This window comes from Nonomuraea harbinensis (assembly GCF_019396385.1).
Taxonomy (GTDB): domain Bacteria; phylum Actinomycetota; class Actinomycetes; order Streptosporangiales; family Streptosporangiaceae; genus Nonomuraea; species Nonomuraea ferruginea.
Map to the genome: position 1 here is coordinate 111,864 of NZ_JAHKRN010000016.1, position 53,463 is coordinate 165,326.

Consider the following 53,463-nt stretch of genomic DNA (forward strand, 5'->3'; position numbering starts at 1 on the left):
CTTCCCGGACGCGCCGGACAACCGCGGCCTGCTCGACCAGGTCGCCGCGCTGGAATGGGTACGCGACAACATCGCGGCCTTCGGCGGCGACCCCGGCAACGTCACCGTGTTCGGCGAGTCGGCGGGGGCGATCAGCATCGGCGCGCTGCTCACCAGCCCGCGGGCGAAGAGGCTGTTCCACCGGGCGATCATGCAGAGCGGCCCCCGCACACGGCCACGCGCGAGGAGGCCGGCAAGATCGTCAAGCTGATGGCGGCCGAGCTGGGCGTGCCCGCCACGGCCGGGGCCTTCGCCGCCGTCGACCGCGAGCGGCTGCTCGACACCCAGGCCGAGGTCGTCGGCAAGGCGAACCCGATCATCGGCGGCCCCGCCTTCCACATCGTGGCCGAGCCCGGGGCCGCCCCGGTCGAGGCCGACCTCCTCATCGGCGCCAACCGGGAGGAGTACCGCCTCTGGTTCGTGCCCACCGGCGCCGTGGACCGGGTCAGCCGCCTGACCCTGCGCCTGGCCCTGCTGAAGTTCCGCATCCCCGCCCGCGCCGCCCGGCTCTACCGGTCCGCCCGGCCCGGTGCCAGGCCCGGCGAGATCCTCGGCGAGATGGCCACCGACCTGCTCATGCGCGGCCCGCTCAACCGCCTGGCCGACTCCGTGGAACGGGCCCACGTCTACGAGTTCGCCTGGCGCTCACCGGTCATGGACCTGGGCGCATGCCACGGCCTGGAGATCGGCTTCGTCTTCGACAACCTCCGGCACTGCCGTGAGCTGGCCGGCGACGACGCCCCGCAGGAGCTGGCCGACGCCATGCACCGGGCCTGGGTCGCCTTCGCCAAGACCGGCGACCCGGGCGGGCAGCGGTGGGACTCCTCCCGGCCCGTCATGGTCTTCGACTCGCCGGGCTCCGGCGTCGTCCACGCCCCCAGGGACGAGGAGTTCAGGATCTGGCTAGATCGCGAGCGGTGACAGCCGCCTCCAGCAGCCGTGCCCGCACCCGCCACAGCGCGCCCATCCTGGAGGTCTTCCGCCGTCACACCCGCACCGTCCTGCTCGGGGTGGGCACCGGCTTCGGCTTCTACGTCATCTTCTACGTGCTGCTCGTCTTCGCGGGCTCCTACCTGACCACCCAGCTCGGGCACCCGGCGCAGGTGCCGCTGGTCGCGGTGGACATCGGCTCGGTCATGGTGATCGTCTTCGGCCCGCTCTGCGGCAGCCTCTCCGACCGCTTCGGCCGCCGCCCGATGATCGTGACGGGCTCCGCCCTGACCGCCCTGTTCAGCTTCGCCTTCTTCGCCATGCTGGCCACCGGCGGCGCCACCCTGATCTACCTGGCCTACGCGCTCGCCTTCGGCCTGGTGACCATCATGTACTCGCCGCGGATCACCTTCATCGCCGAGCAGTTCCCGACGGCCGTGCGCTTCAGCGGCGCCTCGGCCGCCGGGCAGATCGGCGCGGTGCTCGGCGGCGGCCTCGCCTCGCTGATCGCCACCGCCCTGCTCGCCGCCTGGATCTGGGCCGTCGCGGCCTACGTCTGCGCCTCGCTGCTGGTGTCGCTCGCCTGCACGCTGGCGCTGAAGGAGACCAGCCGGAGCGACCTCACGGCAGAATGAGGTCGTGACTAGCGATCGATCGGCAGCACTCGCGACCCAGCGACGGTTCGCCGCCTCCCAGGTCCGGCTCCCGGAGCACGTCCTGCTGGAGGGCACCTCCGGCCGGATCCTGCGCGAGGCGCTGCTGCTCTTCGCCGAGCGGGGCTTCTACGGCACGTCCATCCGCGACCTCGGAACGGCCTGCGGGATCCGCTCGGCGACCCTCTACTCCCACTTTCCCGCCAAGGAGAACGTCCTGGCGGAGCTGGTCCGCATCGGTCACGAGGAGCACCACCGCCGGCTCGTCGAGGCGGCCTCCACGGGGCCGGCGGACCCCCAGGCGCGCCTGCGCCGCGTGGCCCGCGCGCACGTCCTGGTCCACGCCGAGTTCCCCATGCTCGCGGTGGTCGCCAACAACGAACTGCACGCCCTCTCCGCCGAGCTGGCCGGCCCCGCGCTCATGCTCCGCGCCGACGGCCGCCAGCTGCTGATCGACATCCTCGACGAGGGCATCACCGAGGGCGTCTTCGACGTGCCCGACGCCTTTCTGGCGGTCACGGCGATCAGCGGGATGGGGATGCGGGTGGCCAACTGGTACGACTCCGCCATGCCGTACGAACCCGAGGAGGTCGCGGACACCTACGCGGAGTTCGCCCTGAGGCTGACCTTGGCGGGGCGCCCCTGACGACGGTGGCCCGGTCACCGTTCCAGGTCGCGGAGGTAGGCGGCGAAGCCTTCCAGACCGTCGATGTTGCGCGGCCCGCTGATGCCCTCGTTGTAGTCGAGGACGTAGAAGCGGTCGTGGACCACCGCGGGCAGTGCGCTGGTGGCGGGGAACTCCTTCAGGAACGCGATCTTCTCCCGGGCGGGCTTGTCGCCGTAGTCGAGGATGACGATCACTTCCGGCCGCGCCTCGACCACCGCCTCCCAGGTCACCTCGCTCCAGCGGGCGTCCAGCCCGGCGAAGACGTTGCGGCCGCCGGAGAAGCGGATGATGTCGTTGGGCGGCACCTGGGCGCCCGCGGTGAAGGGTTTGTCGGTGCCGGAGTCGTACAGGAAGACCGGCACGGGGTCGCCCTTCGGCGCCCGCGCCCGCACCGCCTCGACGCGCTCCCGGTATCCGGCGACCAGGGCCCGTGCCCGGTCCTCGACGCCGAAGATCCGGCCGAGGCGTTCCAGGTCGGTGTAGAGGCCCTCGAAGGGGGTGACCCGTTCGGGGTGGCCGGGATAGTTGAAGCACGACTCGGCGTGCATGAAGCTCTGGATCTTCAGCCCGTCGAGGATGGCCGGGGTGATGCCGCGCTGGTCGCTGAAGCCCGAACGCCAGCCGGCGACCACGAAGTCGGCCCTGGCGTCCACCACGAGCTCGCGGTTGAGCAGGTCGTCGCTGAGGAACTCGACCTCGGCGTACTCGGCGGCCCAGGGGGACTCCTCGACCGGAGGGTTCGCGGGCGGCATGACGTAGCCGTGCACGTGCTCGGTGAGACCGAGGGCGAACAGCTTGTCGGCGCTGCCGGCCTCGTACACCACGGCGCGGGCCGGCGTCGTGTACTCGACCTGCTCGCCGCACCGGTTGACGGTCACCTTCCGTACGGACGCCGTACCGTCCTGGATCCGCGCGCCGCAGCCGGCGAGCAGGAGTGTCCCGGTCAGGACGGCGGCCAGCGGACGGAGGGAGCGGGACGTACGCGCGATCATGCGGTGGTTCCTTTCATGGGCCGAGGTCGTAGAGCACCTGCGGCACACCGGTGAGGGGATGGGGGACGACGCTGGCCACGACGTCGAAGACGTCGCGCAGGAGAGCTTCGGTGAGGACCTCGCCGGGCGTGCCGGAGGCGACGACCTCGCCCGCGGCGAGCACGACCAGGTGGTCGCAGGCGGAGGCGGCGAGGTTGAGGTCGTGCAGGGTGACGAGCACGCCGAGGCCGGAGCCCTTGAGCATCGACAGCAGCCGGATCTGGTGGCGCAGGTCGAGATGGTTGGTCGGTTCGTCCAGGACGAGGAGCCGCGGCTCCTGGACGAGCGCGCGGGCCACCAGCACCCGCCGGCGTTCACCGCCGGACAGCGCCAACACCCCCCGGCCCGCCAGGTGCAGGACCTGCATCCGCTCCATGGCCTGCCGGCACAGCTCCCGCTCGCGCGGGCCGAGCGCCTGGTTGCCCCGTACGTGCGGGGCCCGGCCGAGGGCGACCACCTCCTCGACCGTGAAGTCGAGATCCGCGCCGCCCTCCTGGGTGAGTGCGGCGACCACGCGCGCGCTGTCCCGCAGCGTCATGGCGGACAGGTCCTGACCGTCGATCCAGATCGCGCCGCGCGACGGCCGCAGCGCCCGGTAGACGCACCGCAACGCCGTCGTCTTGCCCGAGCCGTTGGGCCCGATCAGCCCCACGACCTGGCCGGGCCCGACGGCGAGCGAAAGACTCTCGACGACGGTGACGCCGCCCAGCGACACCGACAGGCCGTCCACCTTCAGGTCGGCCGTCATGACCGGCCCCCGAAGAGGTAGCCGCGCCGGCGCAGCAGCGTGACGAACACCGGCACGCCGACCAGCGCGGTGATCACCCCGATCGGCAGCTCGCGCGGCGCCACCACGGTCCGCGCCATGAGGTCGGCCCAGACCATGGAGACGGCGCCGGCGAGCGGCGCGACGGCCAGCACACGCACGTGCGCGGCCCCCACCCACAGCCGCACCACGTGCGGCATCACGAGCCCGACGAACCCGATCGCGCCGCTGACGGCCACCATCGCGCCCGTGAGCAGCGAGGTCAGGACGAACAGCCCGCGGCGGAGCGTCTCGGTGTCCACCCCGAGGCTCATCGAGGTCTCGTCGCCCAGAGCCAGCACGTCCAGACTCCGGCCGAGCCGCCGCAGCACCACGACGGAGACGGCCGTGACGACCGTCACCACCGGCAGCGCTCCCCACGTCGCCCCGCCCAGGCCGCCCATCGACCAGAACAGCACGGTGCTGGTCGACTCGCCGTCCGGGGCGAAGTAGACGATCAGACTCATGACCGCCTGGAACCCGAACGCCATCGCCACCCCGGTGAGCACCAGGCGCAGCGGCTCCAGCCCGCCGCCTCGACGTGAGACCAGGTAGACCAGGGCCGAGACGAGCAGCGCGCCGAGAAAGGCGCCGGCGGAGACCGCGTAGATCCCCATCGCGGCCAGCCCGCCGGACACCGTGACCAGGACGGCCCCGGCCGACGCCCCTGACGACACCCCCAGGATGAACGGGTCGGCCAGCGCGTTGCGCACCATGGCCTGGACCGCCACGCCGACCGCGCTGAGCCCGGCTCCCACCAGCACGGCCAGGAGCACCCGCGGCGTCCTGACCTGCCAGATGATCTGGTAGGCCGTGATCTCCTCGGCGGAGATCGCACCGCCGGTGACGGCCGCCCACAGGTAGCGCAGCGTCTGGCCGGGAGGCACGGCCGCGGCCCCCGAGCCGATCGCCAGCAGCACCGACACCGCCAGGGCGACGGCCAGCGACACGACGATCACGCCCACGCGCGGGCCTTCGCGTGCCTCGGACGGCCGCTTAGGAACGAAAACCGTTTTCATTGCCGCTTATCATCAGGGAAGCGGCACGGCATGTCAAAGGCGGGCCCTTGTGCAGGGCCCGCCTTCGGGGTCACGCCATCAGCGCTGCTGGGTCAGCAGACCCGGGCGGTAGGGCAGGAGCCCGTAGTCGCCGCCGGAGTTGGGGCTGCGCCCCTGGTAGAGCAGCTGCAGGTTGCAGGGGTCGACGGTGAAGGTCTGGTCGGCGTTGGCGCGGACCAGCTCGCCGTGACTGATGTCGTTGGTCCAGGTGGCGCCGCTGTTGGCCTTGCCGGCGAAGGGGTTGCCCTCTGTGGCGGCCTGCGGCGTCCACGAACCGTTCAGGCTGGTGGCCGTGAACGAGCGGAAGTAGCGGCCCTGTGAGCCGATCGCCTCGACGAGCATGAGGTACTTGTTCTGGCCCTGGAGCTTGTAGACCTGGACGCCCTCGAACAGGTTGTTCGTCGTGTCACTCATGATCACGGTCGAGGTGGTGCCGAAATTGCCGGGGAAGTTCCCGATGGGCATGCTGGCCCGGTAGATCCTGCCGTTGTCGCCGGCGAAGAACAGGTACATGTTCGTGCTGTCACCGATGAGTGTCTGGTCGATGGGGCCCGTTCCGGAGTTCGAGATGCTTCCGGAGAAGAGCGGCTGCTCCGACGACCAGCCGTTCGGGTTGGTGGGGTCGCTCGACGTCCTGTAGGAGAAGGCGGTCCTGCCCCACTGGTAGGCGAGCACCCAGATGTTCCTGGGGGCGAAGTAGAAGAGCGTGGGCGCGACGGTGGAGGACGACATCGTGTTCTGGCTGGCCGAGGCCATGTCCGACCAGTTGGTGAACAGGCTGAAGTTCATCGAGCCCCACCTGGTGCCCGTGTCGTGCGTCGTCGCGTAGACGAGGTGCCTGCCGTTGTAGGGGGCGACGGTGAAGTCCTTGAGCGAGACCCAGCCCGACTTCGGCTGCGCCAGCGGGCCCGTCGACGTCCAGCGGTACGTCGAGGGAAGGTCGCACTGGCCCGGGTCGCCGCCGCCGCCGTCCACCCGGACGAGCTGCCACTGCTGGTTGTTGCCGCCCCAGTCGTCGTACTGGACGATGTTGGCGTTGTCGGCGGTGGAGGCGCCCTGCACTTCGAGTGCCTTGTTGCTGTGGCGGGAGATGAGCCGCACGTGTCCGTCCGGGCTGTCGGCGAGCCGCCACTGCTGGTTGGTGCCGTTGTGGTCGGCCCACTGGACGATCGCACCGCCGTTGGCGGTCGACCAGTTGTAGACGTCCAGCACCTTGCCGGAATGGCGGGACTTCAGGCGGTAGTAGCCGCCGCCCGAGTCGACGAACTGCCATTGCTGCTGGTTGCCGTTGTTACGGGTCCACTGGGTGATGCGGCCGCCGTCGGCGGTGGACAGGTTGTAGACGTCCAGGGCCTTGCCGCTGTTGCGGTTCACCAGGACGTACCAGGCGTTGGTGTCCACGGTGGCGGCGTGGGCGGCGGGAAGGGCGACGAGCAGGCTCGCCAGTAAGGCGGCCACCGTCGCGAGGACGGCCAGGAATCTGTTCTTCATGGACGGGTTCGCGCCTTTCTGCGTCGAGGTCAAAGGGGTCGAGGTCAAAGGGGTCGAGGTCAAGGGGTGGTGAGGTCGAAGCGGCGCACGGTCACCGCGCCGCCGAGTGACTGGGTGGCGTAGTTGAAGATCCCGAAGCGGTAGCCCATGAAGAACTGCCAGGCGTTGTTCAGGGCGAAGGCCGGGCCGAGATTCACGAAGTCGCTGCCGTTCGTGCTGTAGGAGAAGCGGGCCTGCCTGCCGGACCCAGGCCGGATGTCGGCGCTGACCCGCAGCCAGAGCCGGCCGCCCGAGATGTTCGCGCTCGCCGCCTCGGTGCCGGTGCCCGTGGTCTGCCACGAGCTGTTCATGGTGAGCCCGTTGGTCATCACGACCCGGTTGACGCCGTTGTCGCGTTTGACGCCGATCCAGGCCGACTGGTCGCGCAGCATGGCCAGCCCGGCGCGGTCGCCGTTGCTCATCTGCGAGTAGTCGAGCTCGATCGTCGCCGTCGACGACGGGCCCTGGATGCGGTGGGTCAGCGTGTTGCGGGCGTTGTAGAGGTCGCCGGTGACGGTCGCGGTCTGCAGGCGCAGGCCGTTGCCCGTGGAGAAGCGGCTGGTGTCGGGGTTGTGGTTCCACTCCCAGCGGTGCCCGAGGCTGCCCGAGGTGAAGGTGTCGGGGCCGATCATGGATGCCACGGTCCGGCTGGTCTGGATGTTCGGCTTCGGGTAGGTGACGCCCCAGCCGCCGTTGACGGTCTGCACGGTCGGCCAGTCGCCGTTCCAGGTGATCGGCGCGAGCGCCGGGACCCGCCCGCCGGGGTAGGCGTCGACGAAGGACATGTAGTACCACGCGCCGTTCTGGGTCTGGACAAGCCCGCCCTGATGGGGGACGCCGCCGCCGGAGATGGGGCCGGGCATGTCGAGCAGGACCTGGCGCATCTCGTACGGACCCCACGGCGACGTGGAGCGGAGCACGTACTGGCCGTTGGCGGGGCGGGTCAGCCAGATGTAGTAGTAGCCGTTCCGCTTGTAGAAGCGGGCGCCCTCCAGGGTGCCGACGCTGCTCGGGGTCTGGAACACCTGCTGGGCGCGGACCTGGCCGAGCCCGTCGGCCGTGAGCTGGGCGACGCTGATGGTGCCGTTGCCGTACGCGACGTACATGGTGTCGTCGGTGTCGACCAGCAGGCCGGCGTCGTAGTAGCAGTTGTTGATCTGCGAGCGCTTGCTCCACGTGCCGTCCACGGCGGAGGCGGTGTAGACGTACGTCCGGTTGAACTCGACGCAGCCGATCCAGTAGTAGGTGCTGTTGCTGGGCCGGTAGTTCAGGGTCGAGGCCCAGATGCCCTTCACGTACGCCCGGCCGCCGTTGAGGTCGTAGGCGCCCGAGCCGAAGTCGAGCCTCGGCACCGAATGCCCGGCGTACTCCCAGTCGACCAGGTTGTAGGAGCGCAGGATCGGCGCGCCCGGCGAGTAGTGCATCGTCGAGGCCGAGTAGTAGTAGGCGTCGCCCACCCGGATGATGTCGCCGTCGGCGAAGTCCTGCCAGACGACCGGGTTGGTGTAGGTGCCGCCCGGATTCGGGTCGCTCCCGATCGGGACGAGCTGCCACTGCTGGTTGTTGCCGCCCCAGTCGTCGTACTGGACGATGTTGGCGTTGTCGGCGGTGGAGGCGTTCTGGACTTCCAGGGCCTTGTTGCTGTGGCGGGAGATGAGCCGTACGTGTCCGTCCGGGCTGTCGGCGAGCCGCCATTGCTGGTTGGTGCCGTTGTGGTCGGCCCACTGGACGATGGATGCGCCGTTGGCGGTCGACCAGTTGTAGACGTCGAGCACCTTGCCGGAGTGGCGGGATTTGAGGCGGTAGTAGCCGCCGCCCGAGTCGACGAACTGCCATTGCTGCTGGTTGCCGTTGTTACGGGTCCACTGGGTGATGCGGCCGCCGTCGGCGGTGGACAGGTTGTAGACGTCCAGGGCCTTGCCGCTGTTGCGGTTCACCAAGACGTACCAGGCGTTGGTGTCGACCGTCGCGGCCGACGCCTGTGGCGTGAGGAACACGCCCACCAGCAACAGTGACGAGAGAACCGCGAGCACGCGCCTCACAGAGACCTCCAGAGCCGTTGGCCGCTTGCCTGGACGAAAATCACCACGAAACTTGTTAGCGCTAACACTCTGCCGCGTGAAACCGCGCGGCCTTCTTCGACGAGTACGTTGTCGCGGAGTACATCCGATGCCCCCGTCCGTCGTCAACGAGGGACCACCACTCGCGCACAGGGGCGTGGCCGTCCGGATGTCGCTTCGCCTGCGCATTCGCCGGAAAGAAGCGCACACGGCAGGACACCCGTGTGTGAAAGTTTCAGAGAACAGCCCCCGTGAACCATGGAGGCGCCGGGTTAACTTGCTTCCTCTCCGAGAGGCGACCGAAAAGTACCTGGATAAACTCCGGATATGGCCTCGACCGGAGAACCCCCCATCGGCGAATCGGCACCTTCGGTACCACTGACCCTGACTCAGCTGGCCGAGCTGGCAGGAGTGTCCACCGCCACGGTCTCCAAGGTCATCAACGGTCGCTCGGAGGTGGGCCCGACGACCCGCGCGCTGGTCGAGAGGCTCATCGAGGAACACGGCTACCGCCGGCAGCGCCGTCGCATCAAACCCGCGAGCCTCATCGAGGTCGTCTTCCACGAGCTCGCCGGAGACTACCCGATAGAGATCGTCAAGGGGGTCCAGCGGGTCGCCTGGACCCATGGCCTGAGCGTGGTGGTCTCCGAGCTCGGCGGCCGGCACACTCCCGAGCCCAAATGGATCGGCGACCTGCTCACCCGCCGTCCCGCCGGTGTGATCACCGTGTTCTCCGGGCCGGCCGAGGATCAGCGCGTGCGCCTCGCGACCCAGGAGATCCCCCTGGTGGTGCTGGATCCGGCGGGCAATCCGGGGCTCGGCGTGCCGTCCGTGGCCGCCACCAACTGGAGCGGCGGCCTGGAGGCCACCCGTCACCTGCTCGAACTCGGTCACCGGCGCATCGCGATGATCACCGGACCCTCGTTCGCGCTCTCCAGCCGGGCCCGGCTGGACGGCTACCGCGCCGCTCTCGACGCCGCGGGTGTGCCGATCGACCCGGCTCTCATCCGTCAGGGAAACTTTCAGATCGAGGACGGGGTGGCCCACACTCACCAGCTGATGAAATTACCTGAGCCGCCCACCGCGATCTTCGCCGCCAACGACGGTCAGGCCATCGGCGTCTACCATGCGGCCCACGAGCTGCGGCTCCGCATTCCCGACGACCTGAGCGTGATCGGCTTCGACGACATGCCGGTCTGGCGCTGGGCGCAGCCGCCGCTCACGACCATCCACCAGCCTCTGCGCGAGATGGGCGCCACGGCCGCGACCATGTTGATCAGCCTGGCCGAGGGGGAGACGCTGCAGCAGAAACGGGTGGAGCTGGGGACCGAACTCGTGGTCCGCCAGAGCACGGCCGCCCTCCGGTCATGATCTTGGTTAAGTTTCTTCCCGGTGAACGGTTGACGCGCCGGGGCGAGGGCTCTACCTTCCAGCCAGAGATGTTAGCGCGAACACTCGGCGCTCCGAGATAGTCCTTCCCTCCCCGATATGTACGTGCGTACGCCGAAATGGGAGCGCTCCCAAAAGAGGAGGCAACATGCGGAACGGACCCGTCAGCCGGAGGACCATGCTGGCCACGATGGGAGCCCTGCCCGTCATCGCGGCCACGGCGCGGCCCGCGGGGGCGACGGCCGCCGCCGCGGCGGTCATCGATCCGTCGGCGGGGCGGCAGACGATCCGCGGCTTCGGCGGCATGACCCACTCCGCCTGGATCGGCGACCTGACGGCCGCCCAGCGGGACACGGCGTTCGGCACCGGCGAGGGCCGCCTGGGGTTCTCCGTGCTCAGGATCCCCGTCCCCGAGAACCAGGCCGACTGGAGCCGTGACCTGGCGACGGCGCGGCGCGCGATCGAGCTCGGGGCGACCGTCATCGCCTCGCCGTGGAACCCTCCCGCCCACATGGTCGAGACCTTCGTACGCGGCAGCCAGACCAACGCCCGGCGCCTCAGGTACGACATGTACGGCGCCTACGCCCAGCACCTGAACGACTTCAACGGCTTCCTGCGGAACAACGGGGTGAACCTGTACGGCATCTCGGTGCAGAACGAGCCCGACTACGCCCACGAATGGACGTGGTGGACTCCCGCCGAAATGGTGCGGTTCCTACGGGAGAACGCCGGCTCGATCGGCACCAGGGTCATCGCGCCCGAGTCCTTCCAGTACCTGAAGAACATGTCGGACCCCATACTCAACGACTCCTCGGCGCTCGCCAACGTGGACATCATCGGCGCTCACCTCTACGGCACGTCGTTCGCGAACTTCCCGTACCCCCTCTTCAAGCAGAAGGGCGCGGGCAAGGAGCTCTGGATGACCGAGGTCTACTACCCCAACAGCAGCGATTCGGCGGACCTCTGGCCCCAGGCGCTCGACGTGGGGGAGCACATCCACCGCGCGATGGTGGACGCCGAGTTCCAGGCCTACGTCTGGTGGTACATCCGGCGCGGTTACGGCCCCATGCGGGAGGACGGCCAGATCAGCAAGCGCGGCGCCAACATGGCGCAGTTCGCCAGGTTCGTCCGCCCTGGGTACGTGCGGATCGAAGCCACGGCGAACCCGGCGTCGAACGTCTACGTCTCGGCCTACCGGGGCGGTGACTCCACGGTCGTCGTCGTCGCCATCAACAAGGGAACCTCCGGGGTGAGCCAGCAGTTCACCCTGGCGAACGGCACCGCGTCCAGCGTCTCGTCCTGGCTCACCGACGCGAGCAGGAACGTCGCGCCCCAGGGCACGACCGGCGTGTCCAACGGCTCCTTCACCGTCACGCTCCCCGCCCGAAGCGTGACCACCTTCGTCACCGGCGTTACCGGGTCCCCTGGCGGGATCGACACCAGTGCCTGGTACGTCCTGGTCAACCGCAACAGCGGCAAGGCCCTGGACGTCTACAACCTGTCCACCGCCGACGGCGGCCGCATCACCCAGTGGACCCGTAACAACGGCAACCAGCAGCAATGGCAGTTCGTCGACTCGGGCGGCGGCTACTACCGCCTGAAGTCCCGCCACTCCGGCAAGGTGCTGGACGTCTACAACTGGTCGACCGCCAACGGCGCATCCATCGTCCAGTGGGCCGACCACAACGGCACCAACCAGCAGTGGCGGACGGCCGACTCCGGCGCCTACCTCCGCCTGATCAACCGCAACAGCGGCAAGGCCCTGGAGGTCCAGGGCGCCTCCACCGCCGACAACGCCAACATCGTCCAGTACGACGACTGGGGCGGCGACAACCAGCAGTGGCAGCTCGTGCGGACCGGCTGACGCCCGTTTGTCCAGGTAGGACGGGGTAGCACGCACTCGCATGAGCAGGATCGAGGGGGTGACCGCCGCCGCCTACCGGGTGCCGACCGACCAGCCCGAAGGGGACGGCACCCTCGCCTGGGACGCCACGACCCTGGTCGTCGCCACGGTCCGCGCCGAGGGCATGACGGGGACCGGATGGACGTACGCGCCCGCGGCCGCGGCCGGATTCATCGGCGACGTCCTGGCGGAGGTGGTCACGGGGGCGGACGCCCTGGCGATCCCGGCGATCTGGGCGTCCATGATCCGCCGGGTGCGCAACGCCGGCCGTCCCGGCGTCGCCGGGTACGCCGTCTCCGCCGTGGACGTCGCGCTGTGGGATCTCAAGGCGCGACTGCTGGGGACGTCCCTGGCCGGGCTGTTCGGGATGGCCCGCGAGCGGGTGCCGCTGTACGGGTCGGGCGGTTTCACCACCTATGACGATGACGCGACCGTCGCGCAGCTCACCCACTGGGTCCACGAGCTGGGCATCGGCCGCATCAAGATCAAGATCGGCGAGTCGTCCGGCGCCAGACCCGACCGCGACCTGCACCGGATCGCGCTGGCCCGGCGCGTCATCGGCGGCGACGCCGAGCTGTACGTCGACGTCAACGGCGGCTACACCGCCAAGCAGGCCGTCCGGCAGGCCGAGCAGATGCGCGAGCACGACGTGCGCTGGTTCGAGGAGCCGGTCTCCTCCGACGATCTGGCCGGCCTGCGGCTGGTCAGGGGGCAGGTTACCGCCGACGTGGCCGCGGGGGAGTACGGGAGCGACGTGGCGTACTTCACCCGCATGTGCCAGGCGGAAGCGGTCGACTGTCTCCAGGCCGACGCCACCCGCTGCGGCGGCTACACCGGCTGGTTCGCCGCCTGCGCGGTCGCGGCCGGGCACAATCTGCAGGTCTCCGCGCACTGCGCGCCCAACCTGCACCTGCCGGCCGCCGCCGCCACGCCCAACCTGCGGCACATCGAGTGGTTCCACGACCACCAGCGCATCGAGGCCGAGCTGTTCGACGGGGCCGCCGACCCCACCGGCGGGCTGGCAGGGCCGGTCACCGGGGAACCGGGTCACGGCCTGACCCTGCGCGCCGACGCCGCGCGGCCGTACCGCACCGCGTAGGACCAGGAGGTGACCGGGATGCGGATCGAGGACTACGCCCTCATCGGGGACATGCACACCGCCGCCCTGGTCGCCCGTGACGGGTCCGTCGACTGGCTGTGCCTGCCGCGCTTCGACTCTCCCGCCTGCTTCGCCGCCCTGCTGGGCGAGCCCGGCGCGGGCCGGTGGCTGCTGGCTCCGGCGTCTGGCGGCCCGTGCTCCTCCCGCCGCTACCTGGACGACACGCTGGTCCTGGAAAGCACGTGGGAGTGCGACGGCGGCGCGGTGCGGATCCTGGACTTCATGCCGCCGCGCGGGCAGGCGCCCGACGTGGTCCGGATCGTCGAGGGCGTGCGCGGCCGGGTCGGGATGCGCATGGAGTTGATGCTCCGCTTCGACTACGGGCGCGACGAGCCCTGGCTGCGCTACGAGCACGGCCTCTTCGCCGCCGTGGCCGGGCCCGACGCCGCCTGGCTGCGCACTCCCGTACCTCTGTGCGTCGACGAGGACGCCCGGCGCACCACCGCGGAGTTCACGGTCGGGCCAGGTGACCGGGTGCCGTTCGTCCTGACCTGGCAGCACTCGTGGCTGCCGCGCCCGGACGCCATCGACGCGCAGGAGTCCCTGGCCGGAGCCGAGGGCATGTGGCGCGACTGGATCAGCGGCTGCGGCTACCGGGGCGACGACGGCGCCGCCGTACGCGGCAGCCTGCTGACTCTGAAGGCCCTCACGTACGCGCCGACCGGGGGGATCGTCGCCGCCGCCACCACGTCACTGCCCGAGCAGATCGGCGGTTCCCGCAACTGGGACTACCGCTACTGCTGGCTGCGCGACGCCTCGTTCACCCTGCAGGCGCTCATGTCGGCCGGCTACGACGCCGAGGCCCGCGCCTGGCGGGACTGGTTGCTTCGCGCCGTCGCCGGGCATCCGGCCGCCCTGCAGATCATGTACACGGTCGAGGGAGCCCGGCGCATCCCCGAATGGAGCGTGGACTGGCTGCCCGGCTACGAGGGCTCGTCCCCCGTCAACGTCGGCAACGCCGCCAGCGGCCAGTTCCAGCTCGACGTCTACGGCGAGACCCTCGACTGTCTGCACCTGGCCAGGCAGTCGGGGCTCGCGGTGGTGGAGGAGGCGTGGGACCTGCAGCGGAGCATCATGGACTATCTCGAAGGCGTCTGGCGGCGACCCGACAACGGGCTGTGGGAGATGCGCGGCCCGCGTCGGCAGTTCGTGCACTCCAAGATCCTCGCCTGGGTGGCCGCCGACCGGATGGTCCAGGCGGTGGAGGCGTTCGGGCTGGGCGGGCCGGTGGACCGGTGGCGGGCGCTGCGCCGCGAGATCCACGACGAGGTGTGCGCGCAGGGCTACGACGCCGGCCGCGGCACCTTCACCCAGTACTACGGTTCCACCGGTCTGGACGCCGCGCTGCTGCTCATCCCCCGCCTCGGATTCCTGCCGGCGGACGACCCGCGCGTGGCCGGGACCGTGGACGCGATCCAGCGCGAGCTGGTGGAGGACGGCTTCGTGCTCCGCTACCGGCCCGAGCACGAAGGCGTGGACGGGCTGCCCGGCCGCGAGGGCATCTTCCTGGCCTGCTCGTTCTGGCTGGCCGACGCGCTGGCGATGCTGGGCCGCCGCCGCCCTGCGCGCGACCTGTTCGACCGGCTGCTCGGCCTGCGCAACGACGTCGGGCTGCTCTCGGAGGAGTACGACACCGCCCGCCGACGGCAGATCGGCAACTTCCCGCAGGCCTACAGCCACGTGTCCGTCATCAACACCGCCGCCGCGCGGGCCGCCCCCTGACACCCGTGCGAAGTCTTTCCACATTCGTCAGCATTCCGCTCCGGCGGGCAGGGCAGGACCGCAGGCGTGACCCGTATCGTCGCGGAAACGCTCAAAGTGATGACACGCCCCGACTCCGACCTCAGGAGCCGGCAGCCCTACGTGCGGGTCCGCGACCTGGAACGGGACCTGGCCGCCAAGGTGGACGGCGAGGTCCGCTTCGACCCCGGCAGCCGGGGCGCCTACTCCACCGACGCCTCCAATTACCGGCAGGTGCCCCTCGGCGTCGTCGTGCCGCGCACGGTGGAGGCCGCGGCCGTCGCGGTGGCGGTCTGCCGCGAGCACCGGGCGCCGATCACCTCACGCGGCGGCGGGACCAGCCTGGCCGGCCAGACCTGCAACACCGCCGTGATCATCGACTGGTCCAAGTACTGCGACCGCCTGGTCTCCGTCGACGAGCAGGCCCGTACCTGCGTGGTGGAGCCCGGCATCGTCCTGGACGACCTCAACCGGCGGCTCGCACCGACCGGCCTGATGTTCGGCCCCCGCCCGTCCACGCACTCCCACTGCACGCTCGGCGGCATGATCGGCAACAACTCCTGCGGATCCACCGCCCAGCTGTACGGCAAGACCGCCGACAACGTCGTCCGGCTGGAGATCCTCACCTACGACGGGACGCGCATGTGGGTGGGCCCCACCAGCGACGAGGAGTACGACCGGATCATCGCGGAGGGAGGCCGCTCGGCCGAGATCCTGCGCAGGCTGCGCGAGATCGCCGGCGAGAACGCGGACGAGATCCGCCGCCGATACCCCGACATCCCACGCCGGGTCTCCGGCTACAACCTCGACCAACTGCTGCCCGGCGGCCCGTTCGACCTGGCCCGCGCCCTGGTCGGCTCCGAAGGCACCCTGGTCACCGTGCTCCGCGCCGAACTGGCGCTCGTGCCCGCGCCGGCCGCGCAGAGCCTGCTCGTGCTCGGCTACCACGACATCGCGGCGGCGGCCGACGCCGTGCCGCGGATCACCGCCCACCGGCCGCTCCAGCTGGAAGGCATCGACGACAAGCTCGTCGGGTACGAGACCCGCAAGCACATGCACCGGCAGGCGGTCGCCCGCCTGCCGGAAGGCGGCGCCTGGCTGATGGTGTCGTTCACCGGCGACGACCAGGAGGACGCCGACCAGCGGGCGCGCGCCCTCGTGGAGGAGCTCGGCCGCGGCGATCAGGCCCCGGACGTGGCGTTCTTCGACGACCCCGCCGCCGAGCAGCAACTGTGGGAGCTGCGCGAGGCAGGGCTCGGCGCCACCGCGCGCGGCCCCGGCATGCCCGACACCTGGCCCGGCTGGGAGGACTCGGCCGTATCCCCGGACCGCCTCGGCGACTACCTGCGTGACCTGCGCCGCCTGCTGGAAGAGTTCGGATACGGCGACGCCGCACTGTACGGCCACTTCGGCCATGCCTGCGTGCACACCCGCATACCGTTCGACCTGCTCACCGCCGACGGCGTGGCGGCCTTCCGCGCCTTCCTCGACCGGGCCGCGGATCTGGCCGTCTCCTACGGCGGCTCCCTGTCGGGGGAGCACGGCGACGGCCAGGCCAGGGCCGAGCTGCTGCCCAAGATGTTCGGGCCCACCATCGTCGGCGCTTTCCAGCAGGTCAAGGCGGTGTTCGACCCCGATGACCGGATGAACCCCGGCAAGGTCGTCTCCCCGTACGGGATCACCACGAACCTGCGGCTGGGCAGCGCCTGGACGCCCGCCGAGCCCGAGACCGAGTTCGGCTACCCCGACGACCAGGGCAGCTTCCAGCGGGCCGTGATGCGCTGCGTCGGCGTCGGCCAGTGCCGCAGCCACCAGGGCGGCGTCATGTGCCCTTCCTACCGGGCCACCGGGGAGGAGGAGCACTCCACCCGAGGGCGTGCCCGGCTGCTGTTCGAGATGCTGAACGGCCACCGCGACTCCGCCGTGACCGACGGCTGGCGCTCCACCGCCGTGCACGACGCCCTCGACCTCTGCCTGGCCTGCAAGGGCTGCAAGCATGACTGCCCGGTGGGTGTGGACATGGCCACCTACAAGGCCGAGTTCCTCGCCCACCACTACGCGGGCCGGCTCCGGCCCGCCGCCCACTACAGCATGGGCTGGCTGCCGGTGTGGGCGCGGCTGGCCTCTTTCGCCCCGGGCCTGGTCAACACCGTGACCCACGCGCCCGGTTTGGCCCGGCTCGTCAAGCGGCTGGGCGGGATGGAGCCGTCCAGGCCCCTGCCGTCCTTCGCGGGGATCCGCTTCAGCGACGCCTACCGCCGACGGGGGCCGCACGGCAGCGGCGAACGCGGCGAGGTGCTGCTGTGGCCGGACACCTTCACCGACAACCTGGCCCCGCGCATCGCGGCCGCGGCCGTCACCGTCCTGGAAGGCGCCGGCTACCGGGTGCTCGTCCCACCGCGCACCCTCTGCTGCGGGCTGACCTGGATCTCCACCGGGCAGCTCGGCATCGCCCGCCGCGTGCTGCGACGAACCCTGGACACGCTCGCTCCCCTGCTCCGGCGCGGCATCCCGATCGTCGGGCTCGAACCCAGCTGCACCGCCGTCTTCCGGGACGACGCCGCGAACCTGCTGCCCGGCGACCGCGACGTCACCCGGCTGGCCGAGCAGACGAGGACCCTGGCCGAGCTCCTCACCGGCACCGACGGCTGGCGGCCGCCGCGCATCGACCTCGCCGCCGTCGCCCAGCCGCACTGCCACCAGCACGCCGTCCTCGGTTACGAGGCCGATCAGCAGGTGCTCCGGCAGGCCGGGGTCCAGCTGCGCACGGTCGGCGGCTGCTGCGGCCTGGCCGGCGACTTCGGCTTCACCGCCGGACACCTGCGCACGTCACTCGCCTGCGCCGAGCACGAGCTGCTGCCCGCCATCCGCCAGAGCGACCCGGGCACGATCGTCCTGGCCGACGGCTTCAGCTGCCGCACCCAGATCGAACACGCCGGAACCCGGCACCGCCCGCTGCACCTGGCCGAACTCCTCGCCCGAGCCTGAGGATCACCCGCCTGTGGACCGCTCCAGCAGCTCGATCACCTCGTCGTCCGTGGTCTGGGTGAAATCGCGGTACCAGAACCCGATGGCGAACAGATCGGCGGGCGTCTCCAGGCAGATCACCTCGTCGGCGTCCGCGCGCAGGCTCTCGATCGTCTCCGGCGGGCCGACCGGCACCGCCAGGATCACCCGCCCGGCTCCGTGCGCACGAGCCACCTGACAGGCGGCCCGGGCCGTGCCGCCCGTGGCGATCCCGTCGTCCACCACGACGACCGTACGGCCCGCCAGGTCGGCCGGCGCCCGATCACGACGGAAGCGGCTCGCGCGGCGCATGACCTCGGCCTGCTCGTCCTCGGTTACGCCGGCCATCTCCCCCCGCGTCAGATGCGCCATCTGGACGACCCCCGCGTTGATCACCCGTACGCCCCCCTCCCCGATGGCGCCGAACCCCAGCTCGGGCTGGAACGGCACCCCCAGCTTGCGGACCACGATCACGTCCAGCGGCGCGCCCAGGACCCGGGCCACCTCGAAGGCCACCGGCACGCCCCCTCGGGGCAGCCCCACGACGACCACGTTCTCGTCGCTGACGGCTTCCCTCACTCGTTCGGCCAGACGGACACCCGCGTCATGACGATCGACGAACACCGGTCCACCTCCTGAGTTCGCTGCCACCCTCCCCACCTCGACGCCCCTTCACCACGGCCGTCGGCAAAAATTTGCTGGGATGCTGCAGAAATTGCAGGTCAAAGATGCTTTCGACGGGTTTCACGGGCCGCGGGCTGAGTAGCACGACATCGAAGGGGACGTCACAGGGAAGGAAGCGACATGACGACAGCGCGTGATGTCATGCACCATGGCTGTGAATGCCTTCAGATCAACGAGACCGTCGACACGGCGGCGCGCCGGATGACGGACATGAACGTCGGTGCGCTGCCGGTCTGCGAGGAGGGACGGCTCAAGGGCATCATCACCGACCGCGACATCGTGGTGAAGTGCGTCGCGAGAGGCGAGAACCCGGCCACGCTCGCCGCCGGACAGCTCATCGAAGCAGAGCAGGTGTGGTCGATCGACGCGAGCGCGGACATCGAGGAAGTCCTGCACCAGATGGCCGAGCACAAGATCCGCCGGCTGCCGGTGCTGGAGAACGAGGAACTGGTCGGCATCATCAGCCAGGCCGACCTCGCGGCGAAGCTGCCCGAGGACAAGGTCGGCGTACTGGTGGAAGCGATCTCGGCGACCTCCCACTGAAACCGCTGCGCCAGGGTGATCTCTGACGCGCGGTGGCCGCCCGCGTCCGCGCGGGCGGCCCCGCCGCGCCGGCGGTCCATGAGACCCGGCCGCACGGAACGAGGTGCTTCAGATGGATCGGATCAACGACGAGGTCGCCGCGCTGTTGCAGGAGTACGCCGACCTGATAGCGATCACCGGGGGCGACGCGTTCAAGGTCCGGGTGTACGAGAAGGCGGCGCGGTCGGTCGGCGGGTACGCCCAGGACATCACCCGCCTCGACGCGGCCGGACTGCGCCACATACCCAATGTCGGCACGTCGATCGCGGGGAAGATCGAGGAGTTCCGCCAGACCGGTGTCATTCACCAACTGGAGGAACTCCGGGTGAAGGTGCCGGCCGGAGTACGCCGGTTGACGACGATTCCCTCACTCGGTCCGAAGAAGGCCATGGTCCTTTACGGGGAACTCGGGATCGGCTCGGTCGAAGCGCTCGAGGAGGCGATCCGGGCCGGGAACCTGCACGGGCTGCACGGATTCGGCGCGAAGACGGAGGAGAACCTGCTCCACGGCATCGAGCTGATGAACAAGACGGGCCGGCGCGTCCACATCGATGTCGCGATGGGCGTCGCCGAGCAGGTCGTCGCGGAACTGTCGGCGGTCGGCGGCTGCCGGCGGTGTTCGTTCGTCGGATCGCTGCGCCGCATGAAGGACACGATCGGCGATGTCGACGTACTGGCCACGTCCGGGGACTCCGCGGCTTTGATGGCGGCGTTCACGGGCTCGTCCCTCGCCGCCGAAGTGATCGCGAGTGGCGGCACCAAGAGCTCGATCCGCACCCCTGCCGGCCTCCAGGTCGATCTGCGGGTGGTTCACCAGGACTCCTGGGGGGCGGCACTGCAGTACTTCACCGGTTCCAAGCCCCACAACATCCACACCCGCGAGATCGCACTGCACCAGAAGCTGAAGCTCTCGGAGTACGGCCTGTTCGACGTGGAGACCGGAGAGAGGATCGTCTCGGCCGACGAGGGGGAGGTCTACGGCCGGCTCGGCCTGCCATGGATCCCGCCGACGCTTCGGGAGGACAGCGGCGAGATCGAGGCCGCGCTCCGGGGAGAACTGCCCGTGCTGGTCAGCGAGGCCGACATCCGCGGCGACCTGCACACCCACACTGATCTCACGGATGGGGTGGCGCCGCTGGAGGAGATGGTCGCGGCGGCGGCCAAGCGCGGCTACGGCTACTACGCGGTGACCGACCACGCCCCGAACCTGTACATGCAGCGGATGACCCGCGAGAAGGCCCTGGCTCAACGTGAACGGGTCCGCCGGCTGGCAGCCGACTACCCGGAGCTGCGACTGCTGCACGGCACCGAGTTGAACATCGATCCGGAGGGAGACGTCGACTGGCCGGCGGAATTCCTGGCGGAGTTCGATCTGTGCCTCGCGGCGGTGCATTCGCACTTCGGGCAGCCGCGGGCCGAGATGACCCGGCGCATCGTCCGGGCCTGCGAGAATCCGTACGTCAAGATCATCGGCCATCCCACCGCCAGGATCATCGGCAGCCGCGAACCGGTCGACGCGGACTGGGATGAGGTTTTCCGGGCGTGCGCCCGCACCGGAACGGCTCTGGAGATCGACGCCTTTCCCGACCGCCTCGACCTGCCCGCCGGCCTCGTCCGGCGAGCGCTGGACTTCGGCGTGCTCTTCGCCATCGGCAGCGACGCGCATGCCGTCCCGCACCTGGGCAACATGCGGTACGGCGTCGGTACCGCGCAGCGGGGCTGGCTCGCGGCCGGACGGGTCATCAACACCTGGCCGATCGACCGGCTGCTGGAGTTCCTCCGGTCAGGGTGACCGCCCGGCATCGGACAGGCGGCGTGTACGTGCTCGACCGGTTGCCGAGGCGGTCGGCGGAACCGAGTGGAGGGGGCTATGACATGGCCGAACCGATCGTCGCAGGGGTGGACGGTTCCCGGGGAGGGCTGGCCGCGGTGGTGTGGGCGGCCGACGACGCGGCCCGACGCGATTGCGACCTGCGTATCGTCCACGTCGTAGAGCCGTTCGTCCACGGCGGGCGGGCATACGAGCGTGCAGCCGACGACCCGGCGCGTGAGGAAGGTGAGCTGCAGCTGCAGGAGGCCGCAGCGGTGGCCGCCGGGTTCCGCGGCACCGTCCGTGTGAGCACCGAGCTGCTCTACGGTGATACCGCTGAGGTGTTGCGTGCGCAGGCCGACGAGGCCTCGGCCATCGTGGTCGGCAGTCGCGGCCTGGGTGGATTCACCGGGCTCCTGCTGGGCTCGGTGGCCCTGGGCCTCGCCGGGCACGCAGCGGGTCCTGTGGTGGTGGTCCGTGGCTCACCCGCGATGATGCGGGGCGAGATCGTGGCCGGCCTGAATCCTCAGGATCCCGAACACCCGGCCATCGACTACGCCTTCAAGGAGGCGGAGGCGCATGGTGCCCGGCTGCGGGTGGTGCACGCCTGGGATCTGCCGTCGAGCAGGTTGGGCCGGGGCTTCCCACGGGATTTCGACATCATCGCCGAGGCGCGGCGGGAAGAGGTCCAGAGGGTGTTGTCGCCATGGTCGGAGCGGCATCCCGGCGTGGCCGTGACCGTTTCGGATTACCGCGGCAATCCCGTTGCGGCGCTGTGCGAGGCGTCCGTGCGTGCCGACCTGGTCGTCGTGGGCTCCCGGGGGAGGGGAGCGATCCGCTCAGCCGTGCTCGGCTCGGTCAGCCACGGGGTGCTTCACTACGCCTCCTGCCCGGTCGCCGTCGTACGGCCGCGCGGGCGAGCCGGCTGACCGGCCCGCTCAGGAGCGCAGCCCGTGCCTCTTGCATATGCATCGTGGTATCGGGCTAACATCGCCATATGGCGATTGATTCTGATGGCGGCCGTTGTGTCAGCGCGGACATCGCCGCCGGCGTCTCCCCGGCGGCGGCGATGTTCCACTCCCTGGCCGACGAGACCCGGCTGCGCATCGTGCAGCGGCTCGCGCGCGGCGAGGCCCGCGTGGTGGACCTGACCACCCAGCTCGGGCTGGCCCAGTCCACGGTGTCCAAGCATCTGGCCTGCCTGCGCGACTGCGGCCTGGTCGGCTACCGCGCCGAAGGCCGCCAGTCCTTCTACTCCCTGACCCGGCCCGAGCTGATGGACCTGCTCGCCTCGGCCGAGCAACTGCTGGCCGCCACCGGCCACGCCGTGGCGCTGTGTCCCGTACGGGAGGCCGGGGAGACGGTGTCGTGACCGCGCCGAACGTCACCGTCCCGGCGCGGCGGGACGTCCTGCGGCGCCGCGTCCGGCTCCTGGTCGCCGCGACCATCACGTACAACGTGATCGAAGCCGTGGTGGCCATCACCGCCGGAGCCGTCGCCTCCTCCGCCGCCCTGATCGGCTTCGGTCTCGACTCCGTGGTGGAGGTCGCCTCCGCCGCCGCGGTGGCCTGGCAGTTCTCCGCCGCCGACCACGAGAAGCGGGAGAAGACCGCGCTGCGCGTCATCGCGATCTCGTTCTTCGCGCTGGCCGCCTACGTCACCTTCGACGCCGGGCGCGCCCTGCTCGGCGGCGGCGAGGCCGAGCACTCCACCCCCGGCCTGGTCCTGGCCGCGCTGTCGCTGGTGATCATGCCGTTCCTGTCGGCCGCGCAGCGCCGCACCGGCCGCGAGCTCGGCTCCGCCTCCGCGGTGGCCGACTCCAAGCAGACGCTGCTGTGCACGTACCTGTCCGCCGTGCTGCTCGTGGGCCTGGCGCTCAACAGCGCCTTCGGCTGGTCCTGGGCCGACCCGATCGCCGCCCTGGTCATCGCCGCCGTCGCGGTCAAGGAAGGCCGCGACGCCTGGCGCGGCCACGCCTGCTGCGTGACCACCCAGGCCTGCGCCCCCGGCTGCTCCTGCCCGGGAGACTGACATGGCCGTCACCGCGTTGGTCATCTATCTCGCCTGGGCCCTGCTGGCGTTCGGGCTGCGCAGCTGGGTGCAGTGGCGCCGCACCGGAGACGCCGGCTTCCGCGGTGCAGCCCTCGCCCGTGGCAGCGTCCAGTGGTGGGCGAAACTCCTGTTCGTCGCCGCTCTGGCCGCCGGCGCGGCCGGGCCGACCGCAGCCCTGGCCGGCCTGCCGCCGCTGCCCGGCATCGACCAGCGGCCCCTGCAGGCGGCCGGAACAGTGCTGGCCCTGCTCGGAGTGGTGGCCACGCTGGCCGCGCAGACCTCGATGGGCGCCTCCTGGCGTATCGGCGTGGCCGAGAGCGAGACCACCGACCTGGTCACCACCGGCGCCTTCGCCCTCGCGCGCAACCCCATCTTCACCGCCATGATCGCCACCGCTGCCGGGCTGGCCGCCATGGTCCCCAACCTGATCTCCCTGGCCGCGCTGGTTCTGGCCGTCGTGGCGATCGAGCTGCAGGTCCGCGCCGTCGAAGAACCGTATCTCCGGCGCGTGCACGGCGCCGCCTATCTGCGGTACGCGGCGCGCGTCGGCCGCTTCCTGCCCGGCATCGGCCGCATGCCGCACACCTCCTGACGACGATGGACGAGATCTCGGCGTTTCCACGTGGTCGACAGCGCCATCGCACCGGAGATCGCGATCATCGAGCTGTCCACCGTTTCAGCTCGACCCTCTTCCTCGACGCGCCCGGGAACACCACGACCAGGTGCTCCTCACCCGCCTCGCCGACCCGCACGTAGACGCGGAGCCGGTAGCGGCCCTTCCCCGCGATCGCCAGGTTCGGCATCGGGGCACCCGCGCCCACCTCTCCGTCGCCCATCTCCGGCACGGTGAGCCGGCCGCTGCGGCTGACGATCGGCACCTCGTTGACCTGATCCCACCCGGCCGTCCGCCGGGGCGGCGCGGTGCGGAGGGCCTTCACGGTGAGACACAGATCGATGACGTCCTCGACGTGCCCGATGAGCACCGCGCTGCGGGCCACCCCGATGCCGGCGCTGTCGTCGTAGACCTTGTCCGTCGCCCGCTCCGCCGCCTCGCCGGCCGCCGGGTCGCCGGGATCGTGGACCAGATATCCGGCATCGCCGTCGGCGAACAGGAAGTAGGTGGCCGTGGCCTGGACGACACCCTTCGTCCGGGGCCACGGGTCGCGGCAACTCGCGTTCCTCTCGGCGAGGTAGGCGTCGCCCGCCGCCTTCTTCTCCGCGGTCGACCGCAGCAGCTCGGGATGGGTCGCGCCGATGATCTCCGGGCAGACGTAGACGAGGTCCCACGGGTCCGCGCCCCACGCGGGCCGCGCGCTCCCGGCCCGCGTCAGGATCGCCGTCTGCTCGTCGCGGTCCTTCGCACGGCACAGTGCTCGCGCGTACGAGAGGACGCCCTGGTCCGACAGGCTGTCCGGGAAGATGGGCGGAACCCCGCCGTCTCTGCTCCGCGCCAGGCACAGGAACGCGGCGTCGCGCTCCTCAGGTTTCAGGTCGCCGAAGCTGGGCCGGTCATAGCAGTCCATCGACCAGCCGGTGTGGGTGAGGTGCGCGGCCTGCTCCGGGTGGATCTGCGCGATGACCGGCAGCACGGCCACGGCCGCCACCGCGACGCGGATCGCGCGCTGCCGCGCGGGCGGAAGGTCCGCCAGGCGGTCCTCCTTGGGCATTTCACGGGCGGTCGCCGCGATCCAGACGGTGCTGACGAGGGTCACCGCCTCCATCAGGACCGACACCGCCAGACCGTCGCCGGGGGTCGTGTCGAGGAGAATGTCGAGCGGGAGCACCAGCGCGTGGACACCCACCGACAGCCAACCGGCGGTCAGCGTGCCACGGCTCCACCGGCCGTCGCGCCACTGCCCGATGACCGTGATGAGGATCCCCGCCACTCCGCCCAGCATCAAGATCGGTGCGACGATGCCGCCCGCGCCGAGCTCTGGGAGGTCGAGGTCGTCGAGCAGATCGTCGGTCATCACGACCAGCTCGACGGCGAACATCGCGCCGGCCGCCGCTCGCAGCATGCCGGACCGCCAGCGGATGACGAGCAGGAAGAGAACATCGATCGCGGCCCACAGCGCGAGCTGGAAGGCCGTGTCGACCGCGTCGGGGAGCAGCGCGATCGGATACCACAGCACGAGGCTGTCCGCCACCGCCAGATACAGCACCCCGCGCAGCGCCTTCTCCCGGCGGTCGAGCGGTCCCCGCGCAGGAGCCCGCAGGATCAGCCACAGGAACGCGGCCTTCACCGGGGCGGCCACGAGCAGCGCCACGACCGTCGGGGTGTCGAACCCTTCTCGCCCGGCGAAGCCCGCATAAGCCGGCGGCGCCCATTCGACGGCCACCCAGAGCCAGGCATCACCGATCAGCAGGCCCGCGACCGTCGCCGCAAGAACCAGGCCTACTAATCCAATCCTGATAACCCGCCAGAAACCATCTGGAAGCATGGATGATCTTAGCGCGGCGCGGGTCAAGGATTGACCGCCGGAGCTGACACCCTGGCCGCCCCGGACGGTTGCTCGTCCATGCGGCACCGACATGCGTTTCCCGGTATGCGCAGTCTTGACGGATATCCCTTCGCAAGAGATCCTTACGAAGCGATCAACGAATTGTCATGACAATAGTTACGGGGAGGCATCGTGCGTTCAAGGAAACGGCACTTATGGGTGGCCGCGGCCACCGCTTGTCTGATGGCAATCAGCACGCCCGCATATTCGGCCGACACACACGCTTCGGCCGAAGACCTCGAAACCGCCGCACTGATGTACCTCAAATCGCGAGTCGCCCAACTGACCGGCGACTCGCGGGGCACCGCACTCCATGCGACGCCGGCGAGCGAGCAGGTCAAGGAGACGCTCCGAGCCGACTCCGCCGCGATCGACGTACGCCGCGAGAAGTTGAGATCAGCCAACGGCGGGCACAGCCGGGGCGAGGTCACCGTCTCCGACATGCAGATATCGACCAGCGGCAAGACCGCGACGGTCAAGCTGACCGAGAACACCACGTTGTTCTACGCCCGCACGACGCCAGGCAGTCCGGAGGCCGAGCAGTACCAACTGCGTCACACCCTGACGTACACCCTGGAGGGAAGCCAGTGGGTGCTCAGCCATGACGCGCCGGATATCCGCGTGGGAGACCTCGCCCCCGACACCTACCCGAGCACCGCAGGAACCGTACCGTCCAAAGCCGTTCCATCCAGTAAGAAGCTCAGCAGCACATCCCGGCCACGGACGACGTCCCAGGGCACGGTGCCCGACAAATCGTCTCCCACCTATCGTGCTCCCGGTAACTCCACACTCGCCTACGACTACGGCGCGATGACGAGATACGCCCTCCAATACTGGAGCAACTACAACCCGAACTACCGGACCTACGGCGGTGAAGGCGGCGACTGCACCAACTTCCTGTCGCAGATAGTCAAGGCCGGAGGCTGGGCGGGGACGGGCTCCTGGCCAGGCGAGAACCGGACCCTCCCCGACCAGTGGTACTACGGGCACGAAGGGAACTGGACCACCACCTACACCTGGGCAGCGGCAGAGAACTGGTACTGGTTCGCCAGCCCCTTCAATTCCGGCCGGACAGAGCCGCTCGACTACATCTGGGAAATGGGCGTCAGCGACGTCCTGCAAATCGACTTCGACCGGAACGACAACATCAGCCACTCCATGTTCGTCACCGGCCGCGACGGTTCAGGACAGAACGCCGACGAACTGTACATGACCTACCACAGCACCAATACTCTGAATAAGAGACTGAGCAGTATCATCGCGGCGACCCCCGATGCATGGTTCTACGCACATCGGACGTGACACGGCAGACATGAGCATCATCTCGGACATCCGGCGGAGGCTCGTCCTGGCCTTCGCCGGATGCGCGCTGCTCCTCGGGTGCGGCATCACGGAGGCGCCCGGAGGAGCCGCCAGCCCCCGGGCCGCGGTGGACGCCTACGTGCTCGGGCTGAACCAGCACGACGCGCAGCGGCTCGCCCTGCTGGCCCCGATCGGGAACGACCCGGCAGCCGACATCCAGCGGCGGCTGGAGATGCACGGCGGCCGGCAGATCCGGCTTGAGAACGTCGACATCAGCAGCGAGATCTCGCCGGAGGTGGCGACCGCCCGGCTCGTCGGACGCGGCACCTCCGGGCGGTATCAAGAGACCCTGGTGCTCACCCGCCAGGATCAGCGCTGGTATGTCGCCTTGGGATCGCATCCTCAACCGGCGAAGACCTCGGCCTCGACGGCCCGCCCTTCAGGCTGAGGTACGTCCGGGTCTTGCCGTGTGGTGTGTCCTCATCCGGCAGGGGGAAGTCGGTGTTCGCGGAGATGGCGACGGGCGTGGTCGTCCCGAACGGCCGAGAAGCGCGTCGTCCATGCCCCGACGTTGATGAATCAAGTGGTGATCCGGGTCATCTGCCGAAGTTCCCCTCGGGTCGACTCGCAGTCCATCGCCCGCAGCCGGGCCAGCACCGGTCCGGCGTCCGCGTTGAATCGCAGCTCCTCCGGGCAGCCCTCGACGATCCGCCACAGCAGCGCCATGGCCGCGCCCGAGTCGCCGTCCATCGCGTGCGCGGTGGCCACGGCCAGCAGGTGCCGCGCCTGGCGGTCCCTGTCGGGGAGGCGGTCGGCGTCGACGCCCGCGGCAAGGCGGATCGCCTGCGCGCACCGGCCCATCCGGACCGCGACCGCGACTCGGTGCAGGTCCACCTCCAGTGCGAACTCCGTGCCCAGCCGGTCGCCGATCCTACGGGCGTGGTTCAGCAGCTCCTCGGCCCGCAGCACGTCGCTCTCCTCGGCGGCGGCGAGCGCGGCCGTCAGATAACAGAGCCCGGTGACCTCCAGCGACTCGGGCCGCTCGTCGATCACCGCCAGGCACAGCCAGCGCGCGTCGGCGTACCGGCCGAGCGAGACGAGCACGCCCGCCACCTCAGCCTTCGTGATCGCCGAACCCGCCGAGGAGGCCACCGCGCGATCGGCGGCGACCAGGGCCAGCGCGTGCTGGCCGCAGCTTCGCAGCAGCGCCGCGAACAGCCGGTACACCTGGGTGAGGCCGGCCGTACCGGCTTCCCGGTCCGCGCCGGTGGCGCCTCTGGCCGACAGGTCGGCCATCGACAGCAGCGGCGGCAGGCGGCGCCGCGTCTCGGTGTAGCGGTGGGGCGAGCGCTGCCAGATCTCCCACGCCGTCATCACGTGGTGCTGCACCCGCAGCACGCTCTCGGTCGCCTCGCCGGTGAACCGGCCGGGCAGCAGCAGCGCGTTCCCGACCTCGTCGGATTCGCCGTGCTCGCAGGCGGGCGGGAGTTTCGTCCGGCCGCCGACGAACTCGGAGAGATCCTCGACGCGGAGCACTTCGGCGATCCGCATGATGGTCGACAGCCGATCCAGGGGTTTCACCCCGTTCTCGACCAGGCGGAGCCATTCCTCGCTGCAGCCGACCAGGTCGGCCAGAATTCTCCGGGTAAGGCCGCGCGAACGGCGCCTGGCCATGATCCGCGCGCCGTCAACCAGGAAATCGCCGACCATGCCGCCACATTAAGTGAGGAACTCGAGGCCCTCGGTGGCCGGAAATGACGGCAACTCCTTGCCGCTCGACCTTCGTGAAATGTGGGTTACGCTGAAGGGTTCGCCACGAAGCAACTCCAGTTGGATCTATCCGGTCGGGCTCCGCCGACAATGCCGCTACACCATTCGGCAGGAGGAGACCACGATGGCGATCGACGTCGAGTCGATTCGGAAGGAATTCCCGTTCTTCGAAACCGCCCTTGACGGTTCCCGCCCACCCGTGTACCTCGACAGCGCCGCCACCACGCAGAAACCCGCCTCTGTCCTGGGCGCGTTGAACCACTACTACATCCGCACCAATGCGAATGTGCACCGTGGCGTGTACCGGCTGGCCGTACAGGCGACCGACCTGTACGAAGGGGCGCGAAGCAAGATCGCCGCGTTCGTGCGCGCACCGCGAGCCGAGGAGATCGTGTTCACCAAGAACGCGACCGAGGCCGTCAACCTGCTGGCCAACTCGTTCATCTGGGCGGACGGACGGCTCCGCGTCGGTCCCGGCGACGAGATCGTCCTGACCGAGATGGAGCACCACTCCAACCTGATCCCCTGGCGGCTGCTGGCCGAGCGGGTGGGTGCGAAGGTCAGATATCTCGGCATCACCGACGACGGCCGCCTGGACCTCTCCGACCTGAGCGAGAAGCTCAACGAACGGACCAAGGTCGTCACGGTCGTGCACGCGTCGAACATTCTGGGCACGGTGAACCCGGTCGCAACGATCGCCGCCCGCGCGCATGAGGTCGGCGCCCTGATGGTCGTCGACGCGGCCCAGTCGGTCCCGCACCTCGGCATCGACGTCACCGCGCTGGGAGCCGACTTCGTCACGTTCTCCGGCCACAAGATGTGCGGCCCGACCGGAATCGGCGCCTTGTGGGGCAGGTACGAACTTCTGGAAGAGCTCCCGCCCTTCCTCGGCGGCGGCGAGATGATCGAGCACGTCGCGGTGGACGCCATGCACTACGCCGCGCCCCCGCTCAAGTTCGAGGCCGGCACACCCCCGGTCGCGCAGGCCGTCGGCCTTGGCGCCGCCTGCGACTTCCTGAGCAACATCGGCATGGACGCGATCGCCGCCCATGACCAGGCCCTGATCGAGTACGCCCTGGACCGGCTCGGCGACGTTTCCGGCATCCGCTTCATCGGCCCGACCGACACCGCGAACCGGCTGCCGCTCCTGTCGTTCGTGGTGGACAGCATCCCGCTCCAGCGCATGCGCGCGAGTCTGGACGAGGCGGGCATCGCCGTCCGGTCCGGCAACCACTGCGCGCAGCTCGCGTGCAGCCGATTCGGCGTCCCCGCCGCGATCCGGGCCTCGTTCTACCTGTACAACTCCCCGGACGAGGTCGACATCCTCGCCGAGACCCTCGAAACGGCCACGAGGTCCCGGGCCGCCGTGACCGCGGACACCTCCTTCGACGTCAGCCTGGTACGGCAGTACCAGGACATCCTGCTCCCGTCGATCTTCCAGCCGTGGGCGGAGTACATGGTCGAGGCGCTGGCGCCGGCCCCCGGCACCAAGGCGCTCGACGTCGGCACCGGCCCCGGCACTGTCGCCAGGGTGCTGGCCAAGGCGGTCGGCCCCACCGGCGCCGTGGTCGGCACCGACCTCAACCCCGCCATGCTCGCCCTCGCCGCTGAACTGCCTGCCCTCGACGGCGCCCCCATCCAGTACGTGGAGTGCGGTGCCACCCCGCTGCACGTCTCCGACCAAGCGTTCGACCTGATCACCATGCAGCAGGTCCTGCAGTTCGTTCCCGATCGCGGCGCGGCGCTGGCCGAGATGCGGCGGGCCGCCCGCCCCGGCGCGCGGATCGCCATCGCCACGTGGCAGCCGCTGCACCGCAACCCCCTCTTCCGCGCCCTGCACGACGCCGTCGCCACCGTCCTCGGCCCCGACAAGGCGGGCCTCTTCGAGGAACCGTGGTCCCTGCCCGGGATCGAGGTCGCCATGCTGGCGAAGGAGGCCGGTTTCGTGGACATCGAACTCCGCGAATGGACGCTGCCGGCCACCCTTCCCGGGGGGCCTGACGCGATCTGCTGCCTGTTCGACTTCTCCGCGGTCAGCCCGTACATCGGTTCGCGTCGCGCCGACCTCGCGGCCGCTGTACGCGCGAATCTGGCGCACTGCACGGATGAGACCGGCGTCCACTCGGAGACCGCGGTGACCCTGGTGACCGCCCGAGCCTGACCGCCGCTCTTCCCCGAGGGCCACTTCCCGCCGGGGGTGGCCTTTCGGCGCCCCAGTTCATGAGTTCGCCCGTGCCCGACCCAACGGCCCAGATCGGCTCTTGTGTCAGCGCATCTCCTGTATCTGATCGTGGTCCGGGTATTCGGCTGGTTGGTCATCCTGGACCGAAGCGAGGCGGCCATGGACGCCGAGATCATGGTGGTCCGGCATGAGGTGGCGGTACTGCGGCGTCAGATCGTCGTGCGGAACCGGACTGGGCCGATCGAGCGACTCTGGCACGAGCACGGACAGCAGGGCCGGTCCGAGCCCGAAGCGATCCTGCAACGTCGGCAGCAGGGTTCCGAGCATCGCGGTGATCGCGTCATTGACGAAATGAACTCCGGCGAGGAAAACGGCCAGCGACGTCCCGCCGGGGACGCCTGGCTTGCGGATCATGTGCGGCATGCGGACTCCTTCAATCGTGTACGGCCGCCGGCAAGGGCCACCCGCGAATGGCAGAAATACCATAGGGGGGTATGGTGTTATTTCGAACAACCGAACCAGAGGGGAGCGGACATGGCCGGATACAGCCACAGCAAGCAGAACCATGCGATGCGCCTGCGCCGTATCGAGGGGCAAGTCCGCGGCCTGCAGCGCATGGTCGAGGACGACAAGTACTGCATCGACATCCTGACGCAGGTGTCGGCAGCGGCCAGCGCGCTGAAGTCGTTCTCCCTGGCGCTGCTCGAAGAGCACCTGGCCCACTGCGTCGCCGAGGCCACGCAGAAGGGCGGGCCCGAGGCGGAGGCCAAGGTCAAGGAGGCCTCCGACGCCATCGCACGGCTTGTTCGTTCCTGACCGACCGGATTGAAAGGGAGATCGATATGAGCACCGCCACCTACACCGTCAAGGGCATGACCTGCGGCCACTGCGTCAGCTCCGTCAAGGAGGAGGTCAGTGAAGTGGCCGGTGTCACCAACGTCGAAGTGGACCTGGCGACCGGCCTGCTGACCGTGAACAGCGACGGCCCCGTCGCCCCAGCGAAGATCACCGCCGCCGTCGAAGAGGCCGGTTACGAAGTGGCGAACCAGTGAACACCACGTTCATTCTCGGGCGGCCGGTTGCGGAAGGGGCCCGTCGGTGAGCGCCGTCCTCATCCTCGGCGGATATGGTGCGGTCGGCCGCGAGGCCGCCCTGGCTCTGTCAGGACGTCCCGACACAGAGGTGATCGTCGCTGGGCGCAATCCAGGCCGTGCCCGGCCCATTGCCGGTGTGACGTCGGTTCGCGTGGACGCCGCCGACCCCGCTGACCTGGCCAGATCACTGGAGGGAATCACGACGGTGCTTATGTGCGCCGAGATCGACAATGCCGCCGTCGCCCGCGCCTGCCTGGAGCGCGGCATCGGCTATGTCGACGTGTCGGCCTCCCATGACGTACTGGCCGCGATCGAGGAACTGGACGATCTCGCCGCGGCGCGCGGGGCGACCGCCGTCCTGAGTGTCGGGCTCGTTCCCGGCGTCACCAACCTGCTGGCGCGCGTGGTCGCCGAGCGGTCACCGGGCAGCGCCCTGCGCATCGGCGTGCTGCTCGGCTCGGGGGAGCAGCACGGCTCGGCGGCGATCGCCTGGACACTGGACGGGCTGGGCGCGCTCGAAGGCTCGTGGACGATGGCCTTCCCCGAGCCGTACGGTGCCCGTATCGTGCATCGTTTCCCCTTCTCCGACCAGTACACGCTGCCCCGGACGATCGCCGTACCGTCCGCCCGCACGGGCTTGTGCCTCGACTCCCGCCTGTTCACCACGCTGCTGGCCGCCGCCCGGCGCCCTGCCATCGCAGGGCTGCTGCGCCGTCCCCGGATACGAGGGCTGCTGCTCAAGACGCTGGCGAAGGTCCACCTCGGAAGCGACGGCTTCGCGGTGACGGTCAGCGCCGGAGCGGCTCAGGCGTCGTTCGGCGGGCACTCACAGAGTTGTGCGACCGGCCGCGCGGCCGCGCTGCTCGTCCGCGACCTGCCCGGACTGCCGGCCGGCGTCCGCCACATCGAGCAGTTGGTGGACCCGATCGACTTCCTGACCGAACTGGCCGCCAGCGGGTTCGTCGTCGACGTCAATGGCTGAACTTCGTGGGAGGAGGGTTCCGCCGCTCACCGGTCAGCCGGGGTCGAGCCGGCCGAGTCGGCTGCCGCCGCGAATCAGCACAGTGCCGGCCCGAAGGGACTCTGGATCGGCTTGTACGACGGCGATGTGACGGTCGTAGATGAGCATGGGCGGTACGGCACGATCTGTTCTGACGCGGCCGAGTCCCCCGCCGTGAAGCAGTGTGATCAACGGGCTTCGGCGGCGCCGAAGGCGAACCATCCCCGGTCGGGGAAGCCGGCGGCTTCGGCCACCGCCGCGGAGGCCCGGTTGGCGGGGTCGTGCATGTAGGTGGGCAGGGCGCCTTCGTCCAGCACCCGCCTGGCCGCCTGGGCGACCAGGCGGCGGGCGAGGCCCCGGCCGCGGGCCGGGGGAGCGGTCACCACTGCCAGTTCGTGGCCGTAGGCGTCGTGCCGTTTGATTCCCACCCCGGCCAGGTGCTCGCCGGTTGCGGGGTCCATGGCCACCAGGACATCCCCGCCGAAGGGCAGCAGCCAGTCCGGTACGCCGGGGGCGTCCGCGGCCATCCAGGTACCGGCGTCGGGCAGGGGCTCGGGGTGGGTGGTCCAGCGGTAGACGGCGGTGAACCAGCCGCGCTCGGGGAAGCCCACCAGGGCGGGAACCCACGGCCCCAGCACGGCGAGGTCCTTCTCCTCGGCGTACAGCTTCGTCGCGGCCGTGACGGCGTGTGGAGGGAGCGACAACACGCCTGCCTCGGGGCTGGACACCCCGATCGCGGGATGGATCTTGCCGTCCCAGCCGGGATGATCGCGCACGTCCGCGCCGATGATGTCCAGCTCGGTCACTGCGGGCCAGCCGCCGAGCCAGTGGGACAGATGCTCAACGAGCCATCGCTCCACGCCTTCCTCCTTATACGGTAGGGGGGTATGGTACATCGAGAGTCTTGAGGAGGACATATGCGACGTCTCGTCCCGCTTGAGCCTGCCGACGCCCCGGGCAGGTCCTGAACTTCTCTCGCGCCATGAAGCGGGTCAAGCTGCCCCGCGCCCTCAGCGAGAAGGTCTCGCTTGCCGTCCAGGAGCGGATCGGATGCGGCACCTGCATGCAGGCGCACGTCGAGGCCGGGCGCGCGGCCGGGCTCGGCGAGGCCGACATCGCCCTGGCCCGGCAGGGCACGTCCACCGACGCCAGAGAGGCAGCCCTGATCGCCGTGGCCGTACGGGTGCTGGCCGAGCCGTCCTCCATCACCGACGCGGATGTCGCAGACCTCCGCGCGCACGGCTGGAGCGACCGCATCATCGCGGAGATCATCGGCGTGGTCACACTCAACCTGCTGACCGGGGCCTTCAACCTTCTGGCCGACCTGCAACCAGCGAACTGGGCAGTAGCACGATGCATGGCGATCTACCAGGGAGACGCCCGCCAGATGCTCGCAGAGATGCCCGCAGGCTCGGTGGACTGCATCGTCACCAGCCCGCCGTACTGGGGCCTGCGCCACTACTGCCGCACATATCGGTCCATTGGTGCAGGTATGGTCCAGTAAAGCCCGCGATGCAGGCGGCAGGGTCGACGGCGTGGGCTGAATTACTATATCGGCTAGTAGGGTGAGTCATGCGCGATCCACGGCTTCGTGCCGCAACCGCGGGCGACAAGCTGTACGCCCACGACGGCCGGACCGGCCGCGTACGGTCGAGTCCCGGCGACGGCGAGAGCTGGACTCCGCTGGTGGGTGTGGACGCCGAGAGACGCGTTCAGACCAGGTGTGACGGCGGGCGCACCTGGCAGGCCGGCGGCGCGGGGCGGGCCGTCGCGTTCGCCGCCGTTGACGGCAACCGGCTGCTCGCCGCCGTCAAGGACGGCACTGTCCACGAGTCGCGGAACAAGGGTGGCGACGTCGCCGTCGCCTTCCGCCCGGCGGGCACATGAGCGATCACCCCCCGCGCCAGGGCCGGAGCCGCCTGCGCTCGCCCGGCGTGCTCATTCCAGCCGTCGCCGTCCTCGTCGCGATACTGGCCTACGCCGTGCCTGCCGTTCTGCTCGCCGGCGAGGTTCCACCCGGTACGCGGGTGGACGGAGTCGACGTCGGCGGGATGTCACCCGAGGCCGCCCGCTCCCGGCTGGACGAGGAGCTGAGGAAGCGGGTGGAGGAGCCGTTGACGCTGATCGCCGGGAAGAAGCGGGAAAAGGTGACGCCCGCCGAGCTCGGGTTCGGCTTCGACACCGGGGCGACAGTCGAGGTCGCCATGGACGGCGCCGTCACCCCGGCAGGCGTCGCCCGCTCGCTCTTCGGCAGTCGCGAGGTTCCTCCCAAGGTCACGGTGGATCAGGGGCGGCTCACCGCCGCACTCGGGGAGCTGGCCGAGAGCGTGCACCAGAAGCCCAGGGAAGGCAGTGTCCGCTACCGAGGGCTGGAGCCGCGAGCTGTCCTGCCCAAGCCCGGCCGCGCGCTCGACCTCGACCAGGCGGCGCGAGCCGTACGGGAGGCCTTCGAGCAGGGCCGTACGTCAGTGGAGCTGGACGTCCGCGCGACGCCGCCCAAGGTCACCGCCGCCGAGGTCCGCCGTGTCACCACGACCACCGCGCGCACGGCGGTCGCGTCGCCGCTCACGCTTACCAGCGGCGGCAAGGAAGCCGACGTGTCCAGAGAGCAGTTGGCCGCGGGCCTGCGTTTCGTCTCGGACGGGCAGGGTGGTCTGCGCCCGTCCTTCAAGGCTTCCGAGATCGCTCCGGCCCTGGGCAAGGCACTGCTGGCGACGCCTCCGAAGGACGCCTCCTTCAAAATCGTCAAGGGCAAGCCGCAGGTCGTCCCCTCCCGGCCGGGGCGGGGCGTCGACACCAAAGCGATCGGCCCGGCGATCGCCGAGGCCGTGGCAGCGGGAGAGCGCACCGTCGAGCTGCCCGCCGTGGCACGACAGCCGCGGGTGACCACCGCCGAGGCGAAGAAGCTGGGCGTCAAGGAGAAGGTCAGCTCGTACACCACGCACCACCCGTGCTGCGCTCCTCGCGTGACCAACATCCACCGCATCGCCGACATCCTCGACGGTTATGTGGTGCAGCCCGGTGAGACGTTCTCGCTCAACGGCGTGGTCGGCAAGCGCGACAAGGCGCGCGGCTTCGTCGAGGCGCCGATGATCCTCAACAACCGCTTCGTCAACGACGTGGGCGGAGGCATCTCGCAGTTCGCCACCACCATGTTCAACGCGGTCTTCTTCGGCGGCTTCGAAGACGTCCAGCACAGGCCGCACCAGTACTACATCTCCCGTTACCCGGCCGGGCGGGAGTCCACGGTCTCCTATCCCCAGCCGGATTTCCGCTGGCGCAACGACTCGCCGTACGGCGTGCTGATCAAGACCTCGTACACCGACACCTCCATCACCGTGCAGTTCTGGAGCACCAAGCGCTACGAGATCGAGTCCGAGAGCTCGGCGCGCTACGACGTCAAGCCGGTCCCCAGCCTGACCGACTCGGGGCCCGACTGCATCCCGATGGGAGGTGCGGAGGGGTTCACCATCGACGTGTGGCGCATCTTCAAGCAGGACGGGAAGGTCGTACGCAAGCAGAAGTTCCACACCGTGTACGACGCGGAGCCCCGGCTCACCTGTGACGGGCCGGAGCAGTCGCGGTGAACGGTCCGAAGGCCCCGTTCAAGAAACGGTGTGACGACGATCGCCAGTAGTATTACGGCATGTTGCGCGGCTTGGGCGAGCTCGAATCCACGATCATGGATTGGATGTGGGCCCGGCGCAGGCCGGCCTCGGTGCGTGAGGTGCTTGAGGGCCTTCGCCAGGAGCGGACGATCGCCTACACCACGGTGATGACCGTGATGGACAACCTGCACAAGAAGGGCCTGCTCAAGCGGCAGCCCGTCGGCCGCGCCTACGTCTACGAGCCGATCGCGTCCAAAGAGGCCTACACCGCCGACCTGATGCGCAAGGCGCTGGCGGGCAGTGACAACCAGGCGGCCACGCTCGTCCACTTCCTGGAACGGCTCACTCCGGAGGAAGCCACAGCGCTTGAGGCGGCCTTGCAGGTGTTCCCGAACCGGGGTGGCCGGTCGTGATCGCCGCTCTCGTCCTGGTGATCTACACGATCGCCGCCGCCGTCGTCCACACGACCCCGCTACGACCCGTCTACCAGGCACTTTCCATCACGCCGCCAGCCCGGGTCCCCGTCTTCGAACCGGCCTGACCCGACTGGCGCCTGGCTGCGGAGGGCGTAGGCACACGACCCTCTACGGTCCTGCACGCCTTCCCCCAGGTCAACCCTCAACTTCGAGCTCACGTGTGACTACCGACTGCGGAACCCAGGGTCCAGACCCACGGTCAAATGACAGTCAAACGATCAAGGGCCTGACCGCTGTCTCCAGCGATCAGGCCCTTGACCTGCTACTGCACTGTCGGGGTGGCGGGATTTGAACCCACGACCTCTTCGTCCCGAAGCAATTCGAACCCGCTTCGAGCATGTCATGTCATGTCTTGTAAGCTGCTGAGGGAGTGCTGAGCCGTTCGCCGACGTTCGTGATCGGCCACGGCGATTGTCACGCAGTCCGTTACTCAGGCGATCTCCAATGACGGGATTCAGCGTGGTCACACGACCTGAATCGCAGATTGGCGTAGATGCTTCTGCAAAGGTCGAGTTTCGGCGAGGCGCCCCTGCATGGCAGGCTGTCCAACTTAGCGCATAGCACTTACACAGCCTTATCTATTCCCGTAACAATTTCCTCTATCGTAGTTATCGAAGCCAGTGCGTCAATATCGCTAAGTGGCGTGATGGAGCCGGGGTTTAATGGATCGAGATCGCATTGATGGACGATTCTATTGCGTCGGCTAACCACTAGGCCGAGATCAATCTTCCTCTGGCCCGCTTCGCCAGCGAAAGCGATTGACCAGATCTTGCTTATTCCCACCATGGCCAACGCGCTTCCAATGTCATCCGGCCTCTGATACGTCTCCAATGCCAATCGCTCCGCGATGATGCTTCGCGCTACGATTTCCATACTCGCCTCGCCCGATCTTGCAGCGGTGAATATCTGACCGATGGCGACGAAGGGTAGCCCAACCTTGCCGCCACTGCCGGCGGATGAGCGCATCATGAGGATATCTACTGCGCGATCTAGGACGACCCCGTGGATATAGGAGTCGAGTGCTGCCACGCAGTGCACTAAGGCCGACCTGTAGAGATCCTCGCCGCCAACCCGCCCTTGGGTGAGCGATGACAGCGACTGGCCAAGCCCTACCAGATCGCGCGCTCGCTCGATTTCCTTGACGAAGTCTTTGTATCGAGTGCTCGACATGAAGTGTCGCCTATGCCGTCAAGCTCTCTACACGTTGAGCAAGCTCTTCGAATGTCGCATTGTACTTGTCAATATTCTCCTTCGTAATATCCCACAAGTTACCACCACGGTTAACGTCCTCACGTGTGAGACTGAATACCGGTTTGCGGGTCTGTTGCGAGTTGGCGATGAGCGCGTTGAAGTCAGGAATCGAAGCCAGGCGATGAGACGCTTCAAGATCGGCGTTCGCATATGAATCTTCGGACAACATGACCCCTGCCTGGGCAAGTGCAGGAACGAGCGTGTTATCTATGGCTGAGTCCAGAGCGTCGAAGTATTTTTGAAATGCGATTGTGGGTGCGTTATTCTTCAGGCGATACCGCTGAATGATAACGCCCAGGAATTTTAGGTTAGGCTTTGGGAATTTGTAGTCCGCTTTGGCGAGGGCATCAAGCTCTGCTGCTCGCTCCGCCCATCGCACCCATTTTGGAATGACTCTGGCTAGCGAGTCCAAAGCCATAACAGAAAAGACGTCAGGGCTTGCCGGAACAATAAAGAAGTCGGCGGTAGCGACAAGATTTTGATTTATGGATCCCAGGCCGGGACTCAGATCGATGAGCACATAGTCGGCATTGTATCGCTCGGCCGTTATTTGAAAAAGATGAGAGAAGCTGCCGGGGAGGTTCTTTAGCGCCTGAATCGATTCCGATAGTTGCTGCGCGACGCCCAAGGACACTTCATCCTCGGCCAGCCCCACGTGTCCCGGGATCAGGAACAGCCCTTCCCTGTTGGGCACCTCAATACATTGAACTGGCTTGAGTGGGCGTGGGCGTGACTGGAAGGCTGGGTCGAGTGCATCACGAAGATTTCTGTCGGGGTACTTGCGATAGAAGTCCTCCAGGGCATCCGTTTCTGTGAGGTCAAGTACCATTCCCGTTAGATTGCACTGCGGATCAGCATCCACCATGATCACTGTCTTGCCTCGCTGTGCGAGCATCCAGCCGAGGTTGAAGCAAGTAGTCGTCTTGCTGACGCCGCCCTTGTTGTTGAACATCGCTATCGTCTTAGCCATAGTTGTGCTCCGTCGATATCCCCAGGAACTGAGGGCTCACCGTAGGGGACAAGAGTACAGCCGCCCGTGGTGACTTGTGGGCGCTTCGTCGGTTATCCGTGAGCGTTTCCCGGTTTGTACGGCTTTGTTACCCTCTGGAAGGCTGTAACAGGAGGGGGCTTGGCGGTGTTACGACCTTCCGTCCTAAAGGAATCAGGACAGCAGGGACAGCGTGCTTCTGAGAGGTACCAGGATGCTGTAGGCGTTTCAGCAGGTCACCAAGGGATGAAGGACCATGGGGACAGCAGTAGGGCCGATGCGTTCTCGACTGGTGGGACACACACGGGCTCGATGGGGCCGGGCGGTTGAGGGGGCACCCCGGGGTACAGATGGCAAACGCGACCCCTGATGATCGTTGGGTGTCTACGCCAGTCGATCAAGAACAGGGGCCGCGTTCGCGTGCCATCATCCCCGATCAACGTGCTCGCCCGCCACCTGGAGCACGTCACCGTCACCGACCCGCTGATTGACCTGCCCGACCTGCCAACCCTGGCCGAGGTCCTGGACGCCGTCCCCGACCCGCGAAGCCGCCAGGGACGCCGCTACCGGCTCGGCCCGCTGCTGGCGTTATCCCTGCTCGCCGTCCTCAACGGAGCAACATCCCTGGTAAGGATCACCCGGTTCATCAACGGATATGACCCCGACCTGCGCGCCCGAGCCGGCCTGCCCGGCACCGCACGACTGGCCACCAGCACCCTGGGACGCCTGCTCGCCCGCCTCGACGGCGACGCCTTCGACACCGCCACCTGCAACTACCTGGCCATCCTCACCACCGATGCGCCACCCACCAGCAGCCCGTACCCAAGCCGGGCTCCGCTGTCCGGCCTCGCCGTGGACGGCAAGACCCTGCGCGGCAGCCGCACCGCCGACGGCACCACGGTCCACCTGCTGGCCGCCATTCGCCATGACACCCAGACCGTCGTGGCCCAACGCCAGATCGAGGCCAAGAGCAACGAGATCCCCGCGTTCACGCCGCTGCTGTCCCACCTGGACCTGACCGGCGCAGTGGTCACCGCCGACGCCCTGCACACCCAGCACGACCACGCCCGCCACATCAACGCCGCCGGCGGCCACTACCTGTTCATCGTCAAAGGCAACCAGCCCACCCTGCACCGCCGGCTCAAGGCCCTGCCCTGGCGCGAAGCGGTCCTGAACGACCGCACCGACGAACAAGACCACGGCCGCCGCGAGATCCGCCGGATGAAGATCTGCACCGTCCGCCCTGACCTGCCCTTCCCGCATGCCGCCCAGGCCATCCAGGTCAAACGCCGCCGCACCGACCACCGCACCGGCAAGACCACCATCGTCACCGTCTACGCCGTCACCAGCCTGCCACCGGGACGCATCACCCATGCCCAGCTCGCCGCCTTGATCCGCGGGCACTGGTGTGTTGAGGTCCTGCATCACATCCGCGACGTCACCTACCGCGAGGACGCTTCCCGCGTCCGCACCGGCACCGCACCCCGAGTCATGGCCAGCCTCCGCAACCTGGCCATCGGCCTGGCCCGCCTCATCGGCTGGACCAACATCGCCGCCGCCACCGACCACTACCGCAGCCACCCAGCCGACGCTCTTCAGCTACTCGGTTTCACCACCTGAGAACGCTTCGGCCCTGGGGACAGCAGGGACAGTTCCTCAGGGTGTCACAGTTGTCAGCGCGTCCTCGATCGCCTTTGCCCCTGAAGCGCCTACCTTCGTCAGATCATGGGCGGCGTGGCGAAGTTCAGTCACGGCGTAGGTGTTGACGGCCACAGCATCCAGGACCACTTCCTTGGCGATGGCAGTTGCGGCTTCGGCGTCGCCCTGGAGGATGTGGGCGCGGGCGAGGCAGGCTCCGTACCAGGCTCTGTCGCGGCGGTAAGACTTGGGCAGGCTGGATAGGCCGCGTTGGAGGTAGTCGGTAGCGCGGCGGCCGTCGCCGAGTTCCAGCTCGGCCATGCCGCGTTGCATGAGGAACCAGTCCTCGTCGTAGAAGTACATCCAGGGCGGCTCGTCCTCGGGGCGCTCGACTGCGTGCCGGATGAGGTCTTCGGCCTGTCCGAGCATGGTGCGGGCGGCGTTGGCGTCGCCCATCTGGGCGTGCCCGCGGGCGGCCATCTGGGCGGCCATGCCCTGTACGCCGGGTGTGGTGCGGCCGTCGTGCCAGCGGGAGGCTTCGGCCAGGCGGACGCAGCGGTGCGGGTCGCCGAGACTCCACGCTTGGTGGGCGCGCATGTTGAGGGTGGTGGCGGCCAGGCGGGAGTCGCCGGCCTCGATGGCCCAGGCGTGGGAGCGGTCGTACCAGGCCAGGGCGGCGGCGGCCAGGCGGGAGTCGCCGGCCTCGATGGCCCAGGCGTGGGAGCGGTCGTACCAGGCCAGGGCGGCGGCGGGCTGGCGGGAGTCGTGGCACATCCAGGCGATGAATTGGGCGTACTGAGCTAGCACCGCGACGGCCCGGTCAGCGAGCTGACCGCGGGCACCTCGGGCCAGGTCTGCGACGGTGGACAGTTGGGCGTGGACGAGGGGCAGTAGGGGGCGGCTGCCGATGGTGTCCTCGACGCGGCGATGCTCGGCCAGGCAGTGTTCCAGCCATTGCACGGTGGCCACATCGACGCGGCGCGGCTGCTCGATGGCGCGGGTGATGCGCTCGTACAGGTCCGCGTCCGGTGCCAGTGACGGCAGGGCCAGCGCGGGAACCGGTGTGGTGGTCGTGCCGAAGAGTTGGTCCTCGGCCACGTCGAAGGCGGCGCAGTAGAGCCGGGTGTAGAAGGCGTCCGGTCGGTGCTCGCCGGTCTCATGGCCCCGGATACGCCGGATGAGGCTGTCCACCTCCGGCAGGGGCTTATCTGACACGCGGGCCAGTTCGCGGGCCAGGTCATGCTGTGACCAGCCACGCGTTTTACGAGCCGCGAGCAGGCGGGCTGCCCACAGCGGGGCGGGCTCGTTCATCCGGCACACCTCCGAGGGGAGAGGAGCGGACACGGGGCGGACATCCCAGGTCGCCGCTCGGTGTCCTCTGTTGAGCTGTTACCGCCTGTAGCTGGGATGTATGCATGTTCAGCGACAGCGACGGCTTTTACGCATGGACGGCCAGCGACGAGTCCGGCCGGGGCGTCTGCGGCATCACGGCCCAGCCCGAACGAGCCGCCGCGTTGCTGGCCCGGTCGCTCTGCGAGCTGGCTCCGGGAGCGACGGGCACGGTCCGCCTGGTGCGCCTGGACCGGCTGGCGCGACGTCCCTCCTACATCTACGGCCCGACCGTGCTGTGCTTGCGGCGCACGGAGCAGGCCGCCGTGATCGTCGCGGGTGACTGAGCCGTGCAGGAGTGGGAGCCGTACGTGCAGTACGGCATGCTGCGGGTGCGGGAGACCTCGTGCTGCGGGGAGTACGAGTGGTGCTGTGAGGGCGGCCTGTACTTCGTGCTGCGCCGCAACGGTGAAGGGTACGAGGCGACGCCCCGGAGCCGCTATGCCCAGGCCCGGCCCGTCTGGGAAGCCCTCATCCGCAATCATCGGCACACCTCCCAGCGTCAAAGAGACGGCAAGCCGACCAGCTCAGGCTGCGACAGGGCACGCCCCTCTGCCGGGAAGAGCTGATAGACCGCCTCACGGATCACCTCGTCCCGCACGCGTGCGACGAACTCCTCGGGAGTGCCACCGCACAGACGGCGCAGTTCGGGGGAGTCGTCCAGAAGGCTCTGGATCAACGTGGGTTGATCGACCAGGCGTCGGGCCTGGCCGGTCCCGTCCGTCAGGCAGCCGTGGCGGCCCACGTAGACGAAGCACGGAGGCAGCCGGACGTCGGATTCCAGGGTGACGGGGTGGCGGTCGGCGGGCAGGAGGCGACGCCAGTAGTTGGGTTCGGTGACGTCCAGCGTCGCCAGCTCGCGATCGTCGAGCCAGAGCACGAACAGTCGGGAGGTCTCGCCCGGTGCCTCCACCGGCACCGCGGGTACGTACCCCCAACGGTTCACATGGGCTGAAACACCAGGCGCGATGCCGTCGACGTCGGCCAGGGTCATGGGGATAACGGGCCGGATCGCGTGGCTGACGAACTTGCGCCGCATCTGGCTGGGCGAGGCGTTGGATCCCACCGCCACCACCGGATAGCGCTCCGACATGGGCGAGCAGCCAAGCCGAACCAGGATCTTGTCCAGCGTCTCGTCCCCGGCCTGCCACTCCTCGGCCGGAGTCCCGTCGATCGGGAGCAAGGCCAGGTACTCGTCGTCCACGAGGACGCCGGAGGTGGCGGGGATGCGGCCCGGATAGGTGAGGGGGCGCGCCATCGGGTCGTCGTGGAAGAGATCGGTTTCGGTCACGAGGCGTCCAGCTCGTAAACGAGGGTGTGCCGGTCTCCCGGGGCCACGGTGATCATGACGCGTACGGGGCGGCCTTCGGCGTCATAGCCCGTGCGCATGTGCTCGGCCACTGGGGTGCCGGCGGGCAGCCCGAGCCGGGCGGACTCGTCCTTGGTGGGCATCCGGGTCTGGATCTCGTCCACCAGCCGCACCTGCGCGCGGCCGATGGACGCCAGTAGACCGCCCGGGGCGCTCACGTCCTTCGGTTGCATGAGCGGGGTGCCTCTGGCGATGTCCTCGGGGAAGTAACCGTCGGCCGTCTGGAAGGGCACGTCGTCCACGTACCGGACCCGACGCCGGACCACCACGATGTCCTTTTCGGCGTCGAGGCCGAGGCGTTCGGCGACTGCTGGTGGCGGGATCTCCAGGCCGACGCTGACTTCCTGGAGGGGGACGCGGCCTTGCTCCCGGACCTCGGTGGCCCAGGCATCGGCGTCGGCGCTGTGGTTGCTCTGGTTCTCGAAGTGGGAGAGGTGCCAGCGTAGGCGCGTCTGTGAGCGGACGGTACGGCCGCGGCCTCGGCCGCTGCTGAGCAGCCCTTCGTTGGTGAGCTGTTGCAGCGCTTGCCGGACGGTCTGACGCGACACGCCGTGTGTCTCTGCCAGTTCCTGTTCTGGCGGCACCGTGTCGCCCGGTGCCAGTTCACCCCGCTCTATCGACGTACGCAGGGCATCCGCGACGCGTTCGTAGAGCGCGCGGGAGTCAGATCCGGTTGGCACGTGAGTCCTCCTTGGACAACTTGTACGTACTCACCGTACCAAGACGCTTGACAGTGATCGAGCAATCATGGAGAGTACGTACACAGCACGGAGTACGGAGAGTACGTACTTAGCTCGACGGGCTTCGTGTGCCAACAGAAAAGCCGGAGCGCGGTCCTGGTCGCCAAACGAGATCCGCACCCCGGCGCCCCTTCAAGAGAGGTGTCTTCATCATGACCTACGGGTCCAAGAACCTGCAGTACGTCACCATCCCGGCCGAAGTCGTCCAGTGGACGTGCCTGGTATGCGAGGGCATCGAGGAGACCTCGCCCGGCTATGAGCCGCCGTCGCCGCTCCTGTGCCCGTCATGCATCCGGCTCGCCCTGGTCGAGTCGCTGCGCGCCCTGGGCGTGAAGCTGTGACGGGCCGCGAGAGCGCGCCGATCCGCGCCGACAAGCTGGCCGACCTGCTGGACGACCTCATCAACGCCGCTCCTGCCTGCGACTCCGGCCAGGCCGACCTGTTCATCGGCCCCGCCGACGAGCCCGACGAGGAGCGGCAGCGGCGCGAGGCACAGGCCAAGAGCATCTGCCTCGGCTGCCCGGCACGTGCCGCGTGTCTGGCCTACAGCCTGGCGCTCAACCCGGACGAAGGTGTCTGGGCCGGTTACACCGCCACCGAGTTGGAGGGCCTGAACCGGTTGCTGGCCTTTATCCCGCCGCCCAGGCGGGAGGTGGCCTGATGAGCTGCCGCTTCCAGTGCCCCGACTGCGGCACCCGATCGGCCAGCCCCTCCGGCTGCCGCCGCTGCGGCGCCTCGGCCGGACGCCAGATCCAGCGCTGCCACCGCCCACGGCGTGCGCTGCCTGCCCGGCTGCCGCCTGCTCACCCGTTCCCAGTGGAGCTGACCATGATTTCCGTCCTCGTCTACCTGCTGGTCTTCCTCGCCGGAGGCCTGTTCATCGAACTCGTACGCATGGGCCAGGAGCGCTACCGGCAGTGGCAGGTCTCACGCGCCACCATCCGCCAGGGCGACTCCCTGGAGATGGTCGCCCGAGGCTGGGCCGCGTCCCCGCGGAACTGGTGCAACAAGCCCGCCTGCCCGCGCTGCTGGGGACGGCGGTGGAGCCGATGAACCCCATCCACAACTCACCGGACGGAGCACCCGCCATGCCTACCGCCAGTCTGCGCCCGCTCTCGGAAGGAGAGCGGACCCTGATCTCGGTCACCGCCGCCGCTGTCGGCGTGCTGGGCCTGATCGGGTTCGTCATCTCGTTCGCCACCGTCATGGAGGCGGCCAAGCCCACCTTCGGCCCGCTCTCCTTCATGCTGCCCCTGGGCGTGGACCTGGGCATCGCGGTGTTCTCCGCGCTGGACATCGTCCTGGCCCGACTCGACATGCGGGTGCGCTGGCTGCGCTTCATCCCATGGACGCTGACGGCCGCCACCGTCTACCTCAACATCGCCGCCTACGCCGACGCACCCGGCGGGCCTGACTGGTTCGCCGTCGTCGCCCACGCGATCCTGCCCGGCCTGTGGGTGGTGGCCGTCGAGATCGGCACACACGCCGTACGCAAGCACGCCCATCTGGCCAGCCCGTCCCGCCGACTCGACAGCATCCGTGTCTCGCGCTGGCTGCTGTCTCCGCTCCCCACGTTCGCGCTGTGGCGGCGCATGGTGCTGTGGGAGGTGCGTTCGTACCCCGATGCCCTGCACCGCGAGCGGGAACGCATCCTGGCCAAGACCGACCTGCAAGACCGCTACGGACGTCTGTGGCAGTTCAAGGCCACCCGCCGCGAGCGAGCACTGTACAAGCTCGGCGAGCTGGCCCCGGCCGGCACGCAGACGGCGCAGCTTCCGCCGCCTTCTCTGGTACGCCCGGCCCTGACCGCCGCACCTGTCCGGAAGCCGTCGTCCCGCAGGCCCAAGGCACGGAAGAGCACCCGTGCGGCTGTCGCCCCGTCCAAGGTGGACGACTTGATGCCGCTGGGCTGGCAGATCGCCGCCGACCACGAGACGCGCGGCATCACGCTCACGCGGGACCGACTGCGCGACGCCGTCCGCCAGACCGGCCGATCCATCTCCACCGACCGCGCAGGCGCGTTGCTCGCCCGCCTGCGCACCGAGACCAGCCCGGCCACGCAGGAGGCAGCTTGACCGCCCACCCGTTGACCGGAGAACCGCCGCCGGTCCGACCGCACGGACCGACCGCCGACACCACCACGACAGCCCGCGCTGACGAGACACGGTCCGACCGCGCATCGTTCCTGATCAAGCCAGTACGGGACGCGGCCTCATCCGCCAAGACTCCAGCCGCGCCCCGCCACCCCGCAACCGCCAAGGCACACGAGGTGCACACATCATGACGCATCACCCGCACGACCACGAAGACCACTCCGAGGAGGACGGGCCGACCAGTCTCGGCGGCGACGTCGTCCCGCTGGACCGACGACGCCGCGCCCGCCGCGAGGACGACGAGAAGCCCGGCCGCGACGAGGACGAGTTCTTCGACCGCGAGACGATCGCCATCGAAGGCACGGTCCTCGGGCCTCCGGTCAACCCGCCCGACGAGGACCTGCCTTACCGGTCCGGCAACGACCGTCACCGCGCCCCGATCATCCCGGCCACGCTGCGGTCTTGGAGGGGCACGCGCTCCATGCTGATCTGGGCGGCCAAGGACGCCGGATAGGTCGTCGGCTACCACGCCGTCCGCGCGCCCAAGTACGCCGCCAAGGCCGCTCTGTACGCCCCGGTCGGGTTCTTCTGCGCCACCGGCAAGCTCCTGCACTGGGCCACAGCGGAGGAGGGCAACTGGGCGCTGCGCCAGTACGCCGCCGACCGCAACGACCCGGAGACGTGGCTCAAGCTCGACCGGCAACGCCAACGCCAGTCTCGCTGGCGCTGGACCGTCCTGGCCACCCTCGCCGTGACGTCCCTGATCGGCCTGCTGGTCTTCCTGCTCGCCGACATCCCGACGTGGGGCCGCCTGCTCGCCGTCGCCGTGGCCGTGCCGCTGCTGGCCCGCGCCGGTAGGCCCACGGACAAGCCCATCACCGACCGCGTGTCCGAAGGACCGCGCTACCGCAAGCTCACCGCCGAACTGGTCCGCCGCGCGCTGCTGTCCTGCGGCATCTCCGGCATCAACCAGGCCGTCAGCAAAGACCCGAACGCCATCAGCTTCCCGACCGAGATCCACCGCGACGGCCCTGGCCACCTGGCCGTCGTAGACCTGCCCTTCGGCGTGGAGGCCGCCGACGTGGTGGCCCGGCGCGGCCGACTGGCCTCCGGCATGCGGCTCCCACTCGACCAGGTCTGGCCCGAGCCCGGCGACGGCCACCCCGGACGACTGTCGCTCTGGGTCGGCTACGAGCCCGCCTCCCAGATGAAGCAACCCGCCTGGCCGCTGCTCAAGGACGGCAAGGTGGACGTCTTCAAGCCGTTCCCGTTCGCCACCACACCGCGCATGGACACGGTCAACGCCGCCCTGATGTTCCGCAACTGGCTGGTCGGAGGCCAGCCCGGCTCCGGCAAGACCTTCGCCCTGCGCCTGGCCGTCCTCGCCGCCAGCCTGGACCCGCGCGCCGAACTGCGCATCTACGAACTCAAGGGCGTCGGCGACTTCAAGGTCCTGGAACCGGTCTGCACCGAGTACGGCAACGGCTTCGATGACGAGACCATCGCCCGCTGCGCCGGAATGATCCGCTGGCTCTACAAGGAGTGCGAACACCGCTCCAAGCACATCGCCCACTACGCCCAGCTCGGCAAGGCCCCGGAGAACAAGGTCACCCCGGAACTCGCCTCGCTCAAGGGCTCCGGCCTGCACCCGCTGATCGTCGCCATCGACGAGATCCAAGAGCTGTTCCTGCACCCCAAGTACGGCAAGGAAGCCGGAGAGATCCTGGAGAAGGTCATCAAGCTGGGCCGCGCCCTGGGCGTGATCCTGCTGATCGGCACCCAGATCCCGGACAAGGACAGCCTGCCGACCGGCATCACCCGCAACGTCAACACCCGCTACTGCATGAGCGTCGCCGACCAGGTCGCCAACGACATGATCCTCGGCACCTCGATGTACAAGAACGGCTACCGCGCCACCATCTTCGAGCCGGTCAAGGAGGCCGGTTGGGGCATCCTGTCCGGCCTCGGCAAGCCCGCCGCCCGCCGCTCCTTCGAGGTGGACACCGACAAGGCCAAGCAAGTCGTGGCCCGCGCCATGCAACTGCGCGGGCTGGCCGGCACCCTGCCCGAGGCAGGCACCCAGACCCGCATCGACGCACCCACCTTCGACCTGCTGACCGACCTCGCCCAGATCTGGCCCGCAGGCGAGACGGCCGCCTGGAACGAGGCCCTGTGCTCCCGCCTGGCCGAACTCCGGCCCGACTTCTACACCGGCTGGGCCTCCGAACAGCTCACCACCGCACTCAAGCCGCACGGCGTACCCGTCCAGGCCATCGGCCGCCGCATCGACGGCAAGGCCGTCACCCGGCGCGGCATCCGCCTGAACGACCTCACCGACACCATCGCGGAACGTAACCGCCGAACCGGCACCGAGTGACCCGGCCGAGGGCTGCTAGCGCTAGCGACTGACCCTGCTATCGCTAGCAGCCCCGCTAGCACCCCAAATCAGCCCTGGCCAGGGCGTTAGCACGCTAGCGCCCTCGCTTGACGACACCCGAAAACGGCCCAGGAGGCCCGCCATGACCCCTGCCCACCTCATCGCTAGCGCCGTGATCGTCACTGTCCTGCTCGTCACCGTCCGTTACACCGCCGAGTGCTACATCCGGCCCTTCCGCCGCTGCCGCGCCTGCCACGGCAAGGGCCGCAAGCCCAACCGCATCGGACGCGGCACCCACGAATGCCGCCACTGCCGTGGCACCGGCCTGCGCCTGCGCCTCGGCCGCCACCTCTGGAACCACGCCCGCGCCCTGCACCGCGACGCCACCCGCTGAACTCCGAACGGAGCGCCTATGACCACCGCGAACCTGACCCGCTACGCCCTCGCGGCCGCCGCCCGAGGCTGGCACGTCTTCCCGCTCGCCCCGAACGCCAAGACCCCGCCCCGGGGCTTCACCTCCTGGCAGGACCGCACCACCACCGACCCCGCCACCATCCGCTGCATCTGGCAGCACCCGTACAACCTCGGCATCGCCACCGGCCCGTCCCGCCTGGTCGTCATCGACCTGGACCGGCCCAAGCCCGGCGAGCAGCCGCCACCGGAGTGGAACCGCCCCGGCATCCACGACGGCGCGGACGTCTTCGCCGCGCTCTGCGAGCAGGCCGGACAGCCGCTCCCGCTGGAGACCTTCCAGGTCCGCACCCGACGCGGCGGCCTGCATCTGTACTTCACCGCACCGGAAGGAGCCATCCTGACGAACACCCGAGGCAGCCTCGGTTGGCTCATCGACACCCGCGCCAACGGCGGCTACATCGTCGGCCCCGGCAGCCACGTCACCGACGAGCACGGCGGCGGCACCTACGCAGTTCTGTACCCGATCACACCGGCTCCGCTCCCGGCCTGGCTGGTCGAACGTCTACGCCCGGCCCCGCTGCCGCCCCAGAAGCCGGTCACGGTGCCGCTCGCCGCCGACCGGCGCGGCTCCTACATCCGCGCCGCCGTCCTCGGCGAGCTGAACCGGGTGACCAGCTCACCGCCGCACGGCCACAACAACGCGCTCTACCTCGCCGCCGTCGCTCTCGGCCAGCTCGTCGCTGGAGGTGAGCTGAACGCCATCGCCGTCACGTCGTGGCTCACGGAGGCAGCCACGCAGATCGGCCAGCCCTACGGCGAAGCCCAGCGCACTATCGCCTCCGGCCTGCGCGCCGGAGCCCGCCGTCCCCGGACGGTGGCCGCATGACCAACGACCGCACCTCTCACCTGCGCCTGGTCAACGGTGATGCCGTCCAAGCACCCGCCCAGGCCGTCCCGTTCCGCACCTCGTGGACGGCCGACGAACTGATGGCCATGACCTTCCCGGAGCCCCGCTGGGCCGTCCCCGGCATCATCGCCGAAGGACTCAGCCTCCTGGCAGGCCCGCCGAAGGTCGGCAAGTCCTGGCTCAGCCTCGGCCTGGGCGTCGCCGTCGCCAGCGGCGCCAAGGCCCTGGAAGCCATCGAGGTGGAGCCCGGCCCGGTGCTCTACCTCGCCCTGGAGGACACCGCCCGCCGCCTCCAGAACCGCATGGGCAAGATCCTGGGCGGCCAGCCCGCACCCAAGGACCTGACCCTGGCAACCACCTGCCCCACCCTCCCGCAGGGCGGGGAAGAGGCCATCGCCCGCTGGCTGGAGCGCCACGGCAACGCCCGCCTGGTCGTCATCGACGTGTTCGCCAAGATCCGGGGCAACACCCCGCCCGGCCTGTCCGCCTACGACGCCGACTACGCCGCCATGAGCCGCGCCAAGCGCCTGGCCGACACCTACGGCGTCGCCGTCGTCCTGGTCCACCACGTCCGCAAGATGGCCTCCGAAGACTTCCTGTCCGAGGTCTCCGGCACCAACGGCCTAGCAGGGGCAGCGGACGCCACCCTGGTCCTCAAACGCGCCCGTGGCACCGCTGACGGCGTCCTGCACGTCACCGGCCGCGACGTCGAAGAGGCCGAGTACGCGATGGCCTTCCAACCGGCCGCCGGCCTCTGGCACCTCCTGGACGGCCCACCCGAAGACCACGCACTGTCCGACACCCGCGCCACCATCATCCGCCACGTCCGCCAGCACCCCGGCAGCACGCCCAAGGCCATCTCCGAGGGCACCGGCCTGTCCTACGAGAACGTCCGCAAGACCTGCCAGCGCATGAACGCCGACGGCCAGCTCTGCGTCAACGCCACCGGCCACTACCGCCTGCCCGGGATACCGCTGGGAGATGTCCCCGGCGTCCCGGCCGTCCCTGGCCATGTCACGGCCAGCAGCAACGCCCACACCCACGAGGGACAACCGGCCCTGCTGCCCGTCCCCGCTGTCCACGCCGATGAGGAGACCCACCAGTGACCACCTCAGCGCCGGACAGTGTCCGGCTCGCCGACACCCAGCTCTACCGCGTCACCGACGTCATGCGCCTGCTCCGCATGAGCTGCACCGTCATCTACGACCAGATCCGCACCGGTCGCCTGCGCTCGGTCAAGCAGGGCCGCGCCCGCCTCATCACCGCCAGCGCCATCGGCGACTACATCGCCCTCCTGGAGAAGGAAGCAGAGGAAGCAGCCTAATGACCAAGCGACGCAGCAGAGGAGACGGCGGCCTCCACTGGGACGACAAGCGCCAACGCTGGATCGCCACCGCCAGCCTCGGCTACGACCCCAGCGGCAAGCGCATCGTGAAACGGGGGAGCGGCAAGACCAAGACCGAGGCCAAGAACAAGCTCAAGGAAGTCCTCCGTGACTACGAGGACGGCCTCGCCATCGCTCCGGCCGACTACACGGTGGAGCGTGCGGTGAACGACTGGCTGGCCTACGGCCTCAACGGTCGGGACCCCGTCACGGTGAAGACCTGCACGATCCTGTGCAGGACCCACATCATCCCTGGCCTCGGCGCGCGGAGGCTGCGGGACCTGAGCGCGGAAGACGTGGACAAGTGGCTCGCCACCAAGGCGAAGACACTCAGCACCCGGACCCTTCAGGGCCTTCACGGCTGCCTGAACCGCGCGATCAAACGAGCGATGGCGCGGGACAAGGTCAAGCGGAACGTAGTGGCCCTGTGCTCGGTCCCGAAGGGGAAGGAGGGACGCCCGTCCAAGGCGCTGACGTTCGCCCAGGCGGAGGCCGTACTGAAGGCGGCTGAGAGCTCCCGCATGTACGCCTACATCGTGCTCTCACTGCTCACCGGAGCACGTACGGAGGAACTGCGGGCGCTCACGTGGGACCACGTGGACCTGGACGGCGACCCGGACGCGAGCCCTTCCATCCCTCCGCACGTGGCTGTCTGGCGCTCGGTGCGCGCCGGGGGAGACACCAAGACCCGGAAGTCCCGCCGCACCCTCGCCCTCCCCAAGCGCTGTGTGGATCTCCTCCGCCAGCACCGCGAGGCGCAGCAACGCGAGCAGGGCGACGCATGGTCAGAAAGCGGGTTGGTGTTCGCGTCGACCACAGGCAAGCCGCTGGATGCCGCCAATGTACGGCGCGACTTCCGGAACGCGATCAAGGATGCGGAAGACGTGGACTCGAGGGAGTGGACGCCTCGCGAACTCCGGCACAGCTTCGTCTCTCTGCTATCGGACAACGGCATTCCGCTTGAAGAAATCTCCAGGCTCGTCGGTCACAGCAGCACTGCTGTAACTGAAGCTGTTTATCGCAAGCAGATTCGACCAGTGCTCCAAGGCGGCGCTACTGCGATGGATCGCATCTTCCAAAATGAGTGATTTACAGTAGTGAGGCCCATCCTTGATTGGGTGGGCCTCACTACTGTTTGCTCGTGATCCCTGAGCAGGGGCGTGCTGCCAATTGCACCAACTACCGCCAGGGTGGAACGCAGAGATGCGAACTTCCTACTCTTGATCAACTTTACGACCATCTTCTTGCACCCCTTTCCAAGTTCACGAAGTTCCGGAACCAACAACAGAGACGCAACGATGGGCCAACCCAGCGAAAGCCACGGACTCGAACCGAGATCTCCCCCATTTCAGGGACCACGAACGCCGCACATTCTAGCCTGCGCTGGCTCAGTTCGTCGCAAAGGTGCTGAGCCGCGTCGGCGCTCCGGCCGAGTGGTCAGTCTCCCGTAGCAGGGTGTGGATGTTTCGCTGCACTGAAGGTGGCCAGCAGTGGATCATGACGCCCGCTGGTAGAAAATCGTGCGCCGTCTGCAACGAAGCGGCATGTTGGTGACGTGACAGCATCAGATACCCCCGTCCCCCGGTTCTTGCGTCCCGTCTATCCGCTAGCCAATAAAGAAGTCGTCCTGTATGCAGGAGACCTAATCATCCTTGGCGGGGATCAAGGGCCAGAGGAACGGGTGCTCGGCACCCTACAGCTTCGCTTTAGCGAGCCTAGTACTCCAGTGACACTTTGCGATCATGGATCGGATCTGCGCTGGTAGTGGCAGTGTCGGGCTGTTGCTTGGTGGCGGCGGCGCCAGTCTGACCAGCGCAGAACGTGCGTGGTAGAGGGGTGCCAGGTCAGGATGAGTGCGGCCAGGAGCCGGCGGATCTCGGGC

Annotated in this window: 54 protein-coding genes and 1 pseudogene (1 of these 55 cut by a window edge); 39 read left to right on the forward strand and 16 right to left on the reverse strand. The window is 69.0% G+C overall.

What is annotated here, in order from left to right; translation table 11 throughout:
* The 4 genes in view from KME79_RS44930 to KME79_RS18745 are tightly spaced (at most 4 nt apart) and all read left to right on the forward strand, a layout consistent with a single transcriptional unit that may run on beyond the window.
* Positions 1 to 250, forward strand: the 3' portion of a protein-coding gene (locus tag KME79_RS44930) for a carboxylesterase family protein (protein ID WP_308248969.1). It extends 260 nt beyond the left edge of the window; 250 of the gene's 510 nt are visible here — the last part of the coding sequence; its start codon lies off the left edge, out of view; the stop codon is at positions 248 to 250.
* Positions 250 to 960 carry a carboxylesterase family protein gene (locus KME79_RS44935; protein WP_246640052.1) on the forward strand — a complete coding sequence of 237 codons (711 nt, stop codon included), beginning with the start codon at positions 250 to 252 and terminating at the stop codon, positions 958 to 960. The genes KME79_RS44930 and KME79_RS44935 overlap by 1 nt, the downstream gene beginning before the upstream one ends.
* Positions 957 to 1,604, forward strand: a complete 648-nt coding sequence (locus KME79_RS18740; RefSeq protein WP_219545517.1) for an MFS transporter — start codon at positions 957 to 959, stop codon at positions 1,602 to 1,604. The genes KME79_RS44935 and KME79_RS18740 overlap by 4 nt, the downstream gene beginning before the upstream one ends.
* Positions 1,605 to 1,608: 4 nt before the next feature.
* Positions 1,609 to 2,268: a TetR/AcrR family transcriptional regulator gene (locus KME79_RS18745; protein ID WP_219545518.1), complete on the forward strand. Its 660-nt coding sequence runs from the start codon at positions 1,609 to 1,611 to the stop codon at positions 2,266 to 2,268.
* A gap of 14 nt (positions 2,269 to 2,282) precedes the next feature.
* Here KME79_RS18745 and KME79_RS18750 read toward each other — a convergent pair whose 3' ends face one another.
* From KME79_RS18750 to KME79_RS18770, 5 genes are all read right to left on the reverse strand, one after another.
* Positions 2,283 to 3,281 carry an ABC transporter substrate-binding protein gene (locus KME79_RS18750; protein ID WP_219545519.1) on the reverse strand — a complete coding sequence of 333 codons (999 nt, stop codon included), beginning with the start codon at positions 3,279 to 3,281 and terminating at the stop codon, positions 2,283 to 2,285.
* Between the two features lie 13 nt (positions 3,282 to 3,294).
* Positions 3,295 to 4,068, reverse strand: a complete 774-nt coding sequence (locus KME79_RS18755) for an ABC transporter ATP-binding protein (RefSeq protein ID WP_219545520.1) — start codon at positions 4,066 to 4,068, stop codon at positions 3,295 to 3,297.
* Positions 4,065 to 5,144 carry a FecCD family ABC transporter permease gene (locus KME79_RS18760; protein WP_219545521.1) on the reverse strand — a complete coding sequence of 360 codons (1,080 nt, stop codon included), beginning with the start codon at positions 5,142 to 5,144 and terminating at the stop codon, positions 4,065 to 4,067. The genes KME79_RS18755 and KME79_RS18760 overlap by 4 nt, the downstream gene beginning before the upstream one ends.
* Positions 5,145 to 5,222: 78 nt before the next feature.
* Entirely contained in the window at positions 5,223 to 6,674 is a 1,452-nt protein-coding gene (locus KME79_RS18765; protein WP_219545522.1) for a non-reducing end alpha-L-arabinofuranosidase family hydrolase, read from the reverse strand.
* A gap of 59 nt (positions 6,675 to 6,733) precedes the next feature.
* Entirely contained in the window at positions 6,734 to 8,755 is a 2,022-nt protein-coding gene (locus KME79_RS18770) for an RICIN domain-containing protein (RefSeq protein WP_308248971.1), read from the reverse strand.
* 345 nt (positions 8,756 to 9,100) lie between these two features.
* On the opposite strand from KME79_RS18770, the gene KME79_RS18775 reads away from it, so the two are divergent.
* The 5 genes from KME79_RS18775 to KME79_RS18800 all read left to right on the forward strand — a co-directional run bounded on the left by KME79_RS18775 (position 9,101) and on the right by KME79_RS18800 (position 17,952).
* Positions 9,101 to 10,144 carry a LacI family DNA-binding transcriptional regulator gene (locus KME79_RS18775; RefSeq protein WP_219545524.1) on the forward strand — a complete coding sequence of 348 codons (1,044 nt, stop codon included), beginning with the start codon at positions 9,101 to 9,103 and terminating at the stop codon, positions 10,142 to 10,144.
* Positions 10,145 to 10,310: 166 nt separating this feature from the next.
* Positions 10,311 to 12,026 (forward strand): glucuronoarabinoxylan endo-1,4-beta-xylanase XynC, encoded by a 1,716-nt coding sequence (gene xynC / locus KME79_RS18780; RefSeq protein ID WP_281429412.1) that lies wholly within the window; start codon positions 10,311 to 10,313, stop codon positions 12,024 to 12,026.
* Positions 12,027 to 12,066: 40 nt separating this feature from the next.
* Entirely contained in the window at positions 12,067 to 13,164 is a 1,098-nt protein-coding gene (locus KME79_RS18790) for an enolase C-terminal domain-like protein (RefSeq protein ID WP_219545525.1), read from the forward strand.
* Positions 13,165 to 13,182: 18 nt separating this feature from the next.
* Complete coding sequence (locus KME79_RS18795; RefSeq protein WP_219545526.1) at positions 13,183 to 14,946, forward strand: glycoside hydrolase family 15 protein; 1,764 nt, start codon at positions 13,183 to 13,185, stop codon at positions 14,944 to 14,946.
* Between the two features lie 99 nt (positions 14,947 to 15,045).
* Positions 15,046 to 17,952, forward strand: coding sequence for an FAD-binding and (Fe-S)-binding domain-containing protein (locus KME79_RS18800; protein WP_219545527.1), 2,907 nt, complete (start codon positions 15,046 to 15,048; stop codon positions 17,950 to 17,952).
* Between the two features lie 3 nt (positions 17,953 to 17,955).
* Here the strand turns inward: KME79_RS18800 and KME79_RS18805 are convergent, their stop codons facing one another.
* The gene (locus KME79_RS18805) at positions 17,956 to 18,594 is read right to left on the reverse strand and encodes a phosphoribosyltransferase (protein WP_219545528.1); all 639 of its coding nucleotides are present in this window, start codon (positions 18,592 to 18,594) and stop codon (positions 17,956 to 17,958) included.
* Positions 18,595 to 18,774: 180 nt separating this feature from the next.
* Here KME79_RS18805 and KME79_RS18810 point away from each other — a divergent pair, with 180 nt between their 5' ends.
* The 6 genes from KME79_RS18810 to KME79_RS18835 all read left to right on the forward strand — a co-directional run bounded on the left by KME79_RS18810 (position 18,775) and on the right by KME79_RS18835 (position 23,690).
* A complete protein-coding gene (locus tag KME79_RS18810) occupies positions 18,775 to 19,197 on the forward strand; it encodes a CBS domain-containing protein (RefSeq protein ID WP_148036260.1) in 423 nt (140 codons plus the stop codon).
* Positions 19,198 to 19,309: 112 nt separating this feature from the next.
* Positions 19,310 to 21,028, forward strand: coding sequence for a DNA polymerase/3'-5' exonuclease PolX (gene polX / locus KME79_RS18815; RefSeq protein ID WP_219545529.1), 1,719 nt, complete (start codon positions 19,310 to 19,312; stop codon positions 21,026 to 21,028).
* 83 nt (positions 21,029 to 21,111) lie between these two features.
* Positions 21,112 to 21,975, forward strand: coding sequence for a universal stress protein (locus KME79_RS18820; RefSeq protein ID WP_219545530.1), 864 nt, complete (start codon positions 21,112 to 21,114; stop codon positions 21,973 to 21,975).
* A 68-nt stretch (positions 21,976 to 22,043) separates the two neighbouring features.
* Positions 22,044 to 22,418, forward strand: a complete 375-nt coding sequence (locus KME79_RS18825) for an ArsR/SmtB family transcription factor (RefSeq protein WP_148036263.1) — start codon at positions 22,044 to 22,046, stop codon at positions 22,416 to 22,418.
* Entirely contained in the window at positions 22,415 to 23,077 is a 663-nt protein-coding gene (locus KME79_RS18830) for a cation efflux transmembrane domain-containing protein (RefSeq protein WP_219545531.1), read from the forward strand. Before KME79_RS18825 ends, KME79_RS18830 begins: the two co-directional genes overlap by 4 nt.
* 1 nt (position 23,078) lies before the next feature.
* Positions 23,079 to 23,690 carry a methyltransferase family protein gene (locus tag KME79_RS18835; protein ID WP_219545532.1) on the forward strand — a complete coding sequence of 204 codons (612 nt, stop codon included), beginning with the start codon at positions 23,079 to 23,081 and terminating at the stop codon, positions 23,688 to 23,690.
* A 64-nt stretch (positions 23,691 to 23,754) separates the two neighbouring features.
* Here the strand turns inward: KME79_RS18835 and KME79_RS18840 are convergent, their stop codons facing one another.
* On the reverse strand, positions 23,755 to 25,437 hold the full coding sequence (locus KME79_RS18840; protein WP_219545533.1) for a hypothetical protein: 1,683 nt from the start codon (positions 25,435 to 25,437) through the stop codon (positions 23,755 to 23,757).
* 345 nt (positions 25,438 to 25,782) lie between these two features.
* Between KME79_RS18840 and KME79_RS18845 the strand changes: the two genes are divergently transcribed.
* Both KME79_RS18845 and KME79_RS18850 read left to right on the forward strand, forming a co-directional pair.
* Complete coding sequence (locus tag KME79_RS18845; protein ID WP_219545534.1) at positions 25,783 to 26,901, forward strand: amidase domain-containing protein; 1,119 nt, start codon at positions 25,783 to 25,785, stop codon at positions 26,899 to 26,901.
* 10 nt (positions 26,902 to 26,911) lie between these two features.
* Positions 26,912 to 27,349, forward strand: a complete 438-nt coding sequence (locus KME79_RS18850) for a hypothetical protein (protein WP_219545535.1) — start codon at positions 26,912 to 26,914, stop codon at positions 27,347 to 27,349.
* A gap of 131 nt (positions 27,350 to 27,480) precedes the next feature.
* On the opposite strand, the gene KME79_RS18855 is transcribed toward KME79_RS18850, so the two are convergent.
* Positions 27,481 to 28,611, reverse strand: a complete 1,131-nt coding sequence (locus KME79_RS18855; protein ID WP_219545536.1) for a helix-turn-helix domain-containing protein — start codon at positions 28,609 to 28,611, stop codon at positions 27,481 to 27,483.
* Positions 28,612 to 28,795: 184 nt separating this feature from the next.
* Between KME79_RS18855 and KME79_RS47000 the strand changes: the two genes are divergently transcribed.
* Positions 28,796 to 30,832, forward strand: coding sequence for a SufS family cysteine desulfurase (locus KME79_RS47000; protein ID WP_219545537.1), 2,037 nt, complete (start codon positions 28,796 to 28,798; stop codon positions 30,830 to 30,832).
* 105 nt (positions 30,833 to 30,937) lie between these two features.
* Here KME79_RS47000 and KME79_RS18865 read toward each other — a convergent pair whose 3' ends face one another.
* Positions 30,938 to 31,276, reverse strand: coding sequence for a hypothetical protein (locus tag KME79_RS18865; RefSeq protein WP_219545538.1), 339 nt, complete (start codon positions 31,274 to 31,276; stop codon positions 30,938 to 30,940).
* A 111-nt stretch (positions 31,277 to 31,387) separates the two neighbouring features.
* Here KME79_RS18865 and KME79_RS18870 point away from each other — a divergent pair, with 111 nt between their 5' ends.
* The 3 genes from KME79_RS18870 to KME79_RS18880 are packed head-to-tail and all read left to right on the forward strand — an operon-like array spanning position 31,388 to position 32,929.
* On the forward strand, positions 31,388 to 31,669 hold the full coding sequence (locus tag KME79_RS18870) for a metal-sensitive transcriptional regulator (RefSeq protein WP_148037235.1): 282 nt from the start codon (positions 31,388 to 31,390) through the stop codon (positions 31,667 to 31,669).
* A 26-nt stretch (positions 31,670 to 31,695) separates the two neighbouring features.
* The gene (locus KME79_RS18875; protein ID WP_219545539.1) at positions 31,696 to 31,905 is read left to right on the forward strand and encodes a heavy-metal-associated domain-containing protein; all 210 of its coding nucleotides are present in this window, start codon (positions 31,696 to 31,698) and stop codon (positions 31,903 to 31,905) included.
* Positions 31,906 to 31,951: 46 nt separating this feature from the next.
* Positions 31,952 to 32,929: a saccharopine dehydrogenase family protein gene (locus KME79_RS18880; protein WP_219545540.1), complete on the forward strand. Its 978-nt coding sequence runs from the start codon at positions 31,952 to 31,954 to the stop codon at positions 32,927 to 32,929.
* Positions 32,930 to 33,135: 206 nt separating this feature from the next.
* Here KME79_RS18880 and KME79_RS18885 read toward each other — a convergent pair whose 3' ends face one another.
* Positions 33,136 to 33,807, reverse strand: coding sequence for a GNAT family N-acetyltransferase (locus tag KME79_RS18885; protein ID WP_219545541.1), 672 nt, complete (start codon positions 33,805 to 33,807; stop codon positions 33,136 to 33,138).
* A 122-nt stretch (positions 33,808 to 33,929) separates the two neighbouring features.
* On the opposite strand from KME79_RS18885, the gene KME79_RS18890 reads away from it, so the two are divergent.
* The 5 genes from KME79_RS18890 to KME79_RS46355 all read left to right on the forward strand — a co-directional run bounded on the left by KME79_RS18890 (position 33,930) and on the right by KME79_RS46355 (position 37,096).
* The gene (locus tag KME79_RS18890) at positions 33,930 to 34,451 is read left to right on the forward strand and encodes a carboxymuconolactone decarboxylase family protein (RefSeq protein ID WP_219545542.1); all 522 of its coding nucleotides are present in this window, start codon (positions 33,930 to 33,932) and stop codon (positions 34,449 to 34,451) included.
* Between the two features lie 68 nt (positions 34,452 to 34,519).
* On the forward strand, positions 34,520 to 34,834 hold the full coding sequence (locus KME79_RS18895) for a hypothetical protein (protein WP_219545543.1): 315 nt from the start codon (positions 34,520 to 34,522) through the stop codon (positions 34,832 to 34,834).
* A complete protein-coding gene (locus KME79_RS18900) occupies positions 34,831 to 36,534 on the forward strand; it encodes a VanW family protein (protein ID WP_219545544.1) in 1,704 nt (567 codons plus the stop codon). Before KME79_RS18895 ends, KME79_RS18900 begins: the two co-directional genes overlap by 4 nt.
* A 59-nt stretch (positions 36,535 to 36,593) precedes the next feature.
* A complete protein-coding gene (locus tag KME79_RS18905; protein WP_246640053.1) occupies positions 36,594 to 36,968 on the forward strand; it encodes a BlaI/MecI/CopY family transcriptional regulator in 375 nt (124 codons plus the stop codon).
* On the forward strand, positions 36,965 to 37,096 hold the full coding sequence (locus tag KME79_RS46355; RefSeq protein WP_281429413.1) for a hypothetical protein: 132 nt from the start codon (positions 36,965 to 36,967) through the stop codon (positions 37,094 to 37,096). Before KME79_RS18905 ends, KME79_RS46355 begins: the two co-directional genes overlap by 4 nt.
* A gap of 499 nt (positions 37,097 to 37,595) precedes the next feature.
* Here KME79_RS46355 and KME79_RS18910 read toward each other — a convergent pair whose 3' ends face one another.
* Both KME79_RS18910 and KME79_RS18915 read right to left on the reverse strand, forming a co-directional pair.
* Positions 37,596 to 38,201 (reverse strand): hypothetical protein, encoded by a 606-nt coding sequence (locus KME79_RS18910; protein ID WP_219545545.1) that lies wholly within the window; start codon positions 38,199 to 38,201, stop codon positions 37,596 to 37,598.
* A gap of 10 nt (positions 38,202 to 38,211) precedes the next feature.
* Positions 38,212 to 39,252, reverse strand: a complete 1,041-nt coding sequence (locus tag KME79_RS18915; RefSeq protein ID WP_219545546.1) for a ParA family protein — start codon at positions 39,250 to 39,252, stop codon at positions 38,212 to 38,214.
* Between the two features lie 438 nt (positions 39,253 to 39,690).
* Here KME79_RS18915 and KME79_RS18920 point away from each other — a divergent pair, with 438 nt between their 5' ends.
* Complete coding sequence (locus tag KME79_RS18920; protein ID WP_219545547.1) at positions 39,691 to 40,890, forward strand: ISAs1 family transposase; 1,200 nt, start codon at positions 39,691 to 39,693, stop codon at positions 40,888 to 40,890.
* 36 nt (positions 40,891 to 40,926) lie between these two features.
* Here the strand turns inward: KME79_RS18920 and KME79_RS18925 are convergent, their stop codons facing one another.
* A complete protein-coding gene (locus KME79_RS18925; protein WP_219545548.1) occupies positions 40,927 to 42,219 on the reverse strand; it encodes a helix-turn-helix domain-containing protein in 1,293 nt (430 codons plus the stop codon).
* Between the two features lie 104 nt (positions 42,220 to 42,323).
* On the opposite strand from KME79_RS18925, the gene KME79_RS18930 reads away from it, so the two are divergent.
* On the forward strand, positions 42,324 to 42,584 hold the full coding sequence (locus tag KME79_RS18930) for a hypothetical protein (RefSeq protein WP_219545549.1): 261 nt from the start codon (positions 42,324 to 42,326) through the stop codon (positions 42,582 to 42,584).
* Positions 42,585 to 42,799: 215 nt separating this feature from the next.
* Here KME79_RS18930 and KME79_RS18935 read toward each other — a convergent pair whose 3' ends face one another.
* Together KME79_RS18935 and KME79_RS47005 are read right to left on the reverse strand one after the other, a co-directional pair.
* Complete coding sequence (locus KME79_RS18935; protein ID WP_219545550.1) at positions 42,800 to 43,588, reverse strand: hypothetical protein; 789 nt, start codon at positions 43,586 to 43,588, stop codon at positions 42,800 to 42,802.
* Complete coding sequence (locus KME79_RS47005) at positions 43,585 to 44,346, reverse strand: GntR family transcriptional regulator (RefSeq protein WP_219545551.1); 762 nt, start codon at positions 44,344 to 44,346, stop codon at positions 43,585 to 43,587. The genes KME79_RS18935 and KME79_RS47005 overlap by 4 nt, the downstream gene beginning before the upstream one ends.
* Positions 44,347 to 44,558: 212 nt before the next feature.
* Between KME79_RS47005 and KME79_RS18945 the strand changes: the two genes are divergently transcribed.
* The 11 genes from KME79_RS18945 to KME79_RS44950 all read left to right on the forward strand — a co-directional run bounded on the left by KME79_RS18945 (position 44,559) and on the right by KME79_RS44950 (position 52,669).
* Positions 44,559 to 44,747, forward strand: coding sequence for a hypothetical protein (locus KME79_RS18945; RefSeq protein ID WP_219545552.1), 189 nt, complete (start codon positions 44,559 to 44,561; stop codon positions 44,745 to 44,747).
* Entirely contained in the window at positions 44,744 to 45,067 is a 324-nt protein-coding gene (locus KME79_RS18950) for a WhiB family transcriptional regulator (protein WP_219545553.1), read from the forward strand. The genes KME79_RS18945 and KME79_RS18950 overlap by 4 nt, the downstream gene beginning before the upstream one ends.
* Positions 45,068 to 45,234: 167 nt before the next feature.
* Positions 45,235 to 45,459 carry a hypothetical protein gene (locus KME79_RS18955; protein WP_219545554.1) on the forward strand — a complete coding sequence of 75 codons (225 nt, stop codon included), beginning with the start codon at positions 45,235 to 45,237 and terminating at the stop codon, positions 45,457 to 45,459.
* 35 nt (positions 45,460 to 45,494) lie between these two features.
* Positions 45,495 to 46,481, forward strand: coding sequence for a DUF2637 domain-containing protein (locus KME79_RS18960; protein WP_219545555.1), 987 nt, complete (start codon positions 45,495 to 45,497; stop codon positions 46,479 to 46,481).
* 205 nt (positions 46,482 to 46,686) lie between these two features.
* Complete coding sequence (locus tag KME79_RS18965; RefSeq protein WP_219545556.1) at positions 46,687 to 47,013, forward strand: hypothetical protein; 327 nt, start codon at positions 46,687 to 46,689, stop codon at positions 47,011 to 47,013.
* A 237-nt stretch (positions 47,014 to 47,250) separates the two neighbouring features.
* A complete protein-coding gene (locus KME79_RS18970) occupies positions 47,251 to 48,876 on the forward strand; it encodes a hypothetical protein (protein ID WP_219545557.1) in 1,626 nt (541 codons plus the stop codon).
* Positions 48,877 to 49,018: 142 nt separating this feature from the next.
* Entirely contained in the window at positions 49,019 to 49,270 is a 252-nt protein-coding gene (locus tag KME79_RS18975; RefSeq protein WP_219545558.1) for a hypothetical protein, read from the forward strand.
* An 18-nt stretch (positions 49,271 to 49,288) separates the two neighbouring features.
* Entirely contained in the window at positions 49,289 to 50,176 is an 888-nt protein-coding gene (locus KME79_RS18980) for a bifunctional DNA primase/polymerase (RefSeq protein ID WP_219545559.1), read from the forward strand.
* The gene (locus KME79_RS18985) at positions 50,173 to 51,303 is read left to right on the forward strand and encodes an AAA family ATPase (protein WP_219545560.1); all 1,131 of its coding nucleotides are present in this window, start codon (positions 50,173 to 50,175) and stop codon (positions 51,301 to 51,303) included. Before KME79_RS18980 ends, KME79_RS18985 begins: the two co-directional genes overlap by 4 nt.
* On the forward strand, positions 51,300 to 51,521 hold the full coding sequence (locus tag KME79_RS18990) for a helix-turn-helix domain-containing protein (RefSeq protein ID WP_308248972.1): 222 nt from the start codon (positions 51,300 to 51,302) through the stop codon (positions 51,519 to 51,521). The genes KME79_RS18985 and KME79_RS18990 overlap by 4 nt, the downstream gene beginning before the upstream one ends.
* The gene (locus KME79_RS44950) at positions 51,521 to 52,669 is read left to right on the forward strand and encodes a tyrosine-type recombinase/integrase (RefSeq protein WP_246640056.1); all 1,149 of its coding nucleotides are present in this window, start codon (positions 51,521 to 51,523) and stop codon (positions 52,667 to 52,669) included. The genes KME79_RS18990 and KME79_RS44950 overlap by 1 nt, the downstream gene beginning before the upstream one ends.
* Positions 52,670 to 53,321: 652 nt before the next feature.
* Here the strand turns inward: KME79_RS44950 and KME79_RS47670 are convergent.
* Positions 53,322 to 53,463 (reverse strand): annotated as a pseudogene (locus KME79_RS47670) (IS701 family transposase); the annotation flags it as partial.

Coding starts and splice junctions, on each gene's coding strand:
- KME79_RS18850 (WP_219545535.1), top strand. CDS start 26,912: ATGAGCATCATCTCGGACATCCGGCGGAGGCTCGTCCTGGCCTTCGCC.
- KME79_RS18955 (WP_219545554.1), top strand. CDS start 45,235: ATGATTTCCGTCCTCGTCTACCTGCTGGTCTTCCTCGCCGGAGGCCTG.
- KME79_RS18895 (WP_219545543.1), top strand. CDS start 34,520: ATGCGCGATCCACGGCTTCGTGCCGCAACCGCGGGCGACAAGCTGTAC.
- KME79_RS18930 (WP_219545549.1), top strand. CDS start 42,324: ATGTTCAGCGACAGCGACGGCTTTTACGCATGGACGGCCAGCGACGAG.
- xynC (WP_281429412.1), top strand. CDS start 10,311: ATGCGGAACGGACCCGTCAGCCGGAGGACCATGCTGGCCACGATGGGA.
- KME79_RS18825 (WP_148036263.1), top strand. CDS start 22,044: ATGGCGATTGATTCTGATGGCGGCCGTTGTGTCAGCGCGGACATCGCC.
- KME79_RS18855 (WP_219545536.1), bottom strand. CDS start 28,611: ATGGTCGGCGATTTCCTGGTTGACGGCGCGCGGATCATGGCCAGGCGC.
- KME79_RS18910 (WP_219545545.1), bottom strand. CDS start 38,201: ATGTCGAGCACTCGATACAAAGACTTCGTCAAGGAAATCGAGCGAGCG.
- KME79_RS18980 (WP_219545559.1), top strand. CDS start 49,289: ATGACCACCGCGAACCTGACCCGCTACGCCCTCGCGGCCGCCGCCCGA.
- KME79_RS18820 (WP_219545530.1), top strand. CDS start 21,112: ATGGCCGAACCGATCGTCGCAGGGGTGGACGGTTCCCGGGGAGGGCTG.
- KME79_RS18905 (WP_246640053.1), top strand. CDS start 36,594: ATGTTGCGCGGCTTGGGCGAGCTCGAATCCACGATCATGGATTGGATG.
- KME79_RS18765 (WP_219545522.1), bottom strand. CDS start 6,674: ATGAAGAACAGATTCCTGGCCGTCCTCGCGACGGTGGCCGCCTTACTG.
- KME79_RS18875 (WP_219545539.1), top strand. CDS start 31,696: ATGAGCACCGCCACCTACACCGTCAAGGGCATGACCTGCGGCCACTGC.
- KME79_RS18985 (WP_219545560.1), top strand. CDS start 50,173: ATGACCAACGACCGCACCTCTCACCTGCGCCTGGTCAACGGTGATGCC.
- KME79_RS18925 (WP_219545548.1), bottom strand. CDS start 42,219: ATGAACGAGCCCGCCCCGCTGTGGGCAGCCCGCCTGCTCGCGGCTCGT.
- KME79_RS18775 (WP_219545524.1), top strand. CDS start 9,101: ATGGCCTCGACCGGAGAACCCCCCATCGGCGAATCGGCACCTTCGGTA.
- KME79_RS18800 (WP_219545527.1), top strand. CDS start 15,046: ATGACACGCCCCGACTCCGACCTCAGGAGCCGGCAGCCCTACGTGCGG.
- KME79_RS18845 (WP_219545534.1), top strand. CDS start 25,783: ATGGCAATCAGCACGCCCGCATATTCGGCCGACACACACGCTTCGGCC.
- KME79_RS18960 (WP_219545555.1), top strand. CDS start 45,495: ATGCCTACCGCCAGTCTGCGCCCGCTCTCGGAAGGAGAGCGGACCCTG.
- KME79_RS18750 (WP_219545519.1), bottom strand. CDS start 3,281: ATGATCGCGCGTACGTCCCGCTCCCTCCGTCCGCTGGCCGCCGTCCTG.
- KME79_RS18915 (WP_219545546.1), bottom strand. CDS start 39,252: ATGGCTAAGACGATAGCGATGTTCAACAACAAGGGCGGCGTCAGCAAG.
- KME79_RS18755 (WP_219545520.1), bottom strand. CDS start 4,068: ATGACGGCCGACCTGAAGGTGGACGGCCTGTCGGTGTCGCTGGGCGGC.
- KME79_RS18865 (WP_219545538.1), bottom strand. CDS start 31,276: ATGCCGCACATGATCCGCAAGCCAGGCGTCCCCGGCGGGACGTCGCTG.
- KME79_RS44950 (WP_246640056.1), top strand. CDS start 51,521: ATGACCAAGCGACGCAGCAGAGGAGACGGCGGCCTCCACTGGGACGAC.
- KME79_RS18790 (WP_219545525.1), top strand. CDS start 12,067: ATGAGCAGGATCGAGGGGGTGACCGCCGCCGCCTACCGGGTGCCGACC.
- KME79_RS18795 (WP_219545526.1), top strand. CDS start 13,183: ATGCGGATCGAGGACTACGCCCTCATCGGGGACATGCACACCGCCGCC.
- KME79_RS18900 (WP_219545544.1), top strand. CDS start 34,831: ATGAGCGATCACCCCCCGCGCCAGGGCCGGAGCCGCCTGCGCTCGCCC.
- KME79_RS18810 (WP_148036260.1), top strand. CDS start 18,775: ATGACGACAGCGCGTGATGTCATGCACCATGGCTGTGAATGCCTTCAG.
- KME79_RS44935 (WP_246640052.1), top strand. CDS start 250: ATGGCGGCCGAGCTGGGCGTGCCCGCCACGGCCGGGGCCTTCGCCGCC.
- KME79_RS18835 (WP_219545532.1), top strand. CDS start 23,079: ATGGCCGTCACCGCGTTGGTCATCTATCTCGCCTGGGCCCTGCTGGCG.
- KME79_RS18975 (WP_219545558.1), top strand. CDS start 49,019: ATGACCCCTGCCCACCTCATCGCTAGCGCCGTGATCGTCACTGTCCTG.
- KME79_RS18890 (WP_219545542.1), top strand. CDS start 33,930: ATGAAGCGGGTCAAGCTGCCCCGCGCCCTCAGCGAGAAGGTCTCGCTT.
- KME79_RS47000 (WP_219545537.1), top strand. CDS start 28,796: ATGGCGATCGACGTCGAGTCGATTCGGAAGGAATTCCCGTTCTTCGAA.
- KME79_RS18870 (WP_148037235.1), top strand. CDS start 31,388: ATGGCCGGATACAGCCACAGCAAGCAGAACCATGCGATGCGCCTGCGC.
- KME79_RS18760 (WP_219545521.1), bottom strand. CDS start 5,144: ATGAAAACGGTTTTCGTTCCTAAGCGGCCGTCCGAGGCACGCGAAGGC.
- KME79_RS18965 (WP_219545556.1), top strand. CDS start 46,687: ATGACGCATCACCCGCACGACCACGAAGACCACTCCGAGGAGGACGGG.
- polX (WP_219545529.1), top strand. CDS start 19,310: ATGGATCGGATCAACGACGAGGTCGCCGCGCTGTTGCAGGAGTACGCC.
- KME79_RS18945 (WP_219545552.1), top strand. CDS start 44,559: ATGACCTACGGGTCCAAGAACCTGCAGTACGTCACCATCCCGGCCGAA.